Here is a 57,671-nt window from a genome sequence, read left to right on the forward strand (position 1 = left end):
AGAGTGCAGATTCTGCGGGGAAGATGGCATCTGGGTAGGCGCAGAGTAAAGGTCATCGGAAGTGCCGAAGCTGCCGGGGATGATGGTACACAGATTCTGTGTGGGAAAAGCGAAAAAGAAAGGACAAGAGCAATGGCAAAAAAAATGGAAACTCCAAAGGACGAAGGGCTGCAGGGGAATGAAACGATAGAGGAAGCAATTCTGGGACTGCAAAAGGAGCCGACGCCGGAACTGCTGGCACATGTGCTGACGGTAATCCGCCGCAGAATGAAAGAGGGCGGACAGGCGATTCTTTCCGTGGAACCGCCATCCGGCGACGATCAGATCCGGATCGGAACGGTAAAGAGCGCAGACGGAAAAGTCTGGTGGGCCGCGTTTACGAGCTTTGATGAGGAATTAAAGGGGAGCAGCAGCGTGAAATCTACGTTTCTCGTGAGTCTGGAACAGCTGATCCACATGGCATCCGAAACAAAGGAGATCAGCGGTGTGATTTTCAATCCGTGGAACCGCACGATCATGCTGGATCATACGCTGCTTTCGATTATCATCGGGGAAGAGAACGCGGGGCACTGAATTGCCGAAAGGGAAAAAGCAAGCACAGAAAGACTCCGAGGGTACATTATTATTTTAAGGAGGTTTTACATCATGGAAGGTTTTCAGGTAACAGAAATCGGAGAAAAAATTTACTGTATTCTTGACGCGGGAAATTCGTCGTTCTATGTGGTAGAAGGAGAAGAGAAAGCGGCTGTGATTGATACCGGCATCACAGCAGGCGCAAAGATTCTGCCGGTGATAAGGGAGTTGACAGATAAGCCTCTGCTGCTGGTTATCACGCATGCGCACCCGGATCACATGTATCATATCGATGAGTTCAACGAGGTTTACATGTGCCACGACGAAAAGAAGATGGACCCGGAGACGCTCAGCGTACTGACAGCGGGAAAATTAAAACCGTGGGAGGAGATTCATGACATCCGTACCGATTCCGTGATTCCGCTCGGCGGCACAGAGCTGGCCGTCTGTCAGACACCGGGCCATACGCCGGGCAGCGTTGTTGTGCTGGAGACGAAACAGAATTACCTGTTCACCGGAGATGCGATCGGAAGCGGCTGCGGTGTCTGGATGCAGGTGCCGGGCGGAACGAGCCTGGAAGAGTATTACGACGGGCTGGTCGGACTGATGGTGTGGCTTGTGAAGAGGGGCGGCCGCATGAAATTCTTCGGCGGTCATCACACGCAGGTGTTTGAATCGACGGCGCATCCGGTTTACAATCCGCTCAGCCTCGGTGTTCTCGCAGATCTCATCGACCTTGTGGATCAGGTGATCCACGGCGAAAACCTGGGACGGCCAAGCAATGCGAAGCCGTTTTCGAAAGAACAGGTCCGCTACGCGTCGTACGGCCGCGCAGAAATGCAGTACTGTGCATCGCGGATTCACCGAAAATAAGCGCGTGAAATCTTAAAACTTCCATAAGAAGAAAGGTTTTTGCCCGCGGCGGCTTGACAAAATAAAAAAACGCGATTATGATAAATGCAGTTTCTATTCCAACAGAAAAAGAAAAGGTTATGAGGAAGAGGAGTACATGGCAGGCCCCAAAAGAGAGGATGGTTCACCGGCTGAAAGGCTGTCCGGGAAGGTGGTCATGGAAGGTAGCTTCTGAACCGGAGAGCTGAAAAGCACAGAAGATGTGATGATTAGGTTCTCACGCATGAGTCACGTTACAGACTCCGAAACGAGATACAAATTAAGGTGGTACCGCGGAATTTTCGCCCTTTGCATGCATGTTATGTGTATGTGAAGGGCGTTTTTGATTTAAGACAAGCCTCTGCGGGAATAAATACCACAATACACCAAACATAAAAGGAGGATCTCATGAGCAAAGAACTCGCAAAGACCTACGATCCGAAGGGACTCGAGGACAGACTGTATCAGAAATGGCTGGATAAAGGATATTTCCACGCCACTGTAAACCCGAACAAAAAACCGTTTACCATTATGATGCCGCCTCCGAACGTAACCGGACAGCTTCACATGGGCCATGCACTCGACAACACCATGCAGGATATTCTCTGCCGTTTCAAACGGATGGAGGGATATGAAGTCCTCTGGCAGCCGGGAACCGACCATGCGGCGATTGCAACCGAGGTAAAAGTTACCAATATGCTCAAAGAGCAGGGCATCGACAAAGATGAAATCGGACGCGAAAAATTCCTGGAGCACTGCTGGGAGTGGAAGAAAGAGTACGGCGGACGCATCAACAGCCAGTTAAGAAAGATCGGCTCCTCCGCAGACTGGGAGAGAGAACGCTTCACCATGGACGAGGGATGCTCCAAAGCCGTAGAAGAAGTATTCTGCCGTCTGTATGAAAAAGGATGGATCTACAAAGGAAGCCGCATCATCAACTGGTGCCCGGTATGCCAGACTTCCATCTCCGATGCAGAGGTTGAATATCAGGAGCAGGCAGGCCACTTCTGGCACATCAACTACCCGGTAGTTGGAGAAGAAGGCCGCTTCGTAGAAATCGCAACGACCCGTCCGGAGACTCTGCTCGGCGATACTGCCGTAGCTGTCAATCCGGAGGATGAAAGATACACCGATATTGTAGGAAAAATGCTGAAACTGCCGCTGACCGACCGTGAAATCCCGGTTATCGCAGATGCTTACGTAGACAAAGAGTTCGGAACCGGATGCGTTAAAATTACACCGGCACACGACCCGAACGATTTTGAGGTAGGAAAACGCCACAACCTCGAAGAGATCAACATCTTAAACGATGACGGAACCATGAACAACAAGTGCGGCAAATACGCCGGCATGGACCGCTACGAGGCAAGAAAAGCCATGGTAGAGGATCTCGAAAAGCTTGGTCTTCTGGTAAAGGTTCAGGATCACGTTCATAACGTAGGAACTCACGACAGATGTAAGACAACCGTAGAGCCGATGATCAAACCGCAGTGGTTTGTAAAAATGGCAGATATGGCAAAAGCTGCCAGCGAAGCAGAGAAGAACGGCGAAGTAAACTTCATCCCGGACCGCTTCAGCAAAATTTATCAGAACTGGCTGAATAACATCCATGACTGGTGTATTTCCCGTCAGCTCTGGTGGGGCCACCGCATCCCGGCTTACACCTGTGATGACTGCGGCGAGATCACCGTTGTAAGAGGCGGAATGCCGGAAAAATGCCCGAAATGCGGCAGCACCCATCTCACCCAGGACCCGGATACCCTGGACACCTGGTTCAGTTCTGCTCTGTGGCCGTTCTCCACGTTAGGATGGCCGGAGAAAACACCGGAATTTGATTATTTCTATCCGACCGACGTACTCGTAACCGGATACGACATCATCTTCTTCTGGGTTATCCGTATGGTATTCTCCGCACTGGAGCAGACCAAACAGGTTCCGTTCCACCACGTACTGATCCACGGACTCGTTCGTGATTCCCAGGGACGCAAGATGAGTAAATCCCTCGGAAACGGTATCGATCCGCTCGAAGTCATTGACAAATACGGTGCAGATGCTCTCCGTCTGACTTTGATGACCGGTAATGCACCTGGAAACGATATGCGTTTCTACTGGGAGCGTGTAGAAGCCAGCCGTAACTTCGCAAACAAAGTATGGAACGCTTCCAGGTTCATCATGATGAACCTGGAAAAAGCAGAAGTTCCGTCTGAAATGCCAAAAGACAAACTGACACTGGCAGATAAATGGATTCTTTCTAAGGTAAACACGCTGGCAACGGAAGTAACGGACAACATGGACCGCTACGAGCTCGGTATCGCCGTACAGAAGGTTTACGACTTTATCTGGGAGGAGTTCTGCGACTGGTACATCGAGATGGTAAAACCGCGTCTGTACAGCGAGACCGACGAGACGAAGGGCGCTGCACTGTGGACCTTAAAAACCGTTCTTGGCAATGCATTAAAGCTGCTGCATCCGTTTATGCCGTTCATCACAGAGGAAATCTACTGCACACTGAATCCGGACGAGGATTCCATCATGATCGCCGCATGGCCGAAAGAGACCGAAGACTTTGCATACGCAGAGGATGAGGCAGCCGTTGAGATGATGAAAGAGGCGGTAAGAAGCATCCGTGGTGTCCGCACCAGTATGAACGTACCGCCGTCAAAGAAAGCAAGCGTATTCGTTGTAACGGAAGATGCTGCTGTACAGGAAACCTTCAAAAACGGTGCTGTATTCTTCGGAACTCTGGCAGGAGCAAGCGAAGTTCACGTACAGGCAGACAAAGCCGGCATCGCAGACGATGCGGTATCCGCAGTGATCCCGCAGGCAACGATCTACATTCCGTTTGCCGAGCTGGTTGACCTGGAAAAAGAGATCGCCCGCCTTACGAAAGAGGAAGAGCGTCTGACAAAAGAGATCGCACGTTCCAACGGCATGCTTGGCAACCCGAACTTTATCAACAAAGCTCCGGAAGCAAAAGTTCAGGCAGAGAAAGAAAAACTGGCGAACTATCAGCAGATGATGGAGCAGGTTCAGACAAGATTGGAGCAGCTGAAAAAATAAATGAAAAAAGGAAAAAAACTGCATGGAAACAAGGAAACCGTAGTGAAAGTCTGCAACTGGCTCTCTTTGCCGCTGCAGGCCCTGGGATGCTGTATTCTGTATCTGGTGATTGAAGCATTTTCCCGCCATTCGCTGGCATCTGCATGGAGCTACATGGTGGAAAGCCCATGGGTCTTTTTGTACAATGCATTTTTGATCTTCACTACTTTTATGGTAGTTTATCTGTTCCGCAGACGTGTGCTGGTACGGCTGGTGATGAGCTGTTTCTGGCTGCTGCTCGGCATCATTAACGGTGTGATTCTGGCGAACCGCGTCACGCCGTTTACCGGACCGGACTTGCGGAATTTAAGCGACGGCGCAAAGGTCGTGACGAAGTATCTGTCGAAAGGTACCATGATCCTCGTCGTAGCAGCCCTTGTGGCATTATTGGCATTTTTTGTATGGGTCTGGATCAAAGGACCGAAATTTCAGGGGAAAATCCGCTGGTATCTGAATGTGCCGTTGATTGCTCTGGTAATTGTACTCTTTACGGGAGCAACAAATCTGGCGCTTGCAAAGCGTGTGCTTTCCAGCTATTTCGTCAACATCGCATTTGCCTACCAGGATTACGGCTATCCGTACTGTCTGGCAGTCACCCTGTTTGATACGGGAATTTCAGAGCCGAACGGCTATTCCGAACAGCTCGTGAAACAGATTGAGACGAGTGAAGGCGAACAAAAAGAGGATGATACGGTAAAACCGAATATTATCTTTTTGCAGCTGGAGTCCTTTTTCGATCCGGAGCTGGTTAATTTCCTCAACATTTCCGAGGATCCGATCCCGTATTACCGGCAGCTGATGAAGGATTATTCTTCCGGTTATCTCCGCGTGCCGGTGGTGGGAGCCGGAACAGCAAACACAGAGTTTGAAACTATTTCCGGCATGAGCCTCCGGTATTTCGGAGCGGGTGAGTATCCGTACAAATCGGTGCTTTCAGAGGAGACGTGTGAGAGTGCGCCGTATGTTTTAAAGAATCTTGGCTATGCGACCCATGCGATCCACAACAATGAAGCAAACTTCTATTCCAGAAGAAGTGTGTTCTCACGTCTTGGTTTTGATACCTTTACCTCGGAGGAATATATGCCGGATATCTCGGATGTGACGGCAACAGGATGGGTAAAAGACCATATTCTGACAAAAGAGATCATAAAAACGCTCGATGCGACAGACGAACCGGATTATATCTATACGATTTCGGTACAGGGCCACGGTGATTATCCGACAGAGCCGGTGCTTGACGATCCGGAGATTACAGTGACAGGCGCGGAAGACCGGGAAAAAAATAATTACTCCTGGGAATATTATGTAAATCAGATTCATGAGATGGACATATTTGTCAAAGAGCTGACGACAAAGCTTGCGGATTATCCGGAGCCGGTGGTACTTGTGATGTACGGGGACCATCTGCCAACGATGGGACTGAAAGTAGAAGATCTGGAGAACCGCTATCTGTATCAGACCGAATACGTAATCTGGGATAATATGGGACTGAAAAGAAAACAGGAAAACATTGCTTCCTACCAGATTGCAGCAGAGGTTATGAACCGTGTGGGAATTCATGACGGAACCATTTTCCGGTATCATCAGACGAGACGGAATACGAAGAATTATCAGGTGGATCTCGAGGTGCTGCAGTATGATATGCTGTATGGAAAACGGTACGTTTACGGAGAAGACGGAGAGACACCGTATGAGCGTGTGAAGCTGCAGATGGGTGCTCTGCCGGTAACACTGGAACGAATTGAAAAATCCGGAGAAGATACTTGGTATTTTTACGGAGAAAACTTTACGGCATCGAGCCGTGTGGAAGTCAACGAGGAGATACAGGATACCGTTTATGTCAGCCCGTCGATTCTGATGGTGCATAGTCTGACCCTGGAAGACGGTGATCAGATTACAATCGCGCAGCAGAGCAACAGCTCGACGAAGAAGGTGCTGACAAGGACAGAGCCGATGATGTATGAAGAGCCAAAAACGGTATCTACACCGACGCCGATGCCGAACCCGGACAGCACGAAAACAGATGTGACGCAGGAAAATGCCAATACGAGCACTGCGCCGCAGGATGAACTGACGGCAGCGCCGTCCGGTGCGCCGGAGGGCGAAGGCGACAAGATTGAGCCGTCAAAAACAGAAAACAGCGATAAACCGGCCGAAGACGGCGGTCTGCAGAATTAAAAAGAGTGTCCGAAAGATCATACAGTGGGGCGGATTTTGACGTCCCACTGTATCTTTTTACGGGGAAAGTCGAAAAGTCGGGACAAAATTTTGAAAATTGCTATGGACATATCCGGTCACTCGATTATAATGATACTAGGGTTTGAAAGCAGCCCTAAAATACTGAAGAATGGTGAAATAAAGTGAATTATACAGAAGCAGTTGATTATATCGAAACAATACCGAAATTTACGGTGAAGCATCCGCCGGAACATACGAGGGAGCTTCTTTCGCGCCTTGGGAATCCGCAGGAAGGGATCAAAATTATCCATGTGGCGGGCACGAACGGAAAGGGAAGCGTCTGCGCGTACTTGAATGCGATGCTGCTTGCAGGCGGCAAAAAGACAGGACTTTTTACCTCCCCGCACCTTGTACGCATCAACGAGCGGTTCCAGATCAACGGGGAAGATGTGTCGGATGAGCAGTTTCTCGACGCATTTCTCAAAGTGGAAAAAGCAGCCAAAGAATACGAGGCGGAGGGCGAAGGCCATCCGAGCTATTTTGAGACGCTGTTCCTGATGGGAATGCTGATTTTCAAAGAAGCCGGCGTGGAATACCTGGTCATGGAGACCGGCCTTGGCGGACGGCTGGATGCGACAAATGTGGTCGAAAAGCCGCTGGCATGCATCATCACGTCCATCAGCCGCGACCACACCGAGTATCTCGGCGACACCCTCGAGGCGATTGCGGGAGAGAAAGCCGGCATCATCAAAGCCGGTGTCCCGGTAATCTACGACGCCAGCCAGCCAGGTCCGGCTTCTGTCATTGCCGCAAAGGCGAAAGAGATGGGAAGCCCGGCATGGCCGATGGAGCCGTCGTTCTATGAGATGAAAACACAGAGCCGCGAGGGTATCACCTTTACCTTTGCATATCCGGGCGGCGAAAAAGCAGAGCTTGCGATTCCGTATGTGGCAAAATACCAGATGATGAATGCAAGCCTTGCGTTCTACACGATGCATATTCTGCAGGACGTGCACGACATTCCTAAGAACGTGCTTGCGGAAGGCCTTTCGAAGATCAAATGGCCGTGCCGTATGGAAATGGCTGCGCCGGGCGTCATCATCGACGGCGCGCACAACGAGGACGGCATTGCACAGTTTGTCAGCACGGCAGGCTATTTTGCGAAAGAAAACGAGATCACGATTCTGTTCACGGCAGTTGCAGACAAGCACTATCATGAGATGATCGGTGAAATCTGCGAGGGAATTCATCCGTCCCATGTTGTTGCAACGCAGATCGACGGAAGCCGCGTCGTACCGGCGGAAGTGCTTGCAGAGGACTTCAGAAAAGCAGGATGCACGGATGTCTGCGCGGAACCGGAGATCGGGGCAGCGTATGAGAAGGCACTGGGCAAAAAGGGCAGCGGCATGCTGTTCTGCGTGGGTTCTCTGTATCTGGCGGGCGAACTGAAAGCATATCTTGCAAAGCGGAATGGTTAGCGAATACAGGAAGGAATTTTTTGTTTATGTTAAATTACGAAGAAGAACTGAAGAAGTTTAAACCATGTCTCGATGTGGACGAGGTGGAGGATGCGATTTACAGCCGTGATCTGACGGATGTGATCGACATTTTGAAAGAAATGATGAAAAACGACAAGCCGGAACAGGAAAACGAGACAGAAGCGGAAAAGGAAGAGTAAGGTGCCGGAATGAACTGTATGAATTGTAAATCGGTTGTGGACGTCGGAATGGAGATCTGTCCCAACTGTGGTTTTAACCTGAGAGTACAGAGAAAATGTTTTTCTCTTTCGAATATGTACTACAATCTGGGCCTCGACAAGGCAGAGATCCGGGATCTTTCCGGAGCGATCGATATGCTGCGGCGGAGTCTGAAGTTTAACAAATACAATATCCATGCGCGGAACTTGTTAGGCCTTGTCTATTTTGAGACGGGTGAAGCGGTTGCGGCGTTAAGTGAGTGGATCATCAGCAAGAATATTATGCCGGAGAATAATGTGGCGACGGAGTATATTGCGACGCTGCAGGCGGAGCAGGCGAAGCTGGATATGATCAATCAGACGATCAAGAAATACAACAGTGCGCTGAAATGCTGCCGCGAGAACAATGAGGATGTGGCTGCGATCCAGCTGCGCAAGATTCTGAACCAGAATCCGAAGCTGATCAAGGGATATCATCTGCTGGCGCTGATTTATATTCACAAGGGTGAGTATGAGAAAGCGCGGAAGATTCTGAAAAAGGCGGCGAAAATTGACAAGACGAACTCGACGACGCTTCGTTTCCTGAAGGAGGTTGATTTCCAGACGGGTACGCAGACGTCGCTGGAGCCGCGGCGGTTCGGCCGCAGGGAGCGTACGGAGGAGCAGCGCGAGGACGAGCGTGAGCGTGTGGTAAGCGGGGATACGGTGATTATTCCGCCGACGTTCCGCGAGACGTCTACAGCGGCAACGATGCTGAATATCGGTATTGGGCTGGTGCTTGGCGCACTGGTTGTGTGGTTCCTGATCGGGCCTGCGAATACGCAGCGAATTAACCGGCAGGCGGACGAGAAGGTTGTGGAATACAGCGGCAAGATGGCGAGCCAGGAGGCCCAGCTGAACCAGCTCCAGAGCCAGGTGGATTCTCTGAACGAAACGACGGCTTCTGCGCAGCAGCAGATCCAGACGGCACAGGATACGGCGGCTTCCTACGAGAACCTTTTAAAGGCTGTGGAAGCGCAGCAGCAGGGCAACACGAGCAACGCAACAAACGCACTGACCGAGGTCAACCCGGAGGTGCTTTCTGTGGACGCAAAGGCTGTGTATGACACTATTTACAAGAGCATGCAGTCGTCTATGTTCCAGGAGCTTTCGCAGTCGGGTGTGAATGCATTTGACGATGCGAATTACACTGAGGCGATTGATAAGCTTTCGAAGGCTAAGAATATCAACGACAGTGACTATACGGTGCTTAACTATCTGGCGCATGCGTATCGGCTGAGTGGGGATACCGATAATGCGATTTCGGTGTTCCAGGAGATCATCGATAAGTTCCCGGGAACCCAGAAGGCTACTAAGGCCGAGCAGCAGATTGAGGCGCTGGGGGGGACTGTGAAGACGGAGGAATAGTGAGGACGGACGCCCACGGGGCAGAATGCCGCAGGAGATGCGGCGCTGTTTCGTCGGGCTGATACCACTGACTACGCGGAGGGTGCGTGGGACGAAGGGCAAAAAAGTATAAAAGTGAGAAGATAAAACACAAAAGATGAAATTCGCTTTACGGCGAAAAATCTTTTGTGTTTTTTATTTTATGACAGGAAAGAGGGAGGATGGGAAATGGATAATCGTGTTTGGGTGAAGGATGCGGTGATGACGATTCGGCTTCCGGAAGAGGTGGATCATTTTGTGGCTGACCGGCTTCGGGAGGAGGCGGGGGAGATTTTGGTGGAGAGGAATGTGAGGGAGGTGGTGTTTGATTTTCGGAAGACGGTGTTTATGGACAGTTCGGGGATTGGACTGGTGATGGGGAGGTTTCGGGAGATGGAGCTGATTGGCGGGAAGGTGAGAGCGGTGCATGTGGGAGAGCGGATGCGGAGGATTCTGGTGATGTCGGGGGTGACGCGGGTGATTGAGGTGGAAGAGGAGAAGACGTGGAAGTAGGTTTTGGACGGGGAGTGGGCAGAAAGGGGAATGGGATGATGCGAGAAAGGATGAAAACAGAAGAGAAGATGCGGTGGAATACGATGACGCTGGAATTTGAGAGCCGTCCCTGCAATGAGAGTTTTGCGCGGGTGTCTGCGGCGGCGTTTCTGGCGCAGCTGAATCCGACGGTGGAGGAAGTGGCGGATGTCAAGACGGCGATTTCGGAGGCGGTTACGAATGCGATGATTCACGGATACCGGCAGGAAAAAGGGAAAATTCAGATGAAGTGTGTGCTGGATCTGGAGGAGAAGGTGTTTCAGGTGACGGTAAAAGATACCGGCGTCGGGATCGAAAATGTGGAGAAGGCGATGGAGCCGATGTTTACGACCTGCCCGGAGCTGGAGCGGTCGGGGATGGGGTTTTCGTTTATGGAGGCGTTTATGGATGAGCTGGAAGTAAGGTCGCATCCGGGATGGGGGACGGAAGTGGTGATGAAACGGAAAATCGGTGTGCATCCGGAAATGTAAGGGCCGGATCGGAAGTCATAGGAGTCAGAATGCATGGAACATACGCTTGCCCTGATCGAAAAGGCACACGAAGGGGATAAAGCGGCAAGGGATACACTGGCAGAGGAAAATATGGGACTGGTCTGGAGCATGGTGAGGCGGTTTGCAAACCGCGGGGTGGAGATGGAGGATCTGTGCCAGATCGGGAGCATTGGGCTGTTGAAGGCGATTGATAAATTTGATCCTTCGTTTGAAGTCTGTTTTTCGACGTATGCGGTTCCGATGATTGCGGGGGAGATCCGGCGGTTTCTGCGGTCGGAGGGGATGGTGAAGGTGAGCCGCCCGATCCGGGAACTGGCGTGGAAAGCGTATGCGGTGCGTGAGCGGCTGGAGCGGGAGAACGGGCGCGATCCGACGCTGGCGGAGATAGCGGGGGAGCTTGATGTTACCGTGGAGGAAATCGTGGAGGCGATGGAGTCCGGCGCGGAGGTGGAATCGCTGCAGAAGACCATCTATCAGGGGGAAAACCACGATATTTCTCTGATGGACCGCATTCCGGAAAAAGAGAACGGGCAGGAAAAGCTGCTGAACCGGATTTTCTTGGAAGAGCTGTTGGGACGACTGCCCGCGAAGGAGCGGCAGCTCATCTACATGCGCTATTTTCAGGACATGACGCAGGCGCAGATCGCCGGAAAACTGGGGATTTCGCAGGTGCAGGTGTCGCGGATGGAAAAGAAGATTCTGCGGCAGATGCGGATGGAAAAGGTCTGACAAAAATACAAATCCGGCGGAAGGGCGCTTTTCCTGGGAAAGGCAGAGAAAAGCGCCTGAAACCCGGGCGGATAAAGGAAGAAAAGAAAGGCGAAGCGGGGAAAGGCGGCAGAAAGTTTAAAAATATTCACTGGAATATCGGAGGAAGGTGTGCTACAATGAGCGAAATACGAAGAAAGGCAGGTGGAAGAACATGGATTATCTGACAGAAAATGTGGCAGTCAATCTGAAACGGATCCGGCAGTCGAAAGGGATGAGTCTCGACCAGGCCTCAGAGCAGACCGGGGTCAGCAAGAGTATGCTCTCGCAGATCGAAAAGGGAACGGCGAACCCGTCGCTTGGCGTGCTCGGGAAGATTACGAGCGGCCTGCGGATTGAATTTCAGGAGCTGATTGCAACGCCGCTGGTGGATAGTTATCTTGTGACACCGGAGGATCTGGTTCCGACGAAAGAGCTGGAGGGGCAGTACACTGTGTGGACGTGCTTTCCGTATGAAGACACGCGGCTTGTGGAAATCTACCGTATCGACATCGAACCGGGCGGAACGTATGTGAGCGGCGGCCACGGAGAGAAAACAAGAGAGTACCTGGTGGTGACAGACGGCGTGATGACCGTGGAGTGCAATGGAAAAGAGCATGAGATCCACTTGAAGCAGGCATTCCGTTTCGAGACAGACCAGACCCACATCTACCGCAACAGAGGGACGGAGAAGACGAGCTGCATGTGTTTCTTTCTCGACTATCACTAAAAGCCGCAGAATAACAGGCTTTCTTTTTTTGAATGAACTGTTCAATATAATGGACAGAAATCCGCTGGAACATCAGAATAAAAAACAACGGATATGAAAAAAATACGGCGGAAGACGAAAAAGCATTAAAAAAGAATAGAAAAAGCGGGCGTTAAAGAAAAAACAAAAATAAAAAACTTTTTAAAAAAAGTAATTGACAAATATAGGGAGTGGTGCTATTGTATGGTTGTACAAAATAATAAACGAAAAACAAAGCAAAGACGCTTACCAACGAGTAGTCTTTGCTTTTTTGTTTTTTATTTAAAAAATCTTTTCAACGCTATGGGAGGATAACACTATGAGATTAAAAGACACAGGATTAACGGTTCAGGACATCAAAGACAAAGTAAACAAGTACATGATCGAGACCTACGAGCGTTTCGATTTCCTTGCAGAAACCGCAGAGGGGATGTACATGTACGACGAAAACGGAACGCCGTATCTTGACTTTTACGCAGGCATCGCCGTAAACAACGCCGGAAACAGAAACCCGAAAGTTGTTGCTGCAGCAAAAGAGCAGCTCGACGATATCATGCATACCTTCAACTATCCATACACCATCCCGCAGGCACTGCTTGCTGAGAAAGTCTGCGAGACCATCGGCATGGACAAGATTTTCTATCAGAACTCCGGTACCGAGGCGAACGAGGCCATGATCAAAATGGCAAGAAAGTACGGCATCGAGAAATACGGCCCGAACCGTTACCACATCGTAACCGCAAAGATGGGCTTCCATGGAAGAACCTTCGGTGCCATGTCTGCAACCGGTCAGCCGGGCAACGGATGCCAGGTTGGATTCGGACCGATGACCTACGGATTCTCCTACGCACCGTACAATGATCTGCAGGCCTTCAAAGATGCATGTACCGAAAACACCATCGCCATCATGGTTGAGCCGGTACAGGGCGAAGGCGGTGTTCATCCGGCAACGAAAGAGTTCATGCAGGGACTCCGGAAGTTCTGTGATGAGAACGACATGCTGCTTCTGATTGATGAAGTACAGACCGGCTGGTGCAGAACCGGTGCGGTAATGTCTTACATGAACTACGGCATCAAACCGGATATCGTATCCATGGCAAAAGGTCTTGGCGGCGGAATGCCGATTGGCGCAATCTGCGCAACAGCTGAAGTAGCAAAAGCCTTTACCCCGGGATCTCACGGAACTACCTTCGGCGGCCATCCAGTCAGCTGTGCAGCAGCACTGGCAGAAGTCAACGAACTGATCGACCGCGACCTTGCCGGAAATGCAAAGAAAGTCGGTGATTACTTCGCAGAAAAATTAGCAAAACTGCCGCATGTCAAAGAAGTCAGACATCAGGGACTGCTGGTCGGCGTAGAGTTTGATGATACCATCAGCGGCGTAGAAGTCAAACATGGCTGCCTTGACTGCCATCTGCTGATCACCGCCATCGGAGCGCACATCATTCGTCTGATCCCTCCGCTTATCGTAACCGAGGAGGACTGCGACAAGGCAGTTGCTATCATCGAAGAAACCGTAAAAGCTCTGGAAAAATAAAGAATTCTTATAGAAACAAAGAAAATCTCATAGCGTGAAAAGAACAGGACAAGGACGTCAAAAAGCAAAGAACCATGCTTCGCCCCTGTCCTGTTTTTCTTTTCATTCTGTGAATCGGAAACAACAGGTAAAACAGAGAAATTAAATGTGAGAGGAAAACGGTATGGGACATCTGGTTATCACAATCGGCTGCGAGTACGGAGCCAAAGGAAATGCCATCGGCAGGAAAATTGCGGAGGATCTCGGAATTAAGTTCTACGACCGCGATCTGGTGGATCAGATTATTGAAGAAGTCGGAATTCCGAAAGACATCATGAACCGTGTAGAAGAGGGCGGTACGATTGCCGGAAAAGGAGCCGAGGGCGATGTCCGTGGATCCTTCTCCAAATATGCGGACCTGACCGAGCGTGCGATTCATGTACAGAAGCAGATCATCCGGAAACTGGCAGAAAAAGAGGCCTGCGTCATCATCGGACGATCCGCGGATTACATCTTAAAGGACAGCAAAGATATCAAGCTCCTCCGGACTTTTATCTATGCACCGGATGAGATCCGCATTCAGAATATCATGAAGAGCCACAGCCTTTCCGAGAGCGATGCAAAAATTCTGCTGCTCGAGAAGGACAAACGGTATCACAAGCGTCATCTGGCGCTGACCGGCAGCAACCGCGGAGACCGGCACAACCGAGACATTCTGATCAACAGTGCATTCCTTGGTGTGGAGGGCACAGCGGAATATCTCGAGGAACTGATTCAGAAGAAATACGGAAGCGGGGAGGAATAAGCCATGGAACAGAAAAAATCAGAATTTGACAAAGTATTAGGTGCATGGGATATTCTCGTCATCGCTTTCGGAGCCATGATCGGCTGGGGCTGGGTCGTATCCTCAGGAAGCTGGATTCAGAAAGGCGGCGTTGTCGGAGCTTCAATTGCGTTTGCGATCGGCGGTGTCATGATCTTCTTCATCGGACTGACTTACGCAGAACTGACTGCAGCGATGCCGCAGTGCGGCGGCGAGCACGTCTTCAGCTACAAGGCGATGGGCCCGAACGGTTCGTTCATCTGTACCTGGGCGATTATTTTAGGATACGTCAGTGTTACGTGTTTCGAGGCGTGCGCCTTCCCAACCATCATCACATATCTGTGGCCGGGATTCCTGAAAGGCTATATGTACAGCGTGGCAGGATTTGATATCTATGCTTCCTGGGTAGCCGTAGCCGTTATTGTAGCGTTCCTCATCACACTGATCAATGTGCTGGGCGCAAAAACAGCAGCCGTTCTGCAGACGGTCCTTACCTGTATCATCGGCGGCGCTGGTATCCTTCTGATTGTGGCATCCGTGATCAACGGAGATTCCAGCAATCTGCAGGGACAGATGTTCGTCGGCGAGAGCACCGGAACGATGTTCCAGAACATCATCAAAGTTGCTGTTGTTACCCCGTTCTTCTTCATCGGCTTTGACGTTATCCCGCAGGCAGCAGAGGAAATCAACGTTCCGTTAAAGAAAATCGGTAAAATGATGATTCTCTCCGTTGTACTCGCTGTTGTTTTCTATTCCTGTGTTATCCTGGCTGTCGGCTATGTGCTGAACCCGTCCGAAATCCTGAGCTCGGAAGCAGGAACCGGACTTGTCACAGCAGATGCGATGGCGAAAGCGTTCGGTACAGCGGTTATGGCAAAAGTCATCATCGTCGGCGGTATGTGCGGTATCATCACATCCTGGAACTCCTTTATGATCGGCGGTTCCCGTGCCCTGTACTCTATGGCTGAATCCTACATGATTCCGCCGATGTTCGCAAAGCTTCATCCGCAGAACAAAACTCCGATCAACGCCCTGTTCCTGATCGGCGCGCTGACTATGCTGGCTCCGTTTGCAGGACGAGGCATGATGGTGTGGATCTGTGATGCAGGTAACTTTGGATGCTGTCTTGCCTACTGTATGGTATCTCTTTCCTTCCTGATCCTGCGGAAGAAAGAGCCGGATATGCCGCGTCCGTACCGTGTTCCGGCATACAAATTTGTTGGAACGATGGCGGTTCTGATGTCCGGATGCATGGTGCTTGTTTACTGCATTCCTGGTTCCGGCGGAACACTGGTATGGCAGGAGTGGCTGATGGTAGGCGGCTGGAGCCTCCTCGGTGTTGTATTCTTTGCAGTCTGCAAGTTCAAATATAAAGAGAAGTTCGGCAGTCTGATCGAGCTGATCTCCGACGAGGACGCAGCGTCCCTGATGCCGGAGGCAGACGATGCGGAACTCGACGTTGTTATCGATGCAGCGATCGACCGTGTTCTTGCCAAAATGGCTGGCTGAAGCTGAGATAGGATAAAACAAAGCGTGTCGGAAAGAAAAATTTTCGGCACGCTTACTGAAAGAAAGGGGAAAAATAAGATGAATCCATTCGAATTTTCGATTCCACAGAATATTATTGTCGGAGCAGGAACGCTTGCCAAACTGCCGGAGTGTGCCAAGAAGATGGGCGGAACCCATGCGATGATTCTTTCCGGTCCTACCCTGAAAAAAATGGGCATTGTGGACAAAGCAGCGGACAGCCTGAAAGCGGCAGGCATCGCAGCCGATATTTTCACAGATATTGAGGCGAATCCGTCTGTGACGACAGTAGAAAAAGCAACCGAGAGCTATCTTGCTTCCGGCGCAGACTTTCTCGTAGCACTCGGCGGCGGTTCTCCGATGGATGTAGCAAAGGCCGTCGGTGTGACGGCAAAATACGGCGGAAGCATCACGGAATACGAAGGCGCACACAAAGTGCCGGGAAAAATTGTCCCGCTGATTGCCATTCCGACGACTGCGGGAACCGGCTCCGAGGTGACCGCATTTTCCGTGATCACCGACCACAGCAGAGATTACAAGCTGACCGTATTCAGCTATGAACTTCTGCCGGAGTACGCGATTCTCGATCCGGAACTTTTAACTTCCGCTCCGGCATCCGTTGCGGCAGCGTGCGGTATTGATGCCTTTATCCATGCGGAGGAGGCTTATATTTCCACAGCCGCATCTCCGTTCTCCGATGCCATGGCAGAAAAAGCGATGGAATTGATCGGTAAAAATATCCGCCGTTTCGTGGCGCGCAGAACCGATCTCGAAGCCGCAGAGGCGATGCTGACCGGTTCGCTGTTCGCGGGTATTGCATTTTCCTACGCAAGACTTGGAAATGTCCATGCAATGAGTCATCCTGTGAGCGCCTTCTTCGATGTGCCGCACGGCGTGGCAAATGCCGTTCTGCTTCCGGTCATCGCAGAGTACAATGCACTGGCAGACCATGGAAGATATTTGAAGATCTACAACTACATCAGCGAAATCCCGGCATACGCCGATGAATTTGAGCCGATGATGCTGGTCGGCGCGATCCGCGAGCTGACCGCAGCCATCGGAATCCCGGCCAGCCTGACCGATGCGATCCGCCAGGCGGCAAAGGGAAAAGAAGTGACAGCAGAGGAGATCGAGAGCAAAATCGTGCCGATGGCGGTAGATGCGATGAAGAGCGGAAACATCGCCGTCAACCCGAGAGCGTCCCGTCAGCAGGACATCGAGGCGCTGTACCGGAAAGCACTGTAAGAGACAAGCTAATTTATAGAAGAAACCGTAAAGGGCGATGCTGTGAAAAGTATGTACAGCATCGTCCTTTTTCTGCTTGTCTTCCGAAAATATGTGCAGTAAAATAAATTTATCGTGCTGTTCTTACAAAACAGAACAGCGAGGGGTGGATTTTTTTATTAAATCTTACTATTGGAGGAAGCAAAACATGGAAAATAATGTATTGCAGCAATTAAAAGAAAATATCGCAAAGGTCATGATCGGAAACGAGCGCACGATAGAGCTTGTCCTGACCTGCCTTGTTGCCAAAGGTCATATCCTGCTCGAGGATGTCCCGGGAACAGGAAAAACGGTCATGGCGAAATCCCTTGCGAAATCCGTCGAGGCAGAGTTCGGCCGCATCCAGTTCACACCGGACTTACTGCCGTCCGATGTCACCGGTCTCAATTATTTTGATGCCAAAAGCGGAGAGTTCGTCTTTTCGAAAGGCCCTGCCTTCTGCAACATTCTGCTTGCTGATGAGATCAACCGTGCAACGCCGAAGACGCAGAGCAGCCTTCTCGAGTGCATGGCTGAGCGCCAGATCACCGTGGACGGTGTGACACGGCCGCTCGAGGAGCCGTTCCTCGTCATCGCCACGCAGAACCCGCTCGAGACGCTCGGAACCTTCCCGCTGCCGGAGGCGCAGATGGACCGTTTTTTAATGAAACTTTCGATGGAAGCATTAAGCCCGGCGGAAGAGACGCAGATGATCGCCCGTTTCCTGACCGAGGAGCCGCTCGCCGAGCTGTCGTCTGTCTGCCAAAAAGAAGAAATCCGTACCCTGCAGGAGGCGTGTAAAGAAGTCTACCTGCATCCGGAACTGGTACAGTATCTCGTCCGCATCGTACAGGAGACGAGAGTCAACAGCAAAATTGCAAGCGGTGTGAGCCCGCGTGGAACACTCGCATTTTTACGTGCCGTACAGGGCCACGCGCTGGTGCAGGGACGAAACTACGTTGTGCCGGAGGACTTCAAGACCGTGGCTGTTCCGGTACTCGCACACCGTCTCACCATGCAGATCGGCGCAGACGACGGAAGAGCCGCAGAATCGGTGATCGAGGAAATTTTAAACCGCATCGATCTGCCGACCGAAAACTGGTCAGGAAGGTAACGGACTATGCTTCTTTTATTACTATTTGGAATGGCGCTCGCCTGGTTTCTGCAGAAAAAGCTGTACCAGAAAAACTGGCAGAAAAATCTGAAAATCCAGGTCAGCTTCCAGGATTCCGCGATCTATGAGGGCGAGGAGAGTACGTTAAAAGAGGTCGTCGTAAACGACAAACTGCTGCCGATTCCGGCACTCGAGCTTGGCATTTCGATGAGCCGCAATCTGGAATTCGACCGCGAGGCAAAAGCAAACGCAAGTATCACCGACCAGAGCTACAAACGCGATGTCTTTTCGTTCCTGTTTCATCAGCAGGTCACGAGAACACTGCCGTTTCAGGCGAAAAAACGAGGATTCTACGAGATCACCGGTGCGCATGCCGTAGCGTACGATCTTTTTTTCCGGGAGGGTCTTTACAGCGATTACCCGCAGCAGACACAGATGTACGTTTACCCGCGCCAGGTCGATACTGCACGGATTCAGATGATCTGCCGTGCCGTGTCGGGCATGGTTCTGTCACGGAATCGCCTGTACGAGGACCCGTTTGAATTTTCCGGTATCCGCGATTACCGGAAAGAAGACCCGATGAACCGCATCAACTGGAAATCGTCGGCACGGATGGGAGATCTGATGGTCAATCAGTTTGACGCGACGACGAGCGTGGAAGTTACGGTGCTTCTCGATATCGAGGACGCCAACATTCTGCGCGAGGAAGCGCAGGTCGAGGAGAGCATCCGCATCACGTCTTCGCTTGCGGCGCGGATGGTGAAAAACAAGATGAATCTGTGGGTGAAGAGCAATGCGAAAGATGAGGAGACCGGCGAGGAGCTGCGTGTCCATCTGGCAGCGGGCGCCGGAAAAACAGCGGAGCTGAACCGGAAACTGGCGTGCGTGCAGCTTGGGGGCAATCTCACAGGCAGCGCGGAGTTTCTGCACAAAGAGGCGGAAAAAGAGCTCACCGGCCACACCTACGTTGTCGTATCCAAAAACAGAACCGATGAGGTCCGTGAGGCGCTTCATCTGCTCTCCGGTGCGCAGAACCAGGTGCTGTGGGTGATTCCGTATCTGCCGGGCGAAGAAGTTCCGTCGGAGCAGAACCGTGCGTACACCGCAATCGGCTGGGAGGTGAAACCATGGAAATAAAAAAGACACCGGTACAGATCCCGCTGACCTGGCTTCATGTCTGGCTTTTATTCGCCGGCATCTATGGCTTTGCCGCCGGTTTTCTGGGGCTGACGGGAAGGGAGGCGCTGTATTTCTGCGCCATATCCTTATTGCTGCTGATTCCGGCCGCTGCAAGCTGGATTCTGATCCGGAAAACGAAAGCACTCTGGCAGTTTCTGCTTGGCGGAATTGCGGTCTGCGCGGTGACGTATCTGGCAGCGAAATTTTTCTGTTCCCTGTTCAGTGTGCAGGCGGCAGCGGTAATTGAAGCGGCTGCGGCGGCAAACGATGGAAAAAACAAGTTTGAGAACGGTATTTCTCCTGCATTTCTGGAGAGCCTTTCCGGCGTGATGACGGGTCTTATGGCCGCTGTGATTTTCCTGATCCGCGGCTATGTCAGAATCCGCAAAGGCCAGTTAAAGAAAGCAGCGCAGGAACTGCCGGCCGGCTCAATGCCGCTGGCGGATATGGAAGCGTGGGAGATCCCGACGCTCCTCGATGAGCCAAAGCCCCTTCATTTTCTCTGGTTTATGATACAGTATGTGATCGGTGTGCTGATGAAAATGCCGTTCTACTGGCATCTGATCTACTGGTTTTTCTTTGCAGATGTATTCCTGTGCTTCTTCTGCCAGTACCTCGACGGCATGCACGGGTTCATCCGTGACCATCAGAAAATCGCCAATCTCCCGGTGGAGACGATGCAGCGGACGGGAAAACTGATCCTGAAAATTGCAGTACTCCTTCTGGTACTGTTCGTGCTCCCATCGGCGCTCTACGGAAAGGATCCGATTGCGGAGGCGATCGCAGGATATGAGCCGAAAGAGCTGGAAAGCGATCTTACGATCGAAACACCGGAGGCCGAGGCGCCGCAGGGCATGGAGCAGGCCGATCTGTCCGATATGCTGGGGGACAAAGAGTACAAACCGATGCCGCAGTGGATCCAGAATCTTTTTACGGCGGTCATGTATCTTGTGATGGTTGCCGTCGGAATCGCGGTTCTGCGGGCGATTTACCAGAGCGTAAAAAATGCGGGAAAAGCCTTCTCAGAGGATGAGGAGGACGAAGTTCTCTTCCTGCATCAGGGAAACGACGAACGGGAAAATCTGCCGTGGCGGCGGGAAAAGAAAGAGGGCTATCTCTCCCCGAATATGCGTATCCGCCGGAAGTATAAAAAAACGATCAAAAAAGCCGGAAAATACCAGCCGACCGGAGCCGAAACCCCGGCGGAGCTGGAAGAGAGAAACGAGCTTTCCGGCGACGGCATGAGACGGCTGCACGACGGCTATGAAAAAGCCCGTTACAGCCGCGAGGGCTGCACAAAAGAAGAGGCGGAAGCGCTGCGGAACTGATTTAAAACCAGTTCCCGGCAGCAGTCCACAGCCAATAGAGAAAGCCGAGCAGCCAGCTTGCAAAGACACCGTACAGAATGACAGGTCCGGCGATGGTGAAAATTTTCGCACCGATGCCGAAGACCTGTCCTTCTTTTTTATATTCAATCGCAGGAGCTGCAACCGAGTTGGCAAAGCCGGTGATCGGGACGAGCGCACCGCAGCCGGCAAAGGTGACGATTTTCTGATAGATGTTGAGGCCGGTTAAAATCACACTGCTAAGGATCAGAATCAGCGAGCACCAGGAGCCGGCGTCATCTTTGCTGAGTGAGAACTGCGTTTTGCCGATATGGAGCAGAATCTGCCCCACGACACAGATCAGACCGCCGACGATAAAGGCTTTTGCCATATTGCAGAAGAGATTCTGCTTTGGCGTCACCTCTTTGACAAACTGTTCGTATTCTTTTTTTGCCCGTTCATTTTTTAAACTCTGCATCACATCTTACCTCCAGTTCTTATTGAAATCCACTTGCAAAATAATAGAGAGAGCCCGCGATTTTCCCTGCCGCCATGCAGAGAATTACAAACGGCAGTCCGCGCGTCAGTCCGATCCGGCGGCAGAGGATCGAAAACAGGTTGACGACTTCGCCGAGCGCGATGATCCAGCTTCCCAGATAAATGCCCGCAAAAAGCCAGAACACACCGGCCGTCCAGGAGGGCAGGGAAAACGAGAAGGTGCCAAGCGAGAAAAGATCGCCGAACAGCGCCCCGGCCATACAGCAGCATTCGTAAAAACGCAGGCTCTCTGCTGTCTTTGTGATGCCGGCGTACCGTGTCACGATGCCAAGGCCGATCACAAGCGCGACAAGGCCGCTCGCGATGAAAAAGCCAAGGCTAAGACCGGCTGTGATCAGCAGGATCTCTGGCAGGATTCGCATGAAAAGCCTCCTTTCCTTTACCGGAGCGGTCGTTCTGTTCGAGAATGGTCGTATCGATATCATCCTCGTAGACCCGCATTTCCACCTCGAGCGGCGTCGGGTCCTGCGTGAATTTCCGCCGTCCGAAATGGTTGAAATAGAGCACGACGCCAAGGCCGATGCCGATGGAATATGAAATTTCCAGCACCGAAAATCCGGGCGTCATCTGCGGGAGAAAACGGGTGTAAACATCCAAAAACAGCTCGCGGATGCCGATGTCGGTGTGGAAGGTCATAATGGAAAACGCAGTTCCGATAAACGTAAGGATGCCGACCAGAATCGTTTTGCACCAGCTGATCCAGGTGTTTTTCTGACGCGGATCCTCGTACGTTAAAATAAAATTCGGCTCGCCGATGTGGGTGACATCGACGTGCTCCTCGGCCTCCGTGACGAGGCGGACGAGGGTGGAGGCGGAGCAGACGTAGCGTCCGTATCCGTCATCGGGAAGATGCGCCACGCGGCGGACCTGATTGCGGGCAAGGACAGCGCCGTCTGAACAGGAAAGCTGCGCCACATCGCCGAGCGTCACGACGGGACTGGTGATTTTGATATTCCGCTCCGTCTGAAGATACAGCATTTCACTCATGAAAAACATTCCTCTAAAAGTTTCTGAAACAGGATTTTTGTGCTACAGCGTACAGAGTTCCCTAAAACAGGAAAATCATGCGTAAGAATGGAAAAAACGGAAATACTGAAGGTCAGAAATGGTAAGACGCAAAATAAGAAAACGGAGGAATTTGCCGATGAGACAGATGACAGGAAAGCAGAGCATCTCGTTTGCCAAAGCCGTCTATATCGAGGGCAGCGCGGCGATTGTAGGAGAAAAGGAAAAGGATGGACCGCTGGGCGAATACTTTTCGCACACGCTTTCGGACCCGATGTGCGGGCAGGAGAGCTGGGAGGAGGGCGAGAGTGAACTGCAGCTTGCCACCGCGAAGCTGGCAATGCAGAAAGCCAATGTGAGGCCAGAGCAGATCCGCATGATTTTTGCGGGCGATCTTCTGGCACAGTCAATCGCATCATCGTTCGGCCTGGTGGATCTGAACTGCCCGCTCTACGGCCTGTTCGGTGCCTGCTCGACGATGGGAGAGGCGCTTTCGCTTGGCGCGATGGCAGTCGCAGGAGGATACGGTGACCGGGTGCTGGCGGTGACATCGAGCCATTTTGGAACGGCGGAGAAGGAGTTCCGTTTTCCGCTCGCCTACGGAAACCAGCGCCCGCCGTCCGCGAGCTGGACGGTGACGGGAAGCGGCGCGTGTGTGCTTGGGAAAACGAAGAGCAGAGTGAAAATCACGGGCGCTACGACGGGAAAAATCATTGATTACGGGCTGAAAGACAACCAGAACATGGGCGCCTGCATGGCCCCCGCTGCGTGCGATACGATTGCACAGAACCTCGTCGATTTCAACCGGGAACCGGCCGATTACGACCGCATTGTGACGGGAGATCTCGGCGTTGTGGGGCGGGAAATTCTGCTGGAGCTGCTGAAGAAAAAAGGATACGATATCTCGGAACAGCACAGTGACTGCGGCATGCTGATCTTCGATCCGGCAAAACAGGACACCGGTGCGGGCGGAAGCGGCTGCGGCTGTGCGGCATCGGTGCTGGCGGAGTATCTGCTGCCGAAGCTGGAAAACGGAGAGTGGAAGAGGATTCTGTTTGTACCGACTGGTGCGCTGATGTCGAAGGTCAGCTTTCAGGAGGGCAGCAGCGTGCCTGGTATTGCACAGGCGGTTGTAATCGAGAGGGAGGAGGATGTGTAAAATGGGAACGTTCATGGAATATTTCAATGCCTTCTGGGTCGGCGGCCTCATTTGTGCCCTGTGCCAGATTCTGCTCGACCGCACGAAAATGCTGCCGGGAAGAATTATGGTAACGCTTGTGTGCACGGGCGCGGTGTTGAGCTTTCTGGGACTCTACGATCCATTTGCAGAATACGCCGGGGCAGGCGCGTCGGTGCCGCTGCTCGGGTTCGGGCATCTTTTGTTTCAGGGAGTAAAAGATGCCGTAAAAGAAAGCGGATTTTTAGGAGTGTTCCAGGGCGGATTAAAGGCGGGGGCTGTCGGAACATCAGCGGCGTTGATTTTCGCGTATCTTGCAAGCTGGATTTTCCAGCCGAAGATGAAAAAATAGCAGGTGAAAAATTGCGCAGAAGCAGGCGGACTGATATAATAAAGAAAAATGCCGCAGAAAAAAGCAGAATCGCAGCGGCAGGACGAATACAGAAAAAAGCGGGTGTTTTGCGGAAAAAACATCAAAACACCCGCGACAGGAAGAAAGGAAGTCTGCAATGAAGACAAGAGAAGAAGCGCTATCCTATGGCCTTTCCTTCCCGGACACATATCAGGAAGCACCGTTCCACGATGACAACTGGCAGCTCATCCGCGTGAAAGGAAGCAAAAAGGCATTTCTGTGGGTCTATGAAAAGGACGGAATCATTCAGCTGAATGTAAAAGCAAACCCGGAATGGCGGGACTACTGGCGCGATGCATTCGCGTCAGTTATCCCGGGATATCATCAGAACAAAGAACATTGGAACACGATTCTCCTCGACGGAACCGTACCCGATGACGCTGTGCGTACCATGATCGCCGAGAGCTACGACATCATCACGGACAGCCCGACCAAAAGAATCTATGAGGCGGTAAAGCAGATTCCGCGCGGAAAAGTGGCGACATACGGCCAGATAGCAGCGCTTGCAGGCGAGCCGAAGATGGCGCGTGCCGTGGGAAACGCCTTACATAAAAACACAGATCCGGAGCACATTCCATGCTACCGTGTGGTAAACTCCAAAGGCGAACTGGCCGCGGAATTTGTCTTCGGCGGCGCCGGGAAACAGGCGGATATGCTGGAGGCAGACGGCATTGTGCTGGAAAACGGCCGCGTCAATTTAAAGAAGTACGGCATCAACGTGGAAGAGATGCTGGCACAGCGGGAGCTGGAGCAAAACTGAAAAAACAGGATGCACAAAACAGCGAAAGACCGGAACGGCAGAGGAAAATGTCCGTTTCGGTCTTTCATTATGTTTGGCTTATAAAATTAGAAAATACAATTATTTCGCATTGAATACATACTTATCCATACGGTCAAATGCCTCTTTCACAAGCACATGCGGCAGTGCCAGATTCAGGCGGATCGCATACGGTCTGTGGAACGGCCGTCCGTCCTGCCAGATCACGCCGACAGCAACACCGGCTTTCAGCAGTGTATCCATATCGGTATCATGCTCCTTGCACCACTCCTCGCAGTCGAGGTACAGCATGTACGTTCCTTCTGGTTTGGAAAGCTTCACGCCCTTGAAATGCTCGAGAATGTAGTTGTACGCATAATCCGCATTCGATTTCAGCACTTCGCGCAGTTCATCCACCCACTGGTATCCCTCCGGACGGTAAGCGCCGATCAGCGCATGAACAGAGAGTACGTTCGGAGAATTGTAGTGAGAAAGGGACGAAGCCTTCTCCACACGGTCGCGCAGCATGCGGTTGTAGATGATGTGGTAGGAGCCTACAAGGCCAGCCAGGTTAAAGGTCTTGGACGGTGCATAAAGTGCGATGGTGCGCTCGCGTGCATCCTTCGAAACGGACTGCGTTGGGATATGTTTGAAGCCCGGCAGTGTCAGGTCAGACCAGATCTCATCGGAGATGACAACGCATTCATTTGCTTTGTAAATTTCCATCGCCTTTTCAATTTCCTCGCGCTCCCAGACACGGCCTGTCGGGTTGTGCGGAGAGCAGAAAATCGCGAAATGAATGTTGTGTTCTTTTAACTTGCGGTCCATATCGGCGTAGTCCATACGCCATACGCCGTTCTCATCCTGAACAAGATCGGAGAGAACGATATTGCGTCCGCAGTTCTCAAGAACACCGGTAAAACCGATGTATGTCGGGGAATGCAGAAGAATGGATTCGCCCGGGGATGTAAAAGCGGCAGCAGCCGAAGCAACACAGCCGAGCACGCCGTTCTCATAGCCGATCGCCTCACGCGGCAGATCTTCCACACCGTTGCGCTCTTTCTGCCAGCGGATGATGCTGTCAAAATATGCATCCGGCAGATTAAAGTAGCCAAAATGCGGTTCGTTGACTCTCGCGTGAATTGCTTCCTGAATGGTCGGAAGAGACGGGAAGTTCATGTCGGCCACCCACATCGGGATGCGGGAGAAGCCCTCTTTGACTTCCGCACCCGGAATCGGGATCTGATCGACAGCGATCGAATCGTGGCCGCTGCGGTTCATCAGAGATGTAAAATCGTATTTCATTGGTAAAAACCCTCCTTTGTGTTTGCTGTGCTCTCGAAGTAAAACCAAAAGCACATGGAAAACCGGATGCAGCTTCCTTTCCTCGCTGAAAGAAAAACCTGCAGCCGGCTGAATACAAATATTATAACACGGAGGGGAATTTTCGTAAACAAAAGAATGCTTTATTCGGCACCATTTATTCCGCGCCGATCCAGTTATCGCGGTTGATTGCTTCCGTGTGGCTGGTGCTTTCGTTCATGATTTTCTGCAGATCCGGCCGGTCATAGTTGACAATGCCCTTTCCGAGATATTCATGGCTGCCGCGCCGGAAGACGCTGACGACATCGCCTTTCTTAAAATCGCCTTCGACTGCCACGATGCCTTTGGGAAGCAGGCTCTTTGCCTGAACAGCAAGTGCTTCTGCGGCACCCTCATCGACGTAGAGGTTGCCCGCACTCGGCGCATAGAATGCCATCCACTGCAGACGCGTTTTCATGTTGTGGCCGCTGGCGGTAAAGTACGTTCCTTTTGCGGTTCCTTTCACCGCACGCACAATGTTGTTTTCCTCCGCCGAGGAGCAGATCAGAACCGGCACACCGGCTCTTGTGGCAAGCGAAGCGGCGGAGAGCTTCGTTGTCATGCCTCCCGTTCCGTTGCCCGATCCCGCACCGCCTGCCGCAGCAGTGAGCTCCGGCGTGATCTCATTTACCACGTCGATATGGCGCGCATTCGGGTCACTCTTTGGATTGGCAGTGTAGAGCCCGTCGATATCGGTCAGCAGAATCAGAAGCGATGCATGCAGCATCGCAGCCACCTGGGCGGAGAGCGTGTCGTTGTCGCCGACCTTCAGCTCCTCAATCGCGATCGTATCGTTCTCATTGATGATCGGAATCGCACCGCGCCCGAGCAGGACGGAGAGGGAGCCGAAGATGTTTTTATAGCGGCGGCGGTCCTCAAAGTCACTGCGGTTCAAAAGAATCTGCGCACACGGAATCTGGTACGCCATCAGATTTTTCGTGTATTCCTCCATCAGAAGGCCCTGGCCGACAGCAGCGGCAGCCTGTTTATCGGCAATTTTCGTCGGCCGTTTTTTAAAGCCGAGACGGGAAAAGCCTGCGGCGATCGCACCGGAGGAAACGAGAATCACATGGTGGCCTGCCGTCTGCAGCGCGGCAAGCTGGGTCGTAATGTTCCGTATTTTTTCAGCATCCATGGTTCCGTCTGAGAGTGTCAGGGAGCTGGTGCCGACTTTCACAACTATCGTCTGTTTTTCCATCATGAAAACCTCAAATGTAAGAAATGATAAGAAACGTTGTTTACGGGTGACAAAACATCAATTACAGACACTTTAACACAGTACTGTGTGAGAGTCAAGAAGATGCGGAATGGTCGTTACATTTTTCGTGAAAGATCTGCAAAAAGATAGAAATTTGTTGCTGGAATTCTGAAAAAGTATGGTAGAATAGAAAACGAGAAAAAGGTGTGTGCAGAAATACATTTTTCCTGAAAAACAAAAGAAGCGGAAAGAAGTCCGGCACACGACGGAGGGAGTCAAAGATGGAGGAAAAAACAGAAGAAAGAGGCAGAGGCTGCATGACAACGCTGTGCTACATCGAAAAGGATGACAGCTATCTGATGATGCACCGCACGGTGAAAAAGAACGATGTCAACAAGGACAAGTGGATCGGCGTCGGCGGCCATGCGGAACTTGGCGAAAGCCCGGAGGAATGCCTGCTGCGTGAAGTAAAAGAGGAAACCGGCTACACGCTGACGAGCTGGCGTTTCCGCGGTCTCGTTACCTTTGTGACAGAGGCAGAAAACAGCAAAACGGTGGAGTACATGGAGTATATGTGTCTCTACACGGCAGACGGATTCACGGGAGAACCGACTGCATGTGATGAGGGCGAACTCGCCTGGGTGAAAAAAAAGGACGTCCTGCACCTGAATCTGTGGGAGGGAGACAAAATCTTTTTCCGCCTTCTGAATGAAGACGAGCCGTTTTTCTCCCTGAAGCTGCGGTATGTGGGCGACACGCTCGCAGAAGCGGTGCTGAACGGAAGACAGATGGAACTTTTTGAGGAGCGCTCAGGCGACGGCACGCCGACCGGAACCATCGTAGAGCGCGGCGTGGCGCACAGTGAGGGACGGTGTCACGGAACGGCACATATCTGGATTGCACGGGCGAATGAGAAGAGCGGCTGTGAGGTACTGCTGCAGAAAAGGAGTGCCTGGAAAGATTCGAATCCGGGCTGCTACGATATTTCAAGCGCCGGCCATCTTTCGGCGGGCGATACGTATTTGGAAGGGGCTCTGCGGGAAATCGGCGAGGAGCTCGGCATCCACGCAGAGGCAGAGGAGCTGAGGGATCTTGGCCTGCTGGAAAAAGTATCACACGGTGTTTTTTACGGAAAACCGTTCCACGATCATGAGGTCAGCGCCGTGTATCTTTACACGAAGCCGGTCGAGGCGGAAAAACTGCATCTACAGGAGTCGGAAGTAGAAGCAGTCCGCTGGATGGATCTCAAAGAGTGCCAGAAGGCGGTAAGAGAAGGAAGCATTCCCAACTGTATTGATATACGGGAACTGGAAATGATTGAAAAAGCGTGGTTCGCCGGAGAAAAAACAAAAGATGAGGCAGAAAAAGAGGCAGCAGCCACCGCTGAAAAATAAAAAGAAATGCATGAAAAAAGTCACCGGTTCGAAATAGAACATGGTGACTTTTTTGGATATCGCGTAAATGAAATTTGTTTTTTTATTTCGCTGCTGCCTTTGCCTGGCTAAACAGTCCGGATTTCTGAAGAGCCGGACGCAGTGCCATGTAGATGACAACGGAAGCGATGGTGGAAAGTACGGCGTTGATGGAAGTTGCCGCTACGTTCCAGCTTAAGGTAACCTCTGCTGCCGGTTTTCCAAGGAGAACCAGTTTGTAGAAGTAACCGATGAGCGGATCGAAGATCACATTGAACAGAAGTCCGCCGATGGCTGCAAGCAGTGCCCATTTGAAGATCTGTTTCTGATCGGTCTGCTCGTTGATTTTACCGATTTTGTGTGCGATCAGTCCTGCGATGAGGCCGATGCAGAATTTTAAGATGAAGGTCTTTGGTGCGTATACCACATAGACCGGATCGAGAAGATCTCCGATGGTCATGCCGATCGCACCGCCGATTCCGCCGTAAACACCGCCGAGAATCAGTGCACCGAGCACACAGACAGCGTTTCCGAAATGGATCGAGGTGGCATCTCCGCCTGGCAGCCAGATTTTGAACTGCAGGAAGGTGAAGACAACGTAGGAAAGGGCTGCAAAGACACCTGTCATTGCGATTTTCCAGACTTTTTCATTTTTCATAACAACTCACTCCTTTGGTATCTGGAACTTTCGTTCCTTGATTGCACCCTATTATAGGGAGTGGTGGCATGAAGAAAAAGTTCCAATTCCGGATTTTTTGACCAGACCAGTTATTTCCGGTACGATTTCATTTTTTCGTGTTCTTCTTTTAATTCTCTGTAGAGCTGCAGCGAATTCCACGCCTGGTTCTGCGTTGTGACGATGGCTTTGAGGGCGATCGGCGGCACTTTTTTCCGGCGCATTTCGGTGAGAAAAAGATCGAGTTTCCGCTCGGAAAAGCCGGCCATGACCATCATTGGTTCTTCAAATCCGGCGCCGTCATAGGCTTCGGGGGATTCTGCAAATGCTTTATTTCCGGCAAGAAATCCGATCGACTGGAGATACTGTTCCGGTTCCACAATGCGTACGCGGATACCGAGCTTTAAGAGAACCGGCTTTAAAAGCGCAGCTGTTTTCGTTCCTTTGATCTGATATAAGAGTACGGTTTCCATGAGAAAAATCCTTTCCACGGGCAGATTTCCGGATCAAATGCGCGGATGCCCAGAACTATGATATAAGAAATGTTTTGGAAAAACAATACTTTTATGGTATCATAGGAACGTACAATTCAGAACACGATAAATTTTGAGATAAAAGAGAAAGGAAACCAATAAAATGTGGATAGCAGATGGATGGAAAGATTATGAAGTGCTGGATACGTCCGGCGGAGAAAAACTGGAGCGGTGGGGAGATTACCTTCTGGTAAGACCAGACCCGCAGGTCATCTGGAACACGAAAAAAGAAAATCCGGGCTGGAAAAAGAAAAACGGTCATTATCACAGAAGCAGCAAGGGCGGCGGAGAATGGGAGTTTTTCCATCTGCCGGAGCAGTGGGAGATCAACTATAAAGACCTGACCTTCCGCCTGAAACCGTTCAGCTTCAAACACACCGGCCTTTTCCCGGAGCAGGCAACGAACTGGGACTGGTTCGGCGATCTGATCCGCCGTGCCAACCGCCCGATTAAAGTGCTGAACCTGTTCGCCTACACGGGAGGCGCAACGCTCGCAGCGGCCGCAGCAGGCGCAAGCGTCACACATGTCGATGCATCCAAAGGCATGGTCAACTGGGCAAAAGAGAACGCTGCCGTGTCCGGCCTTTCGGACAAGCCGATCCGCTGGCTTGTGGATGACTGCACCAAATTTGTCGAGCGCGAGATCCGCAGAGGCAACCACTACGACGCGATCATCATGGACCCGCCGTCCTACGGAAGAGGACCAAAGGGCGAGATCTGGAAAATCGAGGAGTCGATTCATCCGTTCATCAAGCTCTGCACGCAGCTCTTAAGCGATGACCCGCTGTTCTTCCTTGTGAATTCTTACACGACAGGACTTGCACCGGCTGTCCTGACGTACATGATTTCCCTGGAATTAAAACAGTACAAAGGACACGTAGAAGCACAGGAAATCGGCCTTCCGGTCAAGTCGACCGGCCTTGTTCTGCCGTGCGGTGCATCGGGAAGATGGCAGTCTGACAACGTTTAAAACATCTTTTGGCAGCGGACGTATGTCCGTCATACGAAAAACATTTGGCTGAATTGCAGGGAATGAAGTATGAAACTGCAAAAAAGTGGGATAAAATGCCGAAAAGTGCATAAAACATGCAAGTTCTCCTTGACAGAAACTCATGATCTGGTAAAATGGTCTTTAGTTGAGCAAGAAACCTGAAAAACGGGTAAGGAAAGTACAAGGGAGGACATTTCATGAAACCGTATATCGAATGGACCAAAGAAGAATTAGTTGCCGAGAAAGCCAGACTGGAGCAGGAATTTGCAGAGGTAAAAGCAAAAGGCCTCAATCTGAATATTTCCAGAGGAAAACCTGCAGCAGCCCAGTTAGATCTCACGGAAGGAATGCTTACCGTTCTCTCGAAAAATGAAGACACCTTCGCAGAAGATGGAACCGACTGCCGGAACTACGGCGTGCTGACCGGTATTCCGGAAGCAAGAAAACTGATCGGAGATATCTGTGAGGTTCCGGCGGAAAACGTCATCGTTTACGGAAACGCCAGCCTTACCATTATGTTTGATACCGTAGCACGTTCGTTCCTGAAGGGCGTTGCAGGCTGCACTCCGTGGAACAAGCTGGACAAAGTAAAATTCCTCTGTCCGGTACCGGGCTATGACCGTCACTTCGGTGTAACTGAGTACTTCGGCGTTGAGATGATCAATGTTCCGATGACGCCGGAAGGACCGGACATGGACATGGTAGAAAAACTCGTTGCAGAAGATGACGCCATCAAGGGAATCTGGTGTGTACCGAAATACTCCAACCCGCAGGGCTACACCTACTCCGATGAGACCGTCAGAAGATTTGCAAACCTGAAACCGGCAGCCAAAGACTTCCGTATTTTCTGGGATAATGCATACATTATCCATCACCTGTATGATGACAGACAGGATCATCTGCTGAACATCATCGAGGAGTGCGAGAAAGCCGGAAATCCGGATATGGTCTATGAGTTCGTATCCACCTCGAAAGTAAGCTATCCGGGAGCCGGAATTGCAGCTCTCATTTCTTCTGAGGCAAACCTCAAAGAGGCACAGGAGTACATGAACTTCCAGATCATCGGTCATGATAAACTGAATCAGCTGCGCCATGTAAAATTCTTCCAGAACCTGGACGGCGTGATGAATCAGATGAAAAAGCATGCTGAGATCTTAAGACCGAAATTCGAGGCAATTCTGCAGGTAATGGATCAGGAGCTGAGCGGCCTTGGCATCGCTTCCTGGACAAAACCGAACGGCGGATACTTCATCTCCTTCGATGCGATGGAGGGATGCGCAAAGAAGATCGTTGCAAAAGCAAAAGAGGCCGGTCTTACCATGACAGGCGCGGGCGCAACGTATCCATATCACAACGATCCGCAGGATTCCAATATCCGTATCGCACCGTCCTTCCCGACACCGGAAGAGCTGGAAATCGCAGGTCAGGTATTCGTGCTGAGTGTCAAACTGGTCAGCGTGGATAAGATTCTGGAAAGCAAATAACAGATAAGTAAAAATACAAAAGCCGGATTCTCCCGGGGGACACAGTTTTTGTGAACTCTGGTGTGGGAGTTCCGGCTTTTTTCTATCAGAAAATTAAAAAGAAATTTTCTATGGGACAGAAAGGAAAAACATGAAAAAGAAAGTAATAGGAATTGCCGCAGGACTCATACTCCTTGCGGCCGCAGGCGGTTACGCGGGCGTGGGGCATTACTATGCATCCCACTTTTTCCCGAAAACCGCGATCAACGGACTGAACTGCGCAGGGCTGACCGCAGAGCAGGTCAAAGAGGAAATTCAGAAGCACATTGTGGATTATACACTCAGCATTACCGAGCGCGGTGGAAAAACAGAGACATTAAGCGGCACGGAGATCGGCCTCACGTATGTGGACGACCACGCGGTGGAAAAACTGCTGGAGTCCCAGAATACCCTTGCCTGGCCTGCGTTTTACTGGAAAGACAAGGAAAACCAGGTGGCGGCGGACTCTGTCTATGACAAAGAAATGGTGCAGGAAAAACTGCAGACGATGGAAGGGTTTCAGGAAGAACAGCAGGAAGCGCCGACGGATGCTTATCTGACGGATGACGGAACCTCGTACGTCATTGTGCCGGAAACAGAGGGCGCGCAGGTGGACTATGAGAAGGCGGAGCAGGCTGTCATCGAGGCGCTGGATGCCGGAGCGGCGAGCGTGGATCTGGAAGAAAAAGATGTTTACCGGAAACCGGACATTACGCAGGATGATGAAGCACTGAATGGGAAAATGGCGGAACTGAACCACCTGACAGCGGCGCGGATCACGTATGCAATCGGTGAAAACAGCTATGCCATAGACCGGGCGACCTTACAGAGCTGGCTCGTACAGGGGGAGGATGGAACCTACACGATTTCGCAGGACGAAGCGGCAGCTTTTGTGCGCCATATGGCGTATGAGACGGACACCTTCGGGCTGGCGCATACCTTCAAAACGAGTCTTGGCGCGACCATTAACCTGAATGCGGGCGGCGATTACGGCTGGTGCATCGACAAGGAGGAGACGACGCAGGCACTTCTGCAGGCGATCGAGGACGAAACACAGGGAAATCTCGATCCGGTTTACCTTTATACGGCAAATGACCGTTCGGCGAATGATATCGGAAATACATACGTCGAGGTGTGCATTTCCCAGCAGAAAATGTGGTGCTACAAGGATGGCGTTCTGGTGACGGAAACACCGGTCACAACGGGCAATCATGCGACGGGCTATGACACTCCGGCAGGCAGTGTCTGGGCGGTGGATGCGAAAAAAAGTGACTGTGATTTCAAGCTCTATCCGAGCCATGTCATGTTCTGGCTTCCGTTTAACGGCGACGTCGGAATCCACGATGCGAGCTGGCGTACCGAGTACGGCGGGGACATCTATCTGACGAACGGATCCCACGGATGTGTGAATACCCCATACACAGAAGCAGAAAAAGTGTTCAATGCTATTGAAATTGGTGACCCGGTTATCGTATACTATAGCCTGGATGATGTAACCGGGCCGCAGCCTACACAGAAAAACAGCCTGTAGGAAAAACGCTTAAGCATCACAGCAGAAGCACATCAAATAAAGGAGATTTTGATAGATGAAAATAGTAGTATTAGCTGGAGGAACCAGCACGGAACGTTCGGTATCCATTACATCGGGAACTATGGTCTGCAAGGCACTCCGCGAGAAAAACCATCAGGCAGTTCTGGTAGACGTTTTCTGCGGTATCGATGTGAAGGGGAACCTGGAAGATGTATTTGCAGAGGAGGCGTACGATATAGACAAAGCAGCAGAATATATGCACAGCTTTGATGCAGGATTAAACGAAATGATCGAATCCCGCCGCAGATTTTTCGGACCGAACGTACTGGAACTCTGCGAGGCAGCGGATGTTGTTTTCCTTGCCCTGCATGGCGCAAACGGAGAGGACGGAAAGGTACAGGCTACGTTCGATCTGCTCGGCATTCCGTATACCGGAACGGGCTATTTAAGCAGCGCCCTCGCAATGGACAAATCCATCACAAAACAGTTCTTCCGTGCACACCATGTGCCGACCCCGAACGGCGTGACCCTGAAAAAAGGCCAGGAGAGCGAGCCTTTGTCCGGCTTTGGCCTGGAGCTTCCGGTTGTCGTAAAACCGTGCTGCGGCGGTTCCAGTGTCGGTGTCTATATTGCACACACGAACGAAGAATACTGGCAGGCTATGAAGGATGCTTTCTCCTACGAACCGGAGGTTGTCGTTGAGGAGTATATCGAGGGAAGAGAGTTCTCCGTTGGCGTGGTAGACGGAAAGGCTTACCCGATCATCGAGATTGCACCGATCGAAGGCTTCTATGATTACACGAACAAATACAAAGCCGGAGCTACTGTTGATACCTGCCCGGCCGTACTGACGGAGGAGCAGACGAAAGAAATGCAGAAGCACGCAGAGGACGGCGCTGCCGCTCTCGGTATCGAAAACTACTGCCGTCTCGACTTTATGATGCGCAAGGACGGAAGAATGTACTGCCTCGAGGCAAACACCCTTCCGGGCATGACCCCGACCAGCCTTCTGCCGCAGGAGGCACAGGTACTCGGCATTTCCTATCCGGAACTCTGCGAGCTGCTGATCCAGCTTTCTCTCAGAAAAAGAGGTAACAACGCATGAAAAATATGACACTTGCGCACATCACAGAGGTGTGCGGCGGAATCTACTTCGGACCGGAAGAAAAGAAAACAGCGGAAGTCACGGATATCGTGACGGACAGCCGGAAAGCGGGAGAGGGAAGTCTCTTCGTTGCAATTCCGGGTGAGCGTGTGGACGGCCATAAATTTATCCCGAACGTGGCTTCCCAGGGCGCACTTGCTGTCATTTCCGAGCAGAAACTTGAAACACCGCCATGCCCGTATATCCTCGTGAAGGATTCCATGGAGGCCATTAAAGCAATGGCAGAATACTATATGCAGCAGCTCAATATTCCGGTTGTCGGCATTACGGGAAGCGTTGGAAAGACCAGTACGAAAGAGACGATCGCGTCGGTGCTGGCGCAGAAATACCGTGTGCTGAAAACGGATGCGAACTTCAACAATGAGCTGGGCTTGTCGCTCACTGTTTTCCGTCTGCGTGAGGAAGATGAGATGGCGGTTCTCGAGATGGGAATCGACGATTTCGGCCAGATGCACCGTCTGGCGAAGATCGCACGCCCGGAGACCGCAGTCATTACGAATATCGGCTGGTGCCATCTGGAAAATCTGAAGACGCGAGACGGTATTTTACAGGCAAAAACCGAGATCTTTGATCATCTGCGTGAGAACGGGCACATTATCATCAATGGGGACGATGATAAGCTGTCTACTGTTGGAACGGTTCACGGCATCAAGCCGGTTCATTTCGGATTGGATGAAAAAAACGAATATTATGCCGATGAGATCGAGAGCCAGGGCTTCCGCGGCATTTCCTGCCGGATTCATACCCCGCATGGGAGCTTTTCTGCACTGATTCCGATTCCGGGACGCCATATGGTTTACAATGCGCTGGCCGGAACCGCAGTCGGATGCATGTACGGGCTGACGCTGGAGCAGATCAAACAGGGAATCGAGACACTGCAGTCGGTGAGCGGAAGATTCCACATCATCGAGACAGGAAAATACACCGTTGTCGATGACTGCTACAACGCAAACCCGGTTTCGATGAAGGCATCTCTCGATGTTCTGAAAGAGGCGAAGGGAAGAAAAGTGGCTGTACTCGGCGATATGGGCGAGCTTGGAACCGATGAGGCAGCACTTCACGCCGAAGTCGGCACACACGCCGGAACCTGCGGCATTGACGCCCTCTACTGTGCGGGACCGCTCTGCGAGCATCTTGCAAAAGCGGCAAAAGAGGCTGATTCGAAGCTTGAGGTACGCCACTTTGCAGACCGCGAGAGCCTGATGGCAGAACTGCCGAAGCTCTTACAGGACGGCGATCAGATTCTGGTAAAGGCATCGCATTTTATGGAATATGGAAAGATTGTGGAGATGCTTGAAACAGCACAGAAATTATGATAAAATTTTAAACTGGAAAGTACCCATGACAGGGTGGTAGCCTCCCGAGCTAATGAATACATAGGAAGGGAGGTGGCGTAAATGACAGCATACGAAATTATTATGGTTTTTCTGGGAATCTTAGCTTTACTGATTTCCTTCGGAGGCTTCATCATTGCGTTGCTTACCTTTCTCGATAAGAGAAATAAGCGAAAATAAAAATGCCTACCCCGTCGGCAAACGGGATAGGCGGTGTTCGTAAGAACATTTAACCCTTTTCTCGAGAGCATCCACTTTGGAGTGGGTGCTTTCTTTTTATATATTTATTATATCGCAGGGGTCTGGCATTTTCAAGCATTTTCTTTCAATTGTTCTAATAGAATGTTTTTCGTATAATTTCCAATCTCTTTTTTCTCTTCCTTCGTAAGCTCGCCCGGAATGATCGGCTTGCCGTACGTTACGGTAACGTGGGTACCGCGGATCTTCGGGAAATGTGCTTCCAGAATTTCTCTGGATCCGGAAATCGAAAGCGGAATGATCGGGCAGCCGGTTTTCGTTGCCATCTTGAATGAACCGTTGTGGAACTCGCCGAGCTCCAGCTCGCTCTCCGTCTTGCCGCGGGTACCCTCCGGGAAGATACAGATGGAAGTGCCGCTCTTGATCTCCTCACATCCGGAGAGAATCATCTGCAGACCCTGCTTGATGTCGGAACGGTCGAGAAACAGGCAGTGGATGAGTTCCATCCAGTTCTTTAACAGCGGAATGCGTGAAAGTTCTTTTTTGGCGACAAATCCGCAGGAACCCGGAACCGTTGTATAGGTTACAAGGATATCGAAATAGCTGCGGTGATTGCCGATGTATAGAACAGCCCGGTCCTTCGGAATATTTTCCTGACCTTTTACGGTGATCTTCGTGCCGGAAAAAAACAGAATTACGCGAAAAATCCAGCGGATCAGGGAGCGGCTTACCTTGTCACAGACCTCCGGCTTTTTCTTCCGGATCAGAAGCAGAACAAGAAGCACCGGGATCGACAGAATCAGATACAGAAAAGCGGTCAGAATGACCAGAATAAAACGAATCATGAATCTTTTTCTCCTCTTGGTAAAAATAGTGATATTCAATTATTGCGTACTTTTCAGTATACGTCATATATGGGGCGGGTTGCAATAACTTTCGTCTTTTTCGGAAAAAGATTTTGCGTCATAGAAGACTGTGGCCCGTCATACAATGGATAGAAAGAGCGGGAAGCGGCGTTTGGAATGATGAAGAAAAAGAGACGGGGAAGAGTTCTTCTGGCGGCGGTGATCCTGATGCTCCTGGCATCGTGCCGGATCACAGATGTGAGCGAGGGCGAGCGGAAAGAACTGTCGTATGCGATTGTAAAGCCGGGCGATTTTCCGCCGGAAATCGATCAGATTTTGCGTAAGAAAAAAGAATCCGCGTTCCAGATGGCGTACGAGAGCGGGGACGATCTCTACATACTGCGCGGCTACGGAAAGCAGAAAAGCGGAGGCTTTTCCATACAGATCGAAGAAGTATCGAAATCGGAAAACGCCGTTTTCGTGCGGACAAAACTCGTCGGACCTGCCGCAAAGGAGGAGCAGAAAGGCGCCGCCTCCTGCCCTTACGTCGTGCTGAAAACGAAAGCGGCGGCGGGAATCTCAGTCGTATTTGAGGATTAGAGTGGGAGGAGCCTTATGGATTTTGTAAAAAAGATTCTGCATCAGATCAGCAGAAAAAGCGAAGCGGTGTCACAGATTACGTTTGACGAGGACTACAATGTGCCGGACGCAAGGCCCGATGTGGGGCGGATGATTCAGAAAAAAGGCGAGGTGACGATCGGGGATGTGCAGATTTCGGAAGGAAAAGCGCGTGTATTCGGCGGCCTCACCTTTCATCTGCTGTACGTCTCCGACGGCGAACGGCGCCGGATCTGCCAGCTCTCCGGCGAGCTTCCGATCGACGAGACGATCCATCTCGATGGTCTGACAGGGGGCGACAAGGTCTGCATCACCTGGGAAGTGGAAGATCTGAACCTGCATCTCATCAACTCGCGGAAGCTGGGCGTGCGCGCGATCGTCACGCTGCACGCGTGGATCGAGGAACTGTGCGACCTTGCCGTGCCGATGGAAATCCGCGGGGAGAGCGACGTCGCGGTAAAAAGGCAGGAATACCGCGTGGTTGAGCTTGCAGTGCAGAAAAAAGATGTGCTGCGTGTCAAAAAGGAGCTTACGATTCCGTCCGGCAAGCCGGAATTGCACGAGATTCTCTGGCAGGATCTGGAAGTGCGCGGTCTCGATCTCCGCTCTGAGGAGGGGCGGGTCAGTGCGCAGGGAGAACTCTTTGTCTTCTGTCTGTACAGCGACGGCGAGGAGGATCACCCGCTGCAGTGGGTGGAGCAGGCGCTCCCGTTCCAGGCAGAAGTGGAATGCCAGGGCTGCATCTCCGAGATGATCCCGCGGATCGAAAGCACACTCGGCCAGACCACACTCGAAATCCAGCCCGATTCCGACGGCGAGGAGCGGGTCCTGCAGGCGGAGGCCGTACTCGAACTTGACATCTGTCTGTATCAGGAAGAAACCGTATCACTTCTGCAGGACGTTTACCATCCGCACCGAGAATGCATTCCAAAAGTGCAGGAGGAGACTTTGGAGAGCCTTCTGATCCGCAATTCCTCCAAATGCCGCCTGACCGACAAACTGCAGATGCGCGTGCCGAAAAATAAAATTCTGCAGATCTGCCACAGCGACGGCAAAATCAAGATCGACGAGGAAAGAATCGTAGAAAACGGCATCGAAGTAACCGGCGTGGTGGAACTCAGGGCGCTCTATGTCGTGAGCGACGATGAAATGCCATTCTACGCCGCCGAAACCGCCCTCCCTTTCCGCCACACCATCGAAGTCCCGGGAATCGGACCGGACTGCCGCTACGAACTCCAGTCCTCCATTGACCAGCTCTCCACAACCATGCCGGACAGCAGCGACATCGAAGCCAAAGTCGTACTGAACCTGAACGCCCTCGTCTTCCGCCGTAGAAAAGAGATGGTAATGCAGTACGTCGAAGAAAAAGACCGAGATCCGGAAGAACTGCAGAGCCTCCCGGGCATCACCTGCTACTTCGTCAAGCCGGGGGATACCCTGTGGGATATCGCAAAGAAATTTTATACGACAACGGATAAGATCAGGGAATTAAATGAACTGAAAACCGAAACACTCACACCGATGCAGCAGTTATTAGTGGAGCGGGTATAGCGGAAAAGACAGCCTACTGCCTTAAGAATGGAGTTAATCCATCAGGCAGCAGACTGTCTTTTTGCGAGTTCCATGCCGATCTGCATTGCAGAAAGAACAGGTACACTTTTGTGCCGGGAAGAAAAGCAGGAATTACAACCTTGCTTCTCAAAGAAATCAACAATAACGGAAAGAAACTGTCCTTTGTTTATGATGCTGTGGGAAATATTGTTACGATTTCCGAGAATGGTGTTCAGAAAGTAAAATATACGTATAATGCTTTGAGTGAACTGACCCGTGTGGATTCTGCATGGGAAAATAAGAGTATTACGTATACCTACGATGCCGGAATGAATATGACGTCCAGAAAAGAGTATTCCTATACAACGGGAACACTGGGCAATGCGGTAAAGACAGATCTGTTTACCTACCGTGCTTCAGGATGGAAAGATCAGCTTATTTCCTATAATGGCAGCAGCATTTCCTATGATGCGGTCGGCAACATTACAGCTTATCAGGGAAGAACACTGACCTGGTACAGAGGAAGCCTGCTGCAGAGTCTGACCTTAAACGGAAAGAAAGCAGTTTACCATTACGACAGCGAAGGACACAGAGTCCAGTGGAAAGACCTGAACGGAATCAGCCATAAGAACTACTGGTGCGGAAACAAACTGATGGGAACGAAGTATGGAGATGTACTGGTTCAGTTTGTTTACGGTGCGGATAAATCCCCGCTGATGCTGAAAAAGGGAGAAAAAGAGTATTATTACTTGTACAACAGCCAGAATGATGTCATAGGACTGATTGACAGCGATGGAAAACAGGTAGTAAACTATTCTTACGATGCATGGGGAAAACAGACTGGTCTGACCGATATCAGCGGAGAAAATATCGGAAAGCTCAACCCGTTCCGCTATCGTGCTTACTGCTATGATGACGATACCAAGCTCTATGTCACCGCCAGCCGCTATTACGATCCGGAACTGTGCAGATTCCTTTGTGCAGACAACTTTGATGTTGTAAAAGCGGAAATGTTCAGCATAAACGGCAAGAATCTGTATGTGTATTGTTGCAACAATCCGGTGAATGCGGTGGATGAGGACGGCAGCTTTGGGATTTGGATTCTGAAGTTTGAACCAACCACTCCATGGAAGTTAGTGCGGGAAGTAGCCATAGGGATGCTTGTATATGCAGTACAGTGCGGACTGGAAAATGAGAAAGTAACTTTAGAAGGACTTGTAGAAGCGGCCATAGAAAGTGCAGTTGGTTGTGTTTTGGGAGGAGGCGGAGCAATTATTTTTTCAATTGTGACGAATGGTGCGAAAGGGTTTTATTCAGAGTATCAGGAATCGGGAAATATAACAAGAGCGATGGGTGCAGGCGTTTACGATGCTATAATGACAGTGTTCGAACTTAAAACATATAATGTGTGTGTGAAAAATGACGCTATTGAGGATGCATTGAGTGCTTTTACAGATCTTTTTCAGTCTCCATTATTGAGCTATCCAAAAAGCGATGTTTTGGATGGAATGTTTGGAAAACCCAAGAAACAGGCAAATAAAAATGGATCAACACTTAAGAAAAACAGCAACATCAACTTTAGTACAAAAAAAGTTGGGGGGAAAAAGAAGGACTGGCAGAGTAATAAGCCTGCAATTTCCAGAAAAATGCAAAATATAGGACTTCCAGCGCTTAGATAGAAAAGTTTTAAGATGCCTTTGCGCGAAGAAAAATAGTTTTGTACAAAGGCAAAGCGTAAGAAATAACGAGGAGAAGATTGTATGAAAGTAGTATGGGGAAAATTTGGTACCGGCGTAGACCTGATTGTGTGTGCTATTAGTAGTTATTGGTGGGTGAGCCTGTGGGTAAATGAAAAAGATGCGTTCCACGCCTATTCATTAAAAACAAGTATCATAGTGTTTCTAGGAATAATGTTCTTTTTAAGCATAGCAGCTTATGGAACTGTGACATTTCTACTAAAACGAATTTATATTTATGAATGGGGAATAATGTTATCTTTTTGGGGCTATGAAAAAAAGATAGAATGGGAAGATTTTACTGTGATACAAAGATACAATGATCATTTTTTCTTCAACATATCGAAACAGAAAGATGACAGTTTGTTCTGGTGTACCTATCACCCATTTACCAGTATCATGATATTCGACAAGTTCCGCGGACCGGGCTGGGGAATTATACCGCTCAGTGCTGACGAATTTGGTGAACTCCTCACTTCATACGGTGTCAAGTATACAGAAAGTAAATAACATACAAAAAGAGTGGAAGTGTTCTGAGTTCTGGTGTTTTTACGGGGAAAAGAGAGTAGTATAAATACATGTATAATTACAGCTTTGGAGGAAAAACAGTTGCTTGACTGGATTAATGTTTTTAAAGTAAACCGGAAAATTAAGTCCCGTCTCTGGCCGTGGATCAAGATTATTTTGAGTATTATTCTTTTCTTTGCGGTATTTTACGGGGATACGTATGTTCACATTCTGGATAAAACAAAGACGGGACGAATCGTGGAAGCACTGATTCTGGTTGTGTTTTCGTTTCTGGACTATCTGGTCTGCTTTATTTCCGTAGCTGAAATGGACTGCCTGAAGGACCGGCGGTACGCGGCGGCGAAAGAAAGCGGCGAATTTTATAAGGTTTCTGAAATAGAAAGCTCTCTGTTTAATTATGTACCGCGTACCTATACGATTTATTACCGGAGGGGTAGCAGAAGACTTACATTCGGTGTACGGACAAGAACGACAGGAAATCCGCTGGAAATGGGAGACAGGGAATATTTCATAGGACCGACAGGAAAGCGGGAACAGATCGTGAAAGACCTCGATGCGTTGATGAAAGAAGTAAAAAAATACGCAAGATTTGACAAAGTCCTGGTACAGACAGTGAACGGAGAACCGGTAAAGAGATGATGATGCCGGTTCTCCGTTGGTTTTTGTAAATGGATTGACAAGGAGAGAACTTGCCATACGAAGGGATGAACTTTCAGAAGTAATTGAAAAATACCAGATTGAGTTAAAAAAAGTAAAGTAAGAGAAGGTGAATAACGAGCAATGAAAATAAAAAGTTTTCTGCCATCCAAAATAATTGCATGTATGGAATGCTTTGGGCTTTATGTGACATTAGTATATTTGTTTGTTGAACTAAAACCTGAAAAGCATGAAGCAGTCATTTACCTATGTTTTCTCTATGGGGTGATATGTCTCGGATTAACCGTGATATTCTATAATCTTCGAAGAGTATATTTTTATCGGGAAAAGTGTGTTCTTCATTTTGGAAAATATTCAAAAACAATTTCGTGGGATGAATTTGAAGTAAAACGAATCGTTCAGTTTAAAAAAGATACATGGCATGAAATTTGTTTTTCTTTATATCCAGGTATAGACGAGCATAACATGGATTATTTTCATCCGTTTACGATTGTTATAATAACGTTGGAAGATGGTTATTATTGGGCTGACGGATTGTTTATGAAAAGTGAAGATATTGTTCCTGTTCTGGAAGATTATGGAATTCAATTTACAGAGAGAAAATAAGGAAGAGGGCAAACAGTAAACGGAGAACCATAAAGCGATGATGCCGGTTCTCCGTTTTTTTCTGTCACCTTTCCAGAAACTGATGCGCCCAATGCCCAGCGTCCGTATTTTTGAGGTAGACGACATTCAGTTCGTGCGCCCCGGTGAGCGGGGGGCAGAAGAAGCGGCCGAAGCGGGGGTCGTCTTTGACGACGGCCTCGTAGACGAAGCTGATGCCGCAATTTTCGCGGACGAGTTCTTTTAACAGCTTAAAGGAACTGATGCAGGCACAGTCGGAGAAGGCGCTGACGTGGTAGCCGGACTGGGTGAGTTCGCGTTCGAGAATTTTCCGGGTGCCGGAGCCTTCTTCGCGGAGGATCAGGCGCTCGGAGAAGAGATCCGGGATGGGGATCTGCTTTCCGGCGAAGGGGTGGTCTGCGGCGCAGATGCCGAGATACGGTTCCTCGCGGAGCAGGAAAAAGTCATAGCGCTGCTTGTCAAAAAGCCCTTCCAGGACAACAAAATCGAGTTCGCCGTCTTCCAGTTTTGCGAGAAGATGGGCCGTGTTGTCGACAAGAAAGTGAAGCTGCTGGTCCGGTTTTGCAAGAAAGCGGCGGATTTCCGGCAGCAGAATATAATCGCCGATGGATTTTGTCGCGCCGATGCGGAGCAGAGTCTTTGATTTTTCGTGAAGACGCGCGAGAAGCATTTCTTCGTTGTAGCGCAGAGAAAAAGCATACTGCTCGAGAAGGTCGCCTTCCCGCGTCTTCTGCAGCCGCCGAGCCTGGTACGTAAAGAGGCGGACACCGTACTGCGCCTCGAGCGCCTGAATGTGCTTGCTGACGGCAGGCTGCGAGAGATGGAGCAGTTCGGCGGCGCGGCCGTAGTGCATCGTCTTGCAGAGCGTCAAAAAAGTTTCCAGTTTCTGATCCATAAAAACTCCTTTGTAAAATTCTTCATAACAAAATGGAATGAATGCATTCTTGGTTATGCGTTTATTTTATCATGGAAGCATATTAAAATAAACGGGCAAAGAGAGAAAAAAGGAAAAAGAAAGCTGGAGGAAACGTATTGTGAAAAACGCAAAGAAACTGATTCCCGGAGCGGCGATTGCGCTGGTGATTGCCGCTGCGGCGAAATTCCTGGAAAGCCTGGAGGAGAGCGCCGGACTGCACTTTATCGGGGCATCGGTCATCGCCATGTTTATCGGTATGATTGTGAATGCCTTTTACAAGCCGAACAGCGTGACAGCGCCGGGAATTAAATTTACATCGAAGAAGATCCTGAAATTTGCGATTATTCTGCTCGGGGCGAGCCTGAATATCCGCACGGTGCTGACGGTCGGAAGATTTTCCCTGACGGTTATGGTATTTACCCTGGCAACGTGCTTTGGCCTCGGCGCACTGATCGGAAAAGCACTTGGACTGAACTGGAAGACGAGCAGCCTCATCAACGCCGGCACGGGTATCTGCGGCGGTTCCGCGATCGCGGCAATCGCGCCGGTCATCGAGGCGACCGATATGGACATTGCCTATGGCCTCTCCGCAACGTTTTTATTTGATACGGTCATGATCGTCGTATTCCCGATCCTCGGCCACTGGATGGGTCTTTCAGATGCCGCGTTTGGCCTCTGGGCCGGAACTGCGGTCAACGACACATCAAGCGTCGTTGCCACCGGTTACGCATTCAGCGAGGCCGCCGGTGATTTCGCAACCATGGTAAAACTGACACGGACCCTCGCCATCATTCCGGCTGTTCTGGCATTCGCCGCTATCAACGTACATCTGAAACGGAAGGCGCAGGCAGCAGAAGGAACCGCCGTAAAGGTAAGCATCAAATCCATTTTTCCATGGTTTATCTTAGGTTTTCTCGCCATGTCAGCACTGACCTCCTTAGGTCTTATCCCGGCAGGCACAGCAGCCGCATTAAAAACCATCAGCAAATTTCTGATGGTGGCCGCCCTTGCGGCCATCGGCCTGAACACCGATTTCAAATCCCTCTGCCGCTCCGGCGCAAAGCCGATGCTGCACGGATTCATCATTTCGCTGCTGGTAGTCCTGGTAGCGATTGCAGTCGAATTTGCGATCGGCATTGCGCCGCATGGGGTACTGTAAAGAAACAGAGAATTAAAAATTCAGGCATCCGTATAGGATGCCTGGATTTTTTAAATCAAAACGGGTTTGTCGTTTCCTTCAAAAACGTTTTCAAAACCTGCAGCACCCCGTTCTCCCAGTACGGCGGGCAGGTGTGTTTTGCTGAGGCGATGACTTCCGCTCGGGCGTTGGAGACGGCGTAGCTTTCGCCGGCGTTCTGAAGCATCTCGATGTCGTTTAGGTTGTCGCCGAAGCAGCAGACTTCGTCTGGGGTAAGGCCAAAGTAGTTCATCAGAAATGAGAGACCGGTCCATTTGCTGACGCCGCGGGCGTTGCAGTCCAACCATTCCTTACCGGCGACAGCGAGTTTTGCCTGATGATTCCACGCCGGGATGAAATTTGGGGAGCAAAGCTCTTCACAGGAGGTTGGATGGTAGATTGTGAATTTGATAATGTCCTCGTTTTCTACCTTCGATAGATCCGGTACTTCGCGGACATCGAAGCCGTAGGAGTCGCGGAGCCAGTGAAACATGCGGCTTCCGGCATCTTCGGCGAGGCAGTAGTCCGGGGTGGCGGCAAAGCAGTCGCAGGACGGAAGTTCGTCGTGTACCATGCGGCACATGGATTTCCAGAGTGCCGTTCCATCGGATATGTTTTCAGAATCTTTTCCGGTGTGCGCACGACAGTTCCGCCATCGGAGATGTAGAGCAGGCGGTCCTTGATCGGAGCGAAAAGCTTCTGTTCACTGGAAAACTGGCGGCCGGAACAGACAACAAAATGGATGCCCTGGTCGACAAGCCTGGAAACAACAGTCATATATTCCGGGTCGATCAGAAGTGTGCCGTCTTTGACGAGCGTTCCATCGACATCGGTTGCAATCAACTTTATCATAATAGAAAATCTCCTTATCTTGTCACAGAAAAAATTCAAACTATAGCAAGACCAGAAAATAACGCAAAAAAGACAGTGCTGCAGGGCGCGAATTACAAGGAACGGATTTGAAGGCGTACCGGGGTACGACGAAAATCCGTGACGCAGTAATTCACGTTCTGCAGTGCTGAATTTTTTGCATTATTTTCTGGGATTGCTATAAACATGATTATAGCGTGAATTGCTTCGGGGCGCAAGCCGGAACCGGAGGAACGCAAAACTCCACGTTGACGAAATGCGGAAATAAGGCGTAAAATAAAGGAAAATATATATCCACAGGGGGATTTTTATTATGGCATTTATTCAGGTAAGCTTCATGTCAAAAACTTTAATGCGCACCGTACCGCTGCAGGTTATTCTGCCGGTCGACAAATTTACCTTTGGGCAGCCGGAGCGCGAGGAAAAACCGTTTAAAACGCTGTATTTGCTGCATGGCATTTTTGGGAATGAGACAGACTGGGTTCATGGAACCAGAATCCAAAGATGGGCAGAGGAGAAAAACCTTGCCGTTGTCATGCCGGCCGGCGAGAATGCGTTTTATGTGGATCAGCCGTCCATCGGTGCCATGCACGGACAGTTTATCGGAGAAGAACTGGTTGAGATTACAAGAAAAATGTTTCCGCTGTCCAGAAAAAGAGAAGACACCTTTATCGGAGGCCTTTCCATGGGTGGTTTTGGCGCACTCAGAAATGGCCTGAAATATCACGATACCTTCGGGGCTGTGATCTGCCTGTCCGGTGCACTTCATGTGCTGGAAAATCCGGAAGAGAGCAGAGCGGACAGCTTTGCACATGAAGAAGGTTATTTCGGAAATCTGGTCGAAGCAGCAAAGAGTGACAAAAACCCGGCTGTTCTTATCGAACAGTTAAAGGAAGCACGGAAAAAAGATCCGTCTGTCAATGTGCCGACCGTATTCCAGGCGTGCGGAACAGAGGACGGACTTCTGGAAGTAAACCGTCTCTACCATAAACGGATGGAAGAGAGCGGCATGGACATTGTCTACTATGAGAGCAAGGGTGGCCATGAATGGGATTTCTGGGATGAGTGGATCAAAAAGGCACTGGACTGGCTGCCACTTGAGGAAAAGACGGAAGGCCTGAACAGCGGAAACGTAAATGTTTAAAGGAAAAAGGGAGACAGGCAATGCCAGAAACGAGAAATGACGAATTGTACCGTGCGTTAAAACACAACGGTTACCCGGACGACTTCTGCCGGGAAATTGCATACCGCCAGATGAACACCGATTTTACCGCCACGCGGATGCTCGGCTATCTCTACCGCGTCACAAGCCCGCGCGCCGAGGACGTTGTCGATGAGATGCTGGCTATTTTGAGTGACCGCAAAGCATGGATTGAGAAAAAACAGTCCGAGGAAGCCCAGGCGGCAATCAGCAGAATGTACCGGGAAGGTCTGTAACCTGTGCGGGCGTTTATGCAGAAAAAGCAGGAGGAACGGGCTTGCATTCTTTTCCGGTTTCTGCTACAATCAGTGCAGTGAAAAAGCGACGAAAAGAAACAGTAGCGACAGAGCGCATTCAGAGAGAAAGCGGCAGGTGAAAGCTTTTTGCAGAATCTATCGTGAACCGGTCTTGGAGCTGTGCACCGAAGAGAAGAAAATCCATCAGGGAAAATTTATTTCGTAGGCTGCACCGGGATCTCCCGTTACAGAGAAGGTACAGAGAGCAGAGATCACGCGTATTACAAAATACAAAAATCGTGGGGTAAAAATGCTCTGTGTCAGAGTGCAGGAGTTTTCCTGAATTTAGGTGGTACCGCGGATAAAAAAATTCGCCCTAAACTGCAGCTTGCGGTTTAGGGCTTTTTTCTGTTTGAAAACGAAGCATCTAACTCGTTACTTCAGTGATGAGTTAGATGCGTAAAATGTTGACTAAAAGCTTAAAATCGGACAGGCTGGAATGTTCTCGCGTCTGGAAGACTTCAGATGTTGAAAACCCAAAGAATAAGGAGGAAATCAGAAAATGAAACTTGAAAAATTAGTAGGAGAGCGCTTCAAAGAAAGACCTGCTGACTGTGTCATCGACAGCCATGCTATTATGGTAAAAGGCGGATATATCAAATATATGGCAAACGGAATCTATTCTTCCTATCTGCCGCTGCGCCGCATTGTGCGCAAAATCGAGCAGATCCTGCGCGAGGAGATGGACAAAATCGACGGCCAGGAAGTGCAGTTCCCGGTTGTCATGCCGGCTTCTCTGTGGGATGAGTCCGGCCGTTACGATAGCATCGGCGATGAACTGCTGCGTTTCACCGACCGCAACAATGCCAAAATGGTACTCGGCATGACCCACGAGGAGGCAGCCGTACATCTCGTTCGCGAGTATGCACAGAGCTACACCAAATATCCGTTTATGATCTATCAGATCCAGACAAAATTCCGTGATGAGGCCCGTCCGAGAGCCGGACTGATCCGTGTGCGTGAGTTTACGATGAAGGATGCTTACTCCTTCCATACCAGCCAGGAAGATCTGGAGCAGTATTACGAGAAATGCCATGCAGCATACGAGCGCATCTTCGAGCGTGTCGGCGTGCCGGAGGTGGTATCTGTCAAATCCGATTCCGGTATGATGGGCGGAAACATCTCCCATGAGTTCATGCTTCTGACTCCGGTCGGAGAGGATTCCATCGTTCTGTGTGATTCCTGCGATTACAGAGCCAACATGGAGGCAGCTGAGAACATTTCCGATATCGCAAGAGACGCAGAGTCCGCTGCACTCGAAAAGGTTTACACGCCGAACGTCCATACCATTGAAGACGTCTGCAATTTCTTCGGAGACGAGACAAAGAACTCCTGTAAAGCCGTTGTTTATCAGCAGAATGTTGATGATAAATATGTTGTCCTTTTCATCCGCGGCGATCTCGAAGTCAACGAGACGAAGCTGGTCAACTTCCTCGGCGAGCAGGTTCACGCAGCCGTGATCACCGAAGAATGCGGCCTGAACGCAGGCTATATCGGACCGGTGAACCTGAAGGTGAACGGAGATGCCGTTGTCCTCTACGATAAATCCCTCGAGGGAAGAAACAACCTTTCCTGCGGAGCCAACGAGGCAGAGCATCATTACAAAGGACTCGACATGGAGCGCGACGTTTTGAATGCCGAGTATCACGATTTCGCAAAAATCCAGGAAGGCGGCATCTGCCCGAAATGCGGCAAAAAGACCGTGAAGATCTCCAGAGGTATCGAGGTCGGAAACATCTTCCAGCTTGGAACCAAATATACAAAATCCATGAATATGACCTATGTCGATGCAAACGGCGAGAGCAAGACCCCGATCATGGGATGCTACGGTATCGGTGTCGGCCGTCTGGCAGCATCGGTCTGCGAGGCACATCACGATGAGTACGGCCCGATCTGGCCGAAAGCTATCGCTCCGTGGCAGGTACACCTCTGTGCGGTCCGCGTCGATGACGAGGAAGTAAGAGCATACGCGGACAAGCTGTACGAGGATCTGCAGAACGCAGGCATCGAAGTGATCTACGACGACAGAAGCGTCAGAGCCGGCGTAATGTTTGCCGATGCCGACCTGCTCGGTATTCCGCTTCGCATCATCGTAAGCCCGAAAAATATGAAACAGGGCGTTGTCGAGGTTGCATCCCGCGATAAGACTCTGAAAACACAGATTCCGCTGGAAAATGTGATGGAAGAGATTAAACAGTATCTGTAATGATTCAGAACCATGCGAAAGGGAAGAAAAATCGCGATGGGGTTCGGAAGAAGTTCGACAGGAGAAAACACGATATGGAACTCTGGGATATCTATGATGAAAACAAACAGCCGACCGGCCGCACGATGAAGCGGAATGACTGGCATATGAAGCCGGACGAGTTTCACCTGACGGTGCTCGGCGTAATCGCAAGACCGGACGGAACCTTCCTTATCACAAAACGTGTCATGACGAAAGCCTGGGCACCGGGCTGGTGGGAGGTTTCCGGCGGCGCGGCACAGGCAGGAGAGAGCTCCTGGGAGGCCGTGCGCCGTGAGGTCAGAGAGGAAACCGGACTCGATGTGAGCAAGGCAGACGGCGGCTACCTCTTCACTTACCGGCGTATCAACCCGGATGAGGGAGACAACTACTTTGTCGATGTCTATCGCTTCGTGATGGATGTCAAAGACGAGGATCTTCACCTTCAGGAGGAAGAAACGGACGGCTACCGTTTTGCTGCGCTGGACGAAATCAAAGGATACGCCGCAGAAGGCAAATTCCTGCATTACGACAGCATCCGCCAGGCATTTGAACTGTAACAGAGAAATGAGATAAGAAAAACGCGTTCCCGCCGGAAACCACAGAGGTTTCCGAAAACGGGAACGCGTTTTTATCATTTACAGGATTCTTTCTTGCCGTAGGCATGCCTGAAAAAGGCTTTTCGTAAGCGTTTGACCGTAAGCGCGCAAGCGGTTCCTTGCGGTTAATCGCGATTGAATACTTCGCGGTTGAGCGCCTTTTCCTGATGGCTGACAATCGTTGTGCAGACAGCATCGCCTGTGATGTTGACTGCGGTGCGCAGCATATCGAGAATACGGTCGATACCCATGATAAGAGCGATACCCTCCGTTGGCAGTCCGACGGAATTCAGTACCATAGCCAGGGTGACAAGTCCGACGCTTGGGATACCGGCGGTACCGATGGAAGCCAGTGTTGCGGTAACAACAACCGTTGCGAGGTTTGCCGGAGTCAGATGAATACCGTACGCCTCTGCGATGAAGATGACAGCGACACCCTGCATAATGGAGGTACCATCCATGTTGATGGTTGCGCCGAGCGGAATGGTGAATGAAGAGATCTGTTTCGAGACACCCATCTTTTTGTTCAGCGTATCAATCGACATCGGGATTGTCGCGTTGGAGGTTGCGGTGGAAAATGCAAATCCCATAACCGGAAGGAATTTTTTCACGAATTTAATCGGATTCAGCCGTGTGAATACGAACAGAAGAACCTGATAAATGATGAAGCACTGCAGTGCCAGCGCCAGTGTTACATTTCCCATGTATTTCAGCATCGGTGCGAACGCAGAAAAGCCGACCGTTGCAAAGGTACGTGCAATCAGACAGAAAACGCCGACCGGGGCCACCTTCATGACCGTCATGGTCATTTCCATCATGACATCGTTAAACTGGCTGATAAAGTTGGAAACGACCGAAGCGCGGTTTCCGAGCTTTGCCAGCATTACGCCGACAAACAGGGCGAATACGATGATGGGAAGCATATCGCCGTTTGCCATGGAACCAATCGGGTTCTTCGGGATGATGTTGAGCAGTGTATCCACCAGGCTGACGCTGGAATCTGCTGCTGTCGAGGACAGGTTGGCTTTCTGAACCGCACTCATGTTAAGTCCGAGACCCGGGTGAATGAGCAGGGCGGTTCCAAGTGCGATGCAGACGGCAAGTGCTGTGGTAACAAGGTAAAAGCCGATCGTTTTTACGCCGACCTTTCCGAGGGTTTTGCTGTCTCCGATGGACATACTTCCGCAGACGAGGGAGCAGAAGACAAGCGGTACGACAAGCATCTGCATCAGGCGGATAAAGCCCTGTCCGATGACATACAGCACACCTTCTACGATGACGGTGTCCTTGATATAGCTGGACGGGATCCAATAGTGAATCACCACGCCGAGCAGCGCACCGGCCAGCAGGGCAATAAAAATCTGGGTGGAAAGCCCGGGCTTCTTTTTTGACTTTTCCGTTGTTTCTTTTCTGTTTCGGACCATTATTCGATTCCTCCGGTTTCTTCGAGATATTCTTTCAGTGCCGTTTTCCAGTCGAGCGGCTCAGGAATACCGGTCAGGCGGAGCATCATGTTGTCCAGAACAGAATAGGTCGGGCGGACATCATTGCGTGCGACAACCGGGTAGAGATCAAGGTCACCGGTTTTTCCGGTATACTCGAGGATGGTTCTTGCAAACTCATAGCGGCTGCAGCTTCCGGGGCAGACAACGTGGTACAGACCATACTCCTCGCTGTCGATAAAGTGGCAGATCACGCGCGCAAGCTCAAAAGCACTGGTCGGAGCCGCATACTGGTTGTTTGGAACCTCCATCGTGCCGCCCTTTGCCGCATTGCGGAGTACTTCGTCCACAAAATCGCGGCCGATCCCGTAAATCCAGGAGCTTCGGATGATGACAAAGCGGTTCAAAAGCTGTGTCAGGATTTTCTCTCCGGCCTCTTTTGATTTTCCGTAGATCGTACGCGGATGCACGGTATCAAACTCGTTGTACGGGATGCGGGATTCCTTGTCGAAAACGTCATCCGTTGAGATCTGAATAACCTTTGCGTCGATATCATTGGCGGCAAGCGCTACGTTGCGCACACCGATGGCATTGACACGATAGGCTTCGTCGATGTTTTTTTCACACTCGGCAACGTCGGTCATACCGGCGCAGTTGATGATAACGTCGGGACGGTTGACATAAACGAACTGTGTGACTTCATCGATTTTGGTAATATCAACCTCGTGAATATCCGTTGGAAGAAGCTGATATTCCACACCCTCCAGCAGTTCCAGAAGGGCAGTACCGATGTGGCCTTCGGCACCTGTAATCCATATTTTTTTCATAGGTTCTCTCCTGTCCTTGATTTATATACAGAAAAACTGTAATTGTATTTATTTTACCTGTGGACTTTACAGAAGTCAATAAATTATGGAAAGTCTCTGTGCAGAACCGGAAAAAAGTGGTATCATTTCTGTATATGTCTGCGGTGTAAGACTGCATATCTGCTACAAAAGAAGGAGGAGTATTTTTGAAAAAGAACAAATATGAAATCGACATGTGCAACGGCACGATTATGGACAAGCTGATTTCCTTTTCGCTGCCGCTGATGGTGTCCGGCATTCTGCAGCTGATGTTCAACGCGGTGGATATCATCGTCGTCGGACGGTTCAGCGGAAGCCAGGCGCTTGCGGCTGTCGGATCGACAACGGCACTCATCAACGTGTTCATCAACCTGTTTATGGGAATCTCGCTCGGTGCGAATGTGCTTGCGGCGCGGTATTATGCAGCGGGGCGCGACCGGGAGATGTCGGAAACGGTACATACATCGATCATGCTGGCGCTGATCAGCGGCGTTGTGATGGCGTTTGTGGGCGTATTTTTTACAAAAGGCGCGCTGGAGCTGATGGATACACCGGCGGATGTCATTGATCAGTCGGCATTGTATATGAGAATTTACTTTATGGGAATGCCGTTTTTCATGCTGTACAACTACGGTGCGGCGATTCTGCGTGCCGTCGGCGACACGAAGCGGCCGCTGTATTTCCTGATTGTATCGGGTGTGATCAACGCTGGTCTGAATATGTTCCTCGTGATCGTGTTCAGTCTCGGCGTGGCAGGTGTGGCGATTGCAACGGTGGTTTCGCAGGCGATCTCCTGCGTGCTGGTTCTGCGGTGCCTCTATAAGAGCGAGGGAAGTTATCAGCTCCGGTTCTCGAAGCTGTGCATGAAAAAGGATTACATCATCCCGATTTTCCAGGTCGGCATCCCGGCGGGTATTCAGAGTACCGTTATCAACTTCTCGAACGTGCTGCTGCAGTCATCCGTCAATTCCTTCGGTTCGATTGCAATGGCAGGCTACACGGCGGCCAACAATGTGCTGGGATTTTTATACACCTCAGTCAACTCCGTCACCCAGGCGTGCATGAGCTTCACAAGCCAGAACTACGGTGTCGGAAAATACAAACGAATGGATAAGGTGCTGATCGACTGCCTGATTCTCTCCAGCGGCATCGCACTGGTGATGGGTGGCGGCGCGTATCTGTTCGGTACGGAAATCCTGCAGATTTACACCGGGGACCCGGAGGTTATCCGCTGCGGTATGGAAATTCTGTCGATCACGACGGTTCCGTATTTCCTCTGCGGCATCATGGATCTCTTCCCGGGAGCCCTGCGCGGTATGGGATGCTCGGCGGTGCCGATGATTCTGTCCGTCATCGGAACGGTCGGAACGCGAATCGTGTGGATCTTCGGCATTTTCCCGCAGCACCGCTCGCTGTATGTGCTGTTCATTTCGTATCCGGGATCGTGGATCATCACGATTATCATGCAGGTGATCTGCTATCTGATTATGCGGAAGAAAGTCTACAGCCGGGCAGCAGCCGTATAAAAAAGAGAAAAAAGACAAAAAGCCAGAAAAACCGCGGATAAATCCATTTTTAGGTGGAATTATCCGCGGTTGTGTGATAAGATGACTGTATGCGAAGAGGCAGGTAGAAGATACAGGGACACCTGCCTCTTACTCTGTGAAAAAGGAGAGAAGAGAGAACATATGAAAAAGTTTTATGCATGGTATCAGAAGCATATTACAGGTGCGATCTTTACCGGACTGCTTCTCGGTATCTTAACCGGACTTCTTCTGGCGGACCGCTTTACGCCGATTCTGACCGTAACCGGCGTCATCGGCGGCATCTACATGAACGCCTTGAATATGATGATTTTCCCGATGGTATTCTGCTCAATTGTCATGGGCATCTGCAGCATCGGAAATGCAAAAACGACAGGTAAGATCACCGGCTACTCGATGATTTTCTTCCTGTGCACCACCGCGATTGCAAGTGCAGTCGGCATTATCATTCCAAGACTGATCCGCCTCGGAAAGGGAGTCCATTTTGAGATGGCAACTTCCGATATCCAGGCGACCGAGATGACCAGCATCCTCGACACGATCAAAAACCTGATTCCGTCCAATCCGGTGAAAGCATTTGCGGAGGGCAACATGCTCCAGGTACTCGTGTTCGCTGTCGTTGTCGGCTTTACGCTGATTGCGGTCGGAGAGAAGGGACAGCCGCTCTTAAACGTGATCGACTCCCTGAATGAGGTCTGTTTAAAAGTCATCAGCACCGTTATGTACTTCACCCCGATCGGTGTCTTCTGTACGATCGTGCCGGTTGTCGAGGCAAACGGAACCAAAACCATCGTTTCCCTGGCAACCCAGCTCATCATTCTGTATGTGGCATTCTATGGATTTGCGATCGTCGTCTACGGCGGCGCTGTAAAACTCATCGGAAAGACGAGTCCGGTCAAGTTCTTTAAGGCGATCATGCCGGCAGCCCTGAATGCATTCGGAACATGTTCCAGTTCCGCGACGATCCCAATCAGCAAGCGCTGTGTCGAGAAAGAACTCGGCGTTTCGAACCAGATCAGCAGTATCGCAATCCCGCTTGGTGCCACTGTCAACATGGATGCGGTATCGATCCTGATGTCGTTTATGATCATGTTCTTCGCAAATGCCTGCGGCATCAACGTCAGCATTTCGATGATGGTGATCATTCTGCTTGCCAACGTCCTGCTTTCTGTCGGAACACCGGGTATCCCGGGCGGCGCGATCGCATCATTCGCAGCACTCGCCACGATGGCAGGTCTTCCGGCCGGCGTCATGGGCGTTTACATCAGCATCAACACACTGTGTGACATGGGTGCCACCTGCGTCAACGTCATCGGCGATATGGCAGGCTGCGTTGTGCTGCAGGAGAAAATCAAACTGGAAGAAAACTAAAAAATGTTACATAGAAAAAGAGGGATTCCTTTCACGGGAGTCCCTCTTTTGCAATGCGTAAAATAAATTAAATATAGTCCGAAACATATGGAATATGGTGGAAGAGCAGGTCGTCCAGGCATTCCACAGTCTGCGGCGTCGTTTCGATGCGCGCCATCTCATACAGCTTGGAAGCCGTCTTGTAGCCGAGCAGCAGTGTCGTGAGCGATGCGATCGTCATTTTCATCACATGGTCCGGCTCGCGGTCGGTCGGCACACAGTGTCCTTTTTCAAAGAAGAATGTGAAGCTGTCATTGTTCCACGGAAGCAGCTCATCCTCGATCTCAAAACGGATACACACATCCGGCTCGTCCGGGTCGCAGGCGTAATGTTCCATAAACTGCACGACATCGATGATACGCCCCATCGAGTACGGGCGAATCGTTTCTTTGATATCGCTGTCCTCAAGCTCGAACGCGATGGGTTCACTGTAGTAGTTATTTCCTTTGACCTCATCGATCATGGAATCGTGTGCATGAATATACTCCCAGAGTCCCAGCTGCGCCTCACGGTTCAGATAGATCATCTCTTTGATATGCATGATATCGGAGCTGATCAGATAGACCATGTAGCCGTACGGCACATCATCAGCGGAATAGTAGATCGCAACGACGGTATCATCCTCATCCCAGCGGAAATATTCTTCCCACGCCAGATTGTTGCGGTAGAGGCAGCCGTGCGTCTTCGAAGCAAATTTGGTATGTAGTTCCTTAAAATCCTTGTCATCCCATGCCACGCGGCGCACATAGCCAGGGGCTTTGAGTTTCCGCGGCACCTGCGTGTCCTTGATGGTGTATGTCATCTTATTGGAAATGATTTCCCATCCAAGATTCCGGTAGAGCGGAATAGAGTAGGGATAGAGAAGCGCAAAGGAACGGTGGTTTTCCCGCATGCGCGTGAGACTCCGGATCATCAGCTTTTTCATGATGCCCTGGCCGGTGTATTCCGGGTAGGTGCAGACGCTGGTGACAAAACCGACGGGATAGCGGACACCGTAGATATTCATGTCCAGCGGATAAACCGCGAACTGTGATACCAGATCCTCCTCGCAGAAACAGCCGAGCACATCGGCACGGACGAGAACCGGGAATTTGGACTGCTTGATTTCATCGTCTTTCCATCCGCTTTCGGAAAGCTCCTGCTCTGTAACCTGAAAGGCGTAGCGCAGAAGTGCATTGTACTGCTCTGCGTCGTCGATGGTCAGCGGGCGGAAGGTTAAGTTCGAATCTTTCGTTTGAATCATGGATTACTCCCTCATTTTATTGTGAATCAAAGTATAGTGAATCAGATACTTTATTTTTTCGTAAATATTCTATCATAAGAAATGGAATTTGTGCAGTTAAAAATAAAGCCCATTCCGCAAATTTGGTAAAAAGATCAAAATAGTGTTAGAAATCGGATAAAAACTTCAAGAAACAGACAAAAAAAATTAATAAAATGAAAAACATACAGGGACAGTCTGCGCGAAAAAGCAGACATACGATTTCCAGGGTGACTGCGTTGAGATCGACGTGTTCAATCCGGAGACAAGAAAATATGTCTGGGACGTATGCAAGAAGAACTACTACGATTACGGCATCAATGCTTTCTGGCTGGATAACTCCGAGCCGGATTACGGTGTTTACGATTT

The 57,671-nt window shown here is 50.6% G+C and carries 56 protein-coding genes, 1 pseudogene and 1 other annotated feature (2 of these 58 only partly in view); of the genes and pseudogenes, 43 read left to right on the forward strand and 14 right to left on the reverse strand.

The features are described 5' to 3' along the window. From DXD02_RS05820 to DXD02_RS05905, 19 genes are all read left to right on the forward strand, one after another. Positions 1–49 carry the final stretch of a hypothetical protein gene (locus DXD02_RS05820; protein ID WP_118666542.1) on the forward strand. Its footprint begins 911 nt before the window's first position, so the window shows 49 of its 960 coding nt (coding positions 912–960); its start codon lies beyond the left edge, outside the window; the stop codon is at positions 47–49. An 83-nt stretch (positions 50–132) separates the two neighbouring features. Then, positions 133–573: an SseB family protein gene (locus DXD02_RS05825; protein WP_243002073.1), complete on the forward strand. Its 441-nt coding sequence runs from the start codon at positions 133–135 to the stop codon at positions 571–573. A 72-nt stretch (positions 574–645) separates the two neighbouring features. Beyond that, a complete protein-coding gene (locus DXD02_RS05830; protein ID WP_118666543.1) occupies positions 646–1,446 on the forward strand; it encodes an MBL fold metallo-hydrolase in 801 nt (266 codons plus the stop codon). Positions 1,447–1,872: 426 nt separating this feature from the next. After that, positions 1,873–4,524: a valine--tRNA ligase gene (locus DXD02_RS05835; protein WP_055266296.1), complete on the forward strand. Its 2,652-nt coding sequence runs from the start codon at positions 1,873–1,875 to the stop codon at positions 4,522–4,524. Beyond that, positions 4,525–6,741: an LTA synthase family protein gene (locus tag DXD02_RS05840; protein WP_118666544.1), complete on the forward strand. Its 2,217-nt coding sequence runs from the start codon at positions 4,525–4,527 to the stop codon at positions 6,739–6,741. It abuts the gene before it with no gap. A 182-nt stretch (positions 6,742–6,923) separates the two neighbouring features. Continuing rightward, the gene (locus DXD02_RS05845; RefSeq protein WP_055228045.1) at positions 6,924–8,219 is read left to right on the forward strand and encodes a bifunctional folylpolyglutamate synthase/dihydrofolate synthase; all 1,296 of its coding nucleotides are present in this window, start codon (positions 6,924–6,926) and stop codon (positions 8,217–8,219) included. Between the two features lie 26 nt (positions 8,220–8,245). Further along, on the forward strand, positions 8,246–8,419 hold the full coding sequence (locus DXD02_RS15585; RefSeq protein ID WP_022461761.1) for a hypothetical protein: 174 nt from the start codon (positions 8,246–8,248) through the stop codon (positions 8,417–8,419). Between the two features lie 9 nt (positions 8,420–8,428). Next, positions 8,429–9,844: a tetratricopeptide repeat protein gene (locus DXD02_RS05850; RefSeq protein ID WP_022461762.1), complete on the forward strand. Its 1,416-nt coding sequence runs from the start codon at positions 8,429–8,431 to the stop codon at positions 9,842–9,844. Positions 9,845–10,051: 207 nt separating this feature from the next. Beyond that, positions 10,052–10,375 (forward strand): anti-sigma factor antagonist, encoded by a 324-nt coding sequence (locus tag DXD02_RS05855; protein WP_022461763.1) that lies wholly within the window; start codon positions 10,052–10,054, stop codon positions 10,373–10,375. Between the two features lie 38 nt (positions 10,376–10,413). Continuing rightward, entirely contained in the window at positions 10,414–10,884 is a 471-nt protein-coding gene (gene spoIIAB / locus DXD02_RS05860) for an anti-sigma F factor (protein WP_270423031.1), read from the forward strand. 33 nt (positions 10,885–10,917) lie between these two features. Continuing rightward, entirely contained in the window at positions 10,918–11,634 is a 717-nt protein-coding gene (locus tag DXD02_RS05865; protein ID WP_055220004.1) for a SigB/SigF/SigG family RNA polymerase sigma factor, read from the forward strand. Positions 11,635–11,827: 193 nt separating this feature from the next. Continuing rightward, positions 11,828–12,382, forward strand: a complete 555-nt coding sequence (locus DXD02_RS05870; protein WP_055228043.1) for a helix-turn-helix domain-containing protein — start codon at positions 11,828–11,830, stop codon at positions 12,380–12,382. Between the two features lie 337 nt (positions 12,383–12,719). Further along, positions 12,720–13,937, forward strand: a complete 1,218-nt coding sequence (locus tag DXD02_RS05875) for an aspartate aminotransferase family protein (protein ID WP_118666545.1) — start codon at positions 12,720–12,722, stop codon at positions 13,935–13,937. A gap of 163 nt (positions 13,938–14,100) precedes the next feature. Beyond that, positions 14,101–14,721 (forward strand): cytidylate kinase-like family protein, encoded by a 621-nt coding sequence (locus DXD02_RS05880; protein ID WP_118666546.1) that lies wholly within the window; start codon positions 14,101–14,103, stop codon positions 14,719–14,721. Positions 14,722–14,724: 3 nt separating this feature from the next. After that, positions 14,725–16,248, forward strand: coding sequence for an APC family permease (locus tag DXD02_RS05885; protein ID WP_118666547.1), 1,524 nt, complete (start codon positions 14,725–14,727; stop codon positions 16,246–16,248). Positions 16,249–16,326: 78 nt separating this feature from the next. Beyond that, entirely contained in the window at positions 16,327–17,511 is a 1,185-nt protein-coding gene (locus DXD02_RS05890) for an iron-containing alcohol dehydrogenase family protein (protein WP_118666548.1), read from the forward strand. Between the two features lie 187 nt (positions 17,512–17,698). After that, positions 17,699–18,643, forward strand: a complete 945-nt coding sequence (locus tag DXD02_RS05895; protein ID WP_055219993.1) for an AAA family ATPase — start codon at positions 17,699–17,701, stop codon at positions 18,641–18,643. Positions 18,644–18,649: 6 nt separating this feature from the next. Then, a complete protein-coding gene (locus DXD02_RS05900) occupies positions 18,650–19,780 on the forward strand; it encodes a DUF58 domain-containing protein (RefSeq protein ID WP_022461768.1) in 1,131 nt (376 codons plus the stop codon). Continuing rightward, on the forward strand, positions 19,771–21,150 hold the full coding sequence (locus DXD02_RS05905) for a DUF4129 domain-containing protein (RefSeq protein ID WP_117509837.1): 1,380 nt from the start codon (positions 19,771–19,773) through the stop codon (positions 21,148–21,150). Before DXD02_RS05900 ends, DXD02_RS05905 begins: the two co-directional genes overlap by 10 nt. Position 21,151: 1 nt before the next feature. Here DXD02_RS05905 and spoVAC read toward each other — a convergent pair whose 3' ends face one another. The 3 genes from spoVAC to DXD02_RS05920 are packed head-to-tail and all read right to left on the reverse strand — an operon-like array spanning position 21,152 to position 22,692. Continuing rightward, positions 21,152–21,625, reverse strand: coding sequence for a stage V sporulation protein AC (gene spoVAC, locus DXD02_RS05910; RefSeq protein ID WP_055219988.1), 474 nt, complete (start codon positions 21,623–21,625; stop codon positions 21,152–21,154). Positions 21,626–21,644: 19 nt separating this feature from the next. Next, a complete protein-coding gene (locus DXD02_RS05915) occupies positions 21,645–22,067 on the reverse strand; it encodes a stage V sporulation protein AB (RefSeq protein ID WP_055219986.1) in 423 nt (140 codons plus the stop codon). Further along, positions 22,024–22,692: a stage V sporulation protein AA gene (locus DXD02_RS05920; RefSeq protein ID WP_117509838.1), complete on the reverse strand. Its 669-nt coding sequence runs from the start codon at positions 22,690–22,692 to the stop codon at positions 22,024–22,026. The genes DXD02_RS05915 and DXD02_RS05920 overlap by 44 nt, the downstream gene beginning before the upstream one ends. 157 nt (positions 22,693–22,849) lie before the next feature. On the opposite strand from DXD02_RS05920, the gene spoVAD reads away from it, so the two are divergent. The 3 genes from spoVAD (at position 22,850) to DXD02_RS05935 (ending at position 25,059) form a co-directional block, all read left to right on the forward strand. Continuing rightward, a complete protein-coding gene (gene spoVAD / locus DXD02_RS05925; protein WP_055219982.1) occupies positions 22,850–23,869 on the forward strand; it encodes a stage V sporulation protein AD in 1,020 nt (339 codons plus the stop codon). Positions 23,870–23,882: 13 nt separating this feature from the next. Then, positions 23,883–24,239, forward strand: coding sequence for a SpoVA/SpoVAEb family sporulation membrane protein (locus tag DXD02_RS05930; RefSeq protein ID WP_117509897.1), 357 nt, complete (start codon positions 23,883–23,885; stop codon positions 24,237–24,239). A 157-nt stretch (positions 24,240–24,396) separates the two neighbouring features. Then, positions 24,397–25,059: a methylated-DNA--[protein]-cysteine S-methyltransferase gene (locus DXD02_RS05935; RefSeq protein WP_055220159.1), complete on the forward strand. Its 663-nt coding sequence runs from the start codon at positions 24,397–24,399 to the stop codon at positions 25,057–25,059. 99 nt (positions 25,060–25,158) lie between these two features. Here the strand turns inward: DXD02_RS05935 and DXD02_RS05940 are convergent, their stop codons facing one another. Together DXD02_RS05940 and proB are read right to left on the reverse strand one after the other, a co-directional pair. After that, entirely contained in the window at positions 25,159–26,361 is a 1,203-nt protein-coding gene (locus DXD02_RS05940; protein WP_055219980.1) for a MalY/PatB family protein, read from the reverse strand. Between the two features lie 175 nt (positions 26,362–26,536). Beyond that, positions 26,537–27,619 carry a glutamate 5-kinase gene (gene proB / locus DXD02_RS05945; protein ID WP_226906324.1) on the reverse strand — a complete coding sequence of 361 codons (1,083 nt, stop codon included), beginning with the start codon at positions 27,617–27,619 and terminating at the stop codon, positions 26,537–26,539. Between the two features lie 278 nt (positions 27,620–27,897). Between proB and DXD02_RS05950 the strand changes: the two genes are divergently transcribed. After that, positions 27,898–29,010: an NUDIX domain-containing protein gene (locus DXD02_RS05950; protein ID WP_117509839.1), complete on the forward strand. Its 1,113-nt coding sequence runs from the start codon at positions 27,898–27,900 to the stop codon at positions 29,008–29,010. A gap of 82 nt (positions 29,011–29,092) precedes the next feature. On the opposite strand, the gene DXD02_RS05955 is transcribed toward DXD02_RS05950, so the two are convergent. Together DXD02_RS05955 and DXD02_RS05960 are read right to left on the reverse strand one after the other, a co-directional pair. After that, positions 29,093–29,686, reverse strand: a complete 594-nt coding sequence (locus DXD02_RS05955) for an ECF transporter S component (protein WP_117509840.1) — start codon at positions 29,684–29,686, stop codon at positions 29,093–29,095. 110 nt (positions 29,687–29,796) lie between these two features. After that, positions 29,797–30,177, reverse strand: coding sequence for a DUF3783 domain-containing protein (locus tag DXD02_RS05960; protein ID WP_022461780.1), 381 nt, complete (start codon positions 30,175–30,177; stop codon positions 29,797–29,799). A 163-nt stretch (positions 30,178–30,340) separates the two neighbouring features. On the opposite strand from DXD02_RS05960, the gene DXD02_RS05965 reads away from it, so the two are divergent. The 6 genes from DXD02_RS05965 to DXD02_RS15790 all read left to right on the forward strand — a co-directional run bounded on the left by DXD02_RS05965 (position 30,341) and on the right by DXD02_RS15790 (position 36,940). Next, on the forward strand, positions 30,341–31,207 hold the full coding sequence (locus DXD02_RS05965) for a class I SAM-dependent methyltransferase (protein WP_022461781.1): 867 nt from the start codon (positions 30,341–30,343) through the stop codon (positions 31,205–31,207). A 218-nt stretch (positions 31,208–31,425) separates the two neighbouring features. Further along, entirely contained in the window at positions 31,426–32,712 is a 1,287-nt protein-coding gene (locus tag DXD02_RS05970) for a hypothetical protein (protein WP_022461783.1), read from the forward strand. Positions 32,713–32,842: 130 nt separating this feature from the next. Next, positions 32,843–34,261 carry a L,D-transpeptidase family protein gene (locus DXD02_RS05975; protein ID WP_117509841.1) on the forward strand — a complete coding sequence of 473 codons (1,419 nt, stop codon included), beginning with the start codon at positions 32,843–32,845 and terminating at the stop codon, positions 34,259–34,261. A 55-nt stretch (positions 34,262–34,316) separates the two neighbouring features. Then, positions 34,317–35,366, forward strand: coding sequence for a D-alanine--D-alanine ligase family protein (locus DXD02_RS05980; protein ID WP_055228033.1), 1,050 nt, complete (start codon positions 34,317–34,319; stop codon positions 35,364–35,366). Then, positions 35,363–36,742: a UDP-N-acetylmuramoyl-tripeptide--D-alanyl-D-alanine ligase gene (locus tag DXD02_RS05985; protein ID WP_117509842.1), complete on the forward strand. Its 1,380-nt coding sequence runs from the start codon at positions 35,363–35,365 to the stop codon at positions 36,740–36,742. Before DXD02_RS05980 ends, DXD02_RS05985 begins: the two co-directional genes overlap by 4 nt. An 81-nt stretch (positions 36,743–36,823) precedes the next feature. Then, entirely contained in the window at positions 36,824–36,940 is a 117-nt protein-coding gene (locus tag DXD02_RS15790) for a putative holin-like toxin (RefSeq protein ID WP_226906323.1), read from the forward strand. A 131-nt stretch (positions 36,941–37,071) separates the two neighbouring features. Here the strand turns inward: DXD02_RS15790 and DXD02_RS05990 are convergent, their stop codons facing one another. Next, on the reverse strand, positions 37,072–37,803 hold the full coding sequence (locus tag DXD02_RS05990; RefSeq protein WP_055228029.1) for a lysophospholipid acyltransferase family protein: 732 nt from the start codon (positions 37,801–37,803) through the stop codon (positions 37,072–37,074). Positions 37,804–37,980: 177 nt separating this feature from the next. Here DXD02_RS05990 and DXD02_RS05995 point away from each other — a divergent pair, with 177 nt between their 5' ends. The 6 genes from DXD02_RS05995 to DXD02_RS06020 all read left to right on the forward strand — a co-directional run bounded on the left by DXD02_RS05995 (position 37,981) and on the right by DXD02_RS06020 (position 43,499). Next, positions 37,981–38,403 (forward strand): protease complex subunit PrcB family protein, encoded by a 423-nt coding sequence (locus DXD02_RS05995; RefSeq protein ID WP_117509843.1) that lies wholly within the window; start codon positions 37,981–37,983, stop codon positions 38,401–38,403. A gap of 15 nt (positions 38,404–38,418) precedes the next feature. Further along, positions 38,419–39,972: a DUF3794 and LysM peptidoglycan-binding domain-containing protein gene (locus tag DXD02_RS06000; protein ID WP_055268114.1), complete on the forward strand. Its 1,554-nt coding sequence runs from the start codon at positions 38,419–38,421 to the stop codon at positions 39,970–39,972. A gap of 110 nt (positions 39,973–40,082) precedes the next feature. After that, on the forward strand, positions 40,083–41,651 hold the full coding sequence (locus DXD02_RS06005; RefSeq protein ID WP_118666549.1) for an RHS repeat domain-containing protein: 1,569 nt from the start codon (positions 40,083–40,085) through the stop codon (positions 41,649–41,651). 81 nt (positions 41,652–41,732) lie between these two features. Next, complete coding sequence (locus DXD02_RS06010; protein WP_117814133.1) at positions 41,733–42,218, forward strand: hypothetical protein; 486 nt, start codon at positions 41,733–41,735, stop codon at positions 42,216–42,218. A gap of 99 nt (positions 42,219–42,317) precedes the next feature. Beyond that, entirely contained in the window at positions 42,318–42,875 is a 558-nt protein-coding gene (locus DXD02_RS06015) for a hypothetical protein (protein WP_118666550.1), read from the forward strand. Positions 42,876–43,016: 141 nt separating this feature from the next. Next, positions 43,017–43,499 (forward strand): hypothetical protein, encoded by a 483-nt coding sequence (locus DXD02_RS06020; protein ID WP_055228020.1) that lies wholly within the window; start codon positions 43,017–43,019, stop codon positions 43,497–43,499. A gap of 64 nt (positions 43,500–43,563) precedes the next feature. On the opposite strand, the gene DXD02_RS06025 is transcribed toward DXD02_RS06020, so the two are convergent. Beyond that, the gene (locus DXD02_RS06025; protein ID WP_118666551.1) at positions 43,564–44,412 is read right to left on the reverse strand and encodes a LysR family transcriptional regulator; all 849 of its coding nucleotides are present in this window, start codon (positions 44,410–44,412) and stop codon (positions 43,564–43,566) included. Between the two features lie 139 nt (positions 44,413–44,551). Between DXD02_RS06025 and DXD02_RS06030 the strand changes: the two genes are divergently transcribed. Then, on the forward strand, positions 44,552–45,592 hold the full coding sequence (locus tag DXD02_RS06030; RefSeq protein ID WP_117802372.1) for a YeiH family protein: 1,041 nt from the start codon (positions 44,552–44,554) through the stop codon (positions 45,590–45,592). Positions 45,593–45,647: 55 nt separating this feature from the next. On the opposite strand, the gene DXD02_RS16075 is transcribed toward DXD02_RS06030, so the two are convergent. Further along, positions 45,648–46,103, reverse strand: a complete 456-nt coding sequence (locus DXD02_RS16075) for an HAD hydrolase family protein (RefSeq protein WP_330427174.1) — start codon at positions 46,101–46,103, stop codon at positions 45,648–45,650. Further along, positions 46,037–46,462 carry an HAD-IIB family hydrolase gene (locus DXD02_RS16080; protein WP_330427172.1) on the reverse strand — a complete coding sequence of 142 codons (426 nt, stop codon included), beginning with the start codon at positions 46,460–46,462 and terminating at the stop codon, positions 46,037–46,039. The genes DXD02_RS16075 and DXD02_RS16080 overlap by 67 nt, the downstream gene beginning before the upstream one ends. Positions 46,463–46,793: 331 nt before the next feature. Between DXD02_RS16080 and DXD02_RS06040 the strand changes: the two genes are divergently transcribed. The 4 genes from DXD02_RS06040 (at position 46,794) to DXD02_RS06055 (ending at position 50,761) form a co-directional block, all read left to right on the forward strand. Continuing rightward, positions 46,794–47,624, forward strand: a complete 831-nt coding sequence (locus DXD02_RS06040; protein ID WP_055219937.1) for an alpha/beta hydrolase — start codon at positions 46,794–46,796, stop codon at positions 47,622–47,624. A gap of 20 nt (positions 47,625–47,644) precedes the next feature. Next, a complete protein-coding gene (locus DXD02_RS06045; RefSeq protein WP_022461797.1) occupies positions 47,645–47,917 on the forward strand; it encodes a hypothetical protein in 273 nt (90 codons plus the stop codon). Between the two features lie 79 nt (positions 47,918–47,996). Beyond that, positions 47,997–48,299: a binding site (T-box leader), on the forward strand. Positions 48,300–48,479: 180 nt separating this feature from the next. Then, a complete protein-coding gene (locus DXD02_RS06050) occupies positions 48,480–50,183 on the forward strand; it encodes a proline--tRNA ligase (protein WP_118666552.1) in 1,704 nt (567 codons plus the stop codon). Positions 50,184–50,257: 74 nt separating this feature from the next. Next, on the forward strand, positions 50,258–50,761 hold the full coding sequence (locus DXD02_RS06055; RefSeq protein ID WP_118666553.1) for an NUDIX hydrolase: 504 nt from the start codon (positions 50,258–50,260) through the stop codon (positions 50,759–50,761). A 164-nt stretch (positions 50,762–50,925) separates the two neighbouring features. On the opposite strand, the gene DXD02_RS06060 is transcribed toward DXD02_RS06055, so the two are convergent. Both DXD02_RS06060 and rfbD read right to left on the reverse strand, forming a co-directional pair. Beyond that, a complete protein-coding gene (locus tag DXD02_RS06060; RefSeq protein ID WP_118666554.1) occupies positions 50,926–52,224 on the reverse strand; it encodes a dicarboxylate/amino acid:cation symporter in 1,299 nt (432 codons plus the stop codon). After that, positions 52,224–53,069, reverse strand: coding sequence for a dTDP-4-dehydrorhamnose reductase (gene rfbD / locus DXD02_RS06065; RefSeq protein WP_118666555.1), 846 nt, complete (start codon positions 53,067–53,069; stop codon positions 52,224–52,226). Before rfbD ends, DXD02_RS06060 begins: the two co-directional genes overlap by 1 nt. Positions 53,070–53,281: 212 nt before the next feature. Between rfbD and DXD02_RS06070 the strand changes: the two genes are divergently transcribed. Both DXD02_RS06070 and DXD02_RS06075 read left to right on the forward strand, forming a co-directional pair. Beyond that, a complete protein-coding gene (locus tag DXD02_RS06070; RefSeq protein WP_118666568.1) occupies positions 53,282–54,613 on the forward strand; it encodes an MATE family efflux transporter in 1,332 nt (443 codons plus the stop codon). Positions 54,614–54,775: 162 nt separating this feature from the next. Further along, positions 54,776–56,002: a dicarboxylate/amino acid:cation symporter gene (locus tag DXD02_RS06075; protein WP_118594870.1), complete on the forward strand. Its 1,227-nt coding sequence runs from the start codon at positions 54,776–54,778 to the stop codon at positions 56,000–56,002. A gap of 67 nt (positions 56,003–56,069) precedes the next feature. Here DXD02_RS06075 and DXD02_RS06080 read toward each other — a convergent pair whose 3' ends face one another. Then, entirely contained in the window at positions 56,070–57,284 is a 1,215-nt protein-coding gene (locus tag DXD02_RS06080) for a GNAT family N-acetyltransferase (protein WP_022462381.1), read from the reverse strand. 241 nt (positions 57,285–57,525) lie between these two features. On the opposite strand from DXD02_RS06080, the pseudogene DXD02_RS06085 reads away from it, so the two are divergent. Beyond that, positions 57,526–57,671, forward strand: a pseudogene (locus DXD02_RS06085) (TIM-barrel domain-containing protein) (its annotated part continues 106 nt past the right edge of the window); the annotation flags it as partial.

Origin of the sequence: Blautia sp. TF10-30, from assembly GCF_003481245.1 — a bacterium.
Classification (GTDB): Bacteria; Bacillota; Clostridia; order Lachnospirales; family Lachnospiraceae; genus Fusicatenibacter; species Fusicatenibacter saccharivorans.

Coding starts and splice junctions, on each gene's coding strand:
- DXD02_RS06025 (WP_118666551.1), bottom strand. CDS start 44,412: ATGGATCAGAAACTGGAAACTTTTTTGACGCTCTGCAAGACGATGCAC.
- DXD02_RS06055 (WP_118666553.1), top strand. CDS start 50,258: ATGGAACTCTGGGATATCTATGATGAAAACAAACAGCCGACCGGCCGC.
- DXD02_RS05995 (WP_117509843.1), top strand. CDS start 37,981: ATGATGAAGAAAAAGAGACGGGGAAGAGTTCTTCTGGCGGCGGTGATC.
- DXD02_RS06060 (WP_118666554.1), bottom strand. CDS start 52,224: ATGGTCCGAAACAGAAAAGAAACAACGGAAAAGTCAAAAAAGAAGCCC.
- DXD02_RS05895 (WP_055219993.1), top strand. CDS start 17,699: ATGGAAAATAATGTATTGCAGCAATTAAAAGAAAATATCGCAAAGGTC.
- DXD02_RS05915 (WP_055219986.1), bottom strand. CDS start 22,067: ATGCGAATCCTGCCAGAGATCCTGCTGATCACAGCCGGTCTTAGCCTT.
- spoVAC (WP_055219988.1), bottom strand. CDS start 21,625: ATGCAGAGTTTAAAAAATGAACGGGCAAAAAAAGAATACGAACAGTTT.
- DXD02_RS05965 (WP_022461781.1), top strand. CDS start 30,341: ATGTGGATAGCAGATGGATGGAAAGATTATGAAGTGCTGGATACGTCC.
- DXD02_RS05985 (WP_117509842.1), top strand. CDS start 35,363: ATGAAAAATATGACACTTGCGCACATCACAGAGGTGTGCGGCGGAATC.
- DXD02_RS05905 (WP_117509837.1), top strand. CDS start 19,771: ATGGAAATAAAAAAGACACCGGTACAGATCCCGCTGACCTGGCTTCAT.
- DXD02_RS05875 (WP_118666545.1), top strand. CDS start 12,720: ATGAGATTAAAAGACACAGGATTAACGGTTCAGGACATCAAAGACAAA.
- DXD02_RS05920 (WP_117509838.1), bottom strand. CDS start 22,692: ATGAGTGAAATGCTGTATCTTCAGACGGAGCGGAATATCAAAATCACC.
- DXD02_RS05855 (WP_022461763.1), top strand. CDS start 10,052: ATGGATAATCGTGTTTGGGTGAAGGATGCGGTGATGACGATTCGGCTT.
- DXD02_RS05955 (WP_117509840.1), bottom strand. CDS start 29,686: ATGAAAAATGAAAAAGTCTGGAAAATCGCAATGACAGGTGTCTTTGCA.
- DXD02_RS05890 (WP_118666548.1), top strand. CDS start 16,327: ATGAATCCATTCGAATTTTCGATTCCACAGAATATTATTGTCGGAGCA.
- DXD02_RS16075 (WP_330427174.1), bottom strand. CDS start 46,103: ATGTTTCACTGGCTCCGCGACTCCTACGGCTTCGATGTCCGCGAAGTA.
- proB (WP_226906324.1), bottom strand. CDS start 27,619: ATGATGGAAAAACAGACGATAGTTGTGAAAGTCGGCACCAGCTCCCTG.
- DXD02_RS05930 (WP_117509897.1), top strand. CDS start 23,883: ATGGAATATTTCAATGCCTTCTGGGTCGGCGGCCTCATTTGTGCCCTG.
- rfbD (WP_118666555.1), bottom strand. CDS start 53,069: ATGAAAAAAATATGGATTACAGGTGCCGAAGGCCACATCGGTACTGCC.
- DXD02_RS05950 (WP_117509839.1), top strand. CDS start 27,898: ATGGAGGAAAAAACAGAAGAAAGAGGCAGAGGCTGCATGACAACGCTG.
- DXD02_RS16080 (WP_330427172.1), bottom strand. CDS start 46,462: ATGATAAAGTTGATTGCAACCGATGTCGATGGAACGCTCGTCAAAGAC.
- DXD02_RS05850 (WP_022461762.1), top strand. CDS start 8,429: ATGAACTGTATGAATTGTAAATCGGTTGTGGACGTCGGAATGGAGATC.
- DXD02_RS06020 (WP_055228020.1), top strand. CDS start 43,017: ATGAAAATAAAAAGTTTTCTGCCATCCAAAATAATTGCATGTATGGAA.
- DXD02_RS05825 (WP_243002073.1), top strand. CDS start 133: ATGGCAAAAAAAATGGAAACTCCAAAGGACGAAGGGCTGCAGGGGAAT.
- spoVAD (WP_055219982.1), top strand. CDS start 22,850: ATGAGACAGATGACAGGAAAGCAGAGCATCTCGTTTGCCAAAGCCGTC.
- DXD02_RS05840 (WP_118666544.1), top strand. CDS start 4,525: ATGAAAAAAGGAAAAAAACTGCATGGAAACAAGGAAACCGTAGTGAAA.
- DXD02_RS05980 (WP_055228033.1), top strand. CDS start 34,317: ATGAAAATAGTAGTATTAGCTGGAGGAACCAGCACGGAACGTTCGGTA.
- DXD02_RS05835 (WP_055266296.1), top strand. CDS start 1,873: ATGAGCAAAGAACTCGCAAAGACCTACGATCCGAAGGGACTCGAGGAC.
- DXD02_RS05830 (WP_118666543.1), top strand. CDS start 646: ATGGAAGGTTTTCAGGTAACAGAAATCGGAGAAAAAATTTACTGTATT.
- DXD02_RS06080 (WP_022462381.1), bottom strand. CDS start 57,284: ATGATTCAAACGAAAGATTCGAACTTAACCTTCCGCCCGCTGACCATC.
- DXD02_RS05940 (WP_055219980.1), bottom strand. CDS start 26,361: ATGAAATACGATTTTACATCTCTGATGAACCGCAGCGGCCACGATTCG.
- DXD02_RS05935 (WP_055220159.1), top strand. CDS start 24,397: ATGAAGACAAGAGAAGAAGCGCTATCCTATGGCCTTTCCTTCCCGGAC.
- DXD02_RS06010 (WP_117814133.1), top strand. CDS start 41,733: ATGAAAGTAGTATGGGGAAAATTTGGTACCGGCGTAGACCTGATTGTG.
- DXD02_RS06070 (WP_118666568.1), top strand. CDS start 53,282: ATGTGCAACGGCACGATTATGGACAAGCTGATTTCCTTTTCGCTGCCG.
- DXD02_RS05885 (WP_118666547.1), top strand. CDS start 14,725: ATGGAACAGAAAAAATCAGAATTTGACAAAGTATTAGGTGCATGGGAT.
- DXD02_RS06050 (WP_118666552.1), top strand. CDS start 48,480: ATGAAACTTGAAAAATTAGTAGGAGAGCGCTTCAAAGAAAGACCTGCT.
- DXD02_RS05865 (WP_055220004.1), top strand. CDS start 10,918: ATGGAACATACGCTTGCCCTGATCGAAAAGGCACACGAAGGGGATAAA.
- DXD02_RS06000 (WP_055268114.1), top strand. CDS start 38,419: ATGGATTTTGTAAAAAAGATTCTGCATCAGATCAGCAGAAAAAGCGAA.
- DXD02_RS15585 (WP_022461761.1), top strand. CDS start 8,246: ATGTTAAATTACGAAGAAGAACTGAAGAAGTTTAAACCATGTCTCGAT.
- DXD02_RS05970 (WP_022461783.1), top strand. CDS start 31,426: ATGAAACCGTATATCGAATGGACCAAAGAAGAATTAGTTGCCGAGAAA.
- spoIIAB (WP_270423031.1), top strand. CDS start 10,414: ATGCGAGAAAGGATGAAAACAGAAGAGAAGATGCGGTGGAATACGATG.
- DXD02_RS06075 (WP_118594870.1), top strand. CDS start 54,776: ATGAAAAAGTTTTATGCATGGTATCAGAAGCATATTACAGGTGCGATC.
- DXD02_RS05880 (WP_118666546.1), top strand. CDS start 14,101: ATGGGACATCTGGTTATCACAATCGGCTGCGAGTACGGAGCCAAAGGA.
- DXD02_RS06040 (WP_055219937.1), top strand. CDS start 46,794: ATGGCATTTATTCAGGTAAGCTTCATGTCAAAAACTTTAATGCGCACC.
- DXD02_RS05960 (WP_022461780.1), bottom strand. CDS start 30,177: ATGGAAACCGTACTCTTATATCAGATCAAAGGAACGAAAACAGCTGCG.
- DXD02_RS05870 (WP_055228043.1), top strand. CDS start 11,828: ATGGATTATCTGACAGAAAATGTGGCAGTCAATCTGAAACGGATCCGG.
- DXD02_RS06045 (WP_022461797.1), top strand. CDS start 47,645: ATGCCAGAAACGAGAAATGACGAATTGTACCGTGCGTTAAAACACAAC.
- DXD02_RS05990 (WP_055228029.1), bottom strand. CDS start 37,803: ATGATTCGTTTTATTCTGGTCATTCTGACCGCTTTTCTGTATCTGATT.
- DXD02_RS05900 (WP_022461768.1), top strand. CDS start 18,650: ATGCTTCTTTTATTACTATTTGGAATGGCGCTCGCCTGGTTTCTGCAG.
- DXD02_RS15790 (WP_226906323.1), top strand. CDS start 36,824: ATGACAGCATACGAAATTATTATGGTTTTTCTGGGAATCTTAGCTTTA.
- DXD02_RS05975 (WP_117509841.1), top strand. CDS start 32,843: ATGAAAAAGAAAGTAATAGGAATTGCCGCAGGACTCATACTCCTTGCG.